The 57,671-nt window shown below is 59.9% G+C and carries 50 protein-coding genes and 3 pseudogenes (1 of these 53 running past the window's edge); 30 read left to right on the top strand and 23 right to left on the bottom strand.

The genetic code is table 11. The features are described from left to right. Positions 1-188 precede the first annotated feature (188 nt). Positions 189-410, top strand: coding sequence for a hypothetical protein (locus tag HGP16_RS31350; protein WP_168843841.1), 222 nt, complete (start codon positions 189-191; stop codon positions 408-410). On the opposite strand, the gene HGP16_RS31355 is transcribed toward HGP16_RS31350, so the two are convergent. Continuing rightward, the gene (locus tag HGP16_RS31355; RefSeq protein WP_246703620.1) at positions 396-893 is read right to left on the bottom strand and encodes an NAD(P)H-dependent oxidoreductase; all 498 of its coding nucleotides are present in this window, start codon (positions 891-893) and stop codon (positions 396-398) included. The two genes, HGP16_RS31350 and HGP16_RS31355, sit on opposite strands and share 15 nt — an antisense overlap. A gap of 541 nt (positions 894-1,434) precedes the next feature. Between HGP16_RS31355 and HGP16_RS31360 the strand changes: the two genes are divergently transcribed. From HGP16_RS31360 to HGP16_RS31375, 4 genes are all read left to right on the top strand, one after another. Next, entirely contained in the window at positions 1,435-2,667 is a 1,233-nt protein-coding gene (locus HGP16_RS31360) for an ABC transporter substrate-binding protein (protein ID WP_168843842.1), read from the top strand. 85 nt (positions 2,668-2,752) lie between these two features. Beyond that, positions 2,753-3,619, top strand: a complete 867-nt coding sequence (locus HGP16_RS31365; protein WP_168843843.1) for a carbohydrate ABC transporter permease — start codon at positions 2,753-2,755, stop codon at positions 3,617-3,619. Further along, entirely contained in the window at positions 3,616-4,527 is a 912-nt protein-coding gene (locus tag HGP16_RS31370) for a carbohydrate ABC transporter permease (RefSeq protein ID WP_168843844.1), read from the top strand. Before HGP16_RS31365 ends, HGP16_RS31370 begins: the two co-directional genes overlap by 4 nt. Before the next feature lie 4 nt (positions 4,528-4,531). Continuing rightward, on the top strand, positions 4,532-5,617 hold the full coding sequence (locus HGP16_RS31375; protein ID WP_168843845.1) for an ABC transporter ATP-binding protein: 1,086 nt from the start codon (positions 4,532-4,534) through the stop codon (positions 5,615-5,617). A 46-nt stretch (positions 5,618-5,663) separates the two neighbouring features. Here the strand turns inward: HGP16_RS31375 and argE are convergent, their stop codons facing one another. The 6 genes from argE to HGP16_RS31405 all read right to left on the bottom strand — a co-directional run bounded on the left by argE (position 5,664) and on the right by HGP16_RS31405 (position 12,814). Beyond that, complete coding sequence (gene argE / locus HGP16_RS31380; RefSeq protein ID WP_168843846.1) at positions 5,664-6,773, bottom strand: acetylornithine deacetylase; 1,110 nt, start codon at positions 6,771-6,773, stop codon at positions 5,664-5,666. Between the two features lie 73 nt (positions 6,774-6,846). Then, positions 6,847-9,204 (bottom strand): glycoside hydrolase family 3 C-terminal domain-containing protein, encoded by a 2,358-nt coding sequence (locus HGP16_RS31385; RefSeq protein WP_168843897.1) that lies wholly within the window; start codon positions 9,202-9,204, stop codon positions 6,847-6,849. A gap of 193 nt (positions 9,205-9,397) precedes the next feature. Then, on the bottom strand, positions 9,398-10,348 hold the full coding sequence (locus HGP16_RS31390; RefSeq protein WP_168843847.1) for a LysR family transcriptional regulator: 951 nt from the start codon (positions 10,346-10,348) through the stop codon (positions 9,398-9,400). 50 nt (positions 10,349-10,398) lie between these two features. Then, positions 10,399-11,070, bottom strand: a complete 672-nt coding sequence (locus tag HGP16_RS31395) for a DUF1028 domain-containing protein (RefSeq protein ID WP_168843848.1) — start codon at positions 11,068-11,070, stop codon at positions 10,399-10,401. A gap of 14 nt (positions 11,071-11,084) precedes the next feature. Next, positions 11,085-11,498 (bottom strand): RidA family protein, encoded by a 414-nt coding sequence (locus HGP16_RS31400; RefSeq protein WP_168843849.1) that lies wholly within the window; start codon positions 11,496-11,498, stop codon positions 11,085-11,087. Positions 11,499-11,548: 50 nt separating this feature from the next. Further along, positions 11,549-12,814: a flavin-containing monooxygenase gene (locus HGP16_RS31405; protein WP_168843850.1), complete on the bottom strand. Its 1,266-nt coding sequence runs from the start codon at positions 12,812-12,814 to the stop codon at positions 11,549-11,551. Between the two features lie 113 nt (positions 12,815-12,927). On the opposite strand from HGP16_RS31405, the gene HGP16_RS34840 reads away from it, so the two are divergent. Both HGP16_RS34840 and HGP16_RS33835 read left to right on the top strand, forming a co-directional pair. After that, positions 12,928-13,203 carry a LysR substrate-binding domain-containing protein gene (locus tag HGP16_RS34840; protein ID WP_409526876.1) on the top strand — a complete coding sequence of 92 codons (276 nt, stop codon included), beginning with the start codon at positions 12,928-12,930 and terminating at the stop codon, positions 13,201-13,203. Positions 13,204-13,307: 104 nt separating this feature from the next. After that, positions 13,308-13,448 (top strand): CYTH domain-containing protein, encoded by a 141-nt coding sequence (locus HGP16_RS33835; protein WP_312867355.1) that lies wholly within the window; start codon positions 13,308-13,310, stop codon positions 13,446-13,448. Positions 13,449-13,561: 113 nt separating this feature from the next. Here the strand turns inward: HGP16_RS33835 and HGP16_RS31420 are convergent, their stop codons facing one another. The 4 genes and pseudogenes from HGP16_RS31420 to HGP16_RS31435 all read right to left on the bottom strand — a co-directional run bounded on the left by HGP16_RS31420 (position 13,562) and on the right by HGP16_RS31435 (position 17,885). Next, entirely contained in the window at positions 13,562-15,412 is a 1,851-nt protein-coding gene (locus HGP16_RS31420) for a phospholipase D-like domain-containing protein (protein ID WP_168843852.1), read from the bottom strand. A gap of 70 nt (positions 15,413-15,482) precedes the next feature. Beyond that, positions 15,483-15,897, bottom strand: a pseudogene (locus HGP16_RS31425) (DNA polymerase Y family protein); the annotation flags it as partial. Next, positions 15,824-16,569: pseudogene (locus HGP16_RS31430) on the bottom strand (ImuA family protein); the annotation flags it as partial. The pseudogenes HGP16_RS31425 and HGP16_RS31430, both read right to left, overlap by 74 nt. Before the next feature lie 236 nt (positions 16,570-16,805). Then, the gene (locus tag HGP16_RS31435; RefSeq protein WP_246703617.1) at positions 16,806-17,885 is read right to left on the bottom strand and encodes a DUF6892 domain-containing protein; all 1,080 of its coding nucleotides are present in this window, start codon (positions 17,883-17,885) and stop codon (positions 16,806-16,808) included. 229 nt (positions 17,886-18,114) lie between these two features. Between HGP16_RS31435 and HGP16_RS31440 the strand changes: the two genes are divergently transcribed. After that, complete coding sequence (locus HGP16_RS31440) at positions 18,115-19,023, top strand: hypothetical protein (RefSeq protein WP_168843853.1); 909 nt, start codon at positions 18,115-18,117, stop codon at positions 19,021-19,023. Positions 19,024-20,356: 1,333 nt separating this feature from the next. On the opposite strand, the gene HGP16_RS31445 is transcribed toward HGP16_RS31440, so the two are convergent. Both HGP16_RS31445 and HGP16_RS31450 read right to left on the bottom strand, forming a co-directional pair. Continuing rightward, positions 20,357-21,064 carry a hypothetical protein gene (locus HGP16_RS31445; protein ID WP_168843854.1) on the bottom strand — a complete coding sequence of 236 codons (708 nt, stop codon included), beginning with the start codon at positions 21,062-21,064 and terminating at the stop codon, positions 20,357-20,359. Between the two features lie 213 nt (positions 21,065-21,277). Next, complete coding sequence (locus HGP16_RS31450) at positions 21,278-22,243, bottom strand: hypothetical protein (RefSeq protein WP_168843855.1); 966 nt, start codon at positions 22,241-22,243, stop codon at positions 21,278-21,280. 515 nt (positions 22,244-22,758) lie between these two features. On the opposite strand from HGP16_RS31450, the gene HGP16_RS31455 reads away from it, so the two are divergent. After that, positions 22,759-23,433, top strand: a complete 675-nt coding sequence (locus HGP16_RS31455) for a Crp/Fnr family transcriptional regulator (RefSeq protein ID WP_168843856.1) — start codon at positions 22,759-22,761, stop codon at positions 23,431-23,433. 101 nt (positions 23,434-23,534) lie between these two features. Here the strand turns inward: HGP16_RS31455 and HGP16_RS34295 are convergent, their stop codons facing one another. The 4 genes and pseudogenes from HGP16_RS34295 to HGP16_RS31475 form a co-directional block, all read right to left on the bottom strand. After that, a complete protein-coding gene (locus tag HGP16_RS34295; RefSeq protein WP_246703616.1) occupies positions 23,535-24,320 on the bottom strand; it encodes a helix-turn-helix domain-containing protein in 786 nt (261 codons plus the stop codon). A gap of 287 nt (positions 24,321-24,607) precedes the next feature. After that, positions 24,608-27,589 carry an AAA family ATPase gene (locus tag HGP16_RS31465; protein WP_168843857.1) on the bottom strand — a complete coding sequence of 994 codons (2,982 nt, stop codon included), beginning with the start codon at positions 27,587-27,589 and terminating at the stop codon, positions 24,608-24,610. 11 nt (positions 27,590-27,600) lie between these two features. Then, a complete protein-coding gene (locus HGP16_RS31470; RefSeq protein ID WP_168843858.1) occupies positions 27,601-30,543 on the bottom strand; it encodes an NAD(P)-binding protein in 2,943 nt (980 codons plus the stop codon). A 1,031-nt stretch (positions 30,544-31,574) separates the two neighbouring features. Further along, positions 31,575-31,679 (bottom strand): annotated as a pseudogene (locus HGP16_RS31475) (4Fe-4S dicluster domain-containing protein); the annotation flags it as partial. 212 nt (positions 31,680-31,891) lie between these two features. Between HGP16_RS31475 and HGP16_RS31480 the strand changes: the two are divergent. The 10 genes from HGP16_RS31480 to HGP16_RS31525 all read left to right on the top strand — a co-directional run bounded on the left by HGP16_RS31480 (position 31,892) and on the right by HGP16_RS31525 (position 41,254). Then, positions 31,892-32,710, top strand: a complete 819-nt coding sequence (locus HGP16_RS31480; protein ID WP_168843859.1) for an SDR family NAD(P)-dependent oxidoreductase — start codon at positions 31,892-31,894, stop codon at positions 32,708-32,710. Between the two features lie 80 nt (positions 32,711-32,790). After that, positions 32,791-34,089 (top strand): ABC transporter substrate-binding protein, encoded by a 1,299-nt coding sequence (locus HGP16_RS31485; protein ID WP_168843860.1) that lies wholly within the window; start codon positions 32,791-32,793, stop codon positions 34,087-34,089. Between the two features lie 136 nt (positions 34,090-34,225). Next, a complete protein-coding gene (locus tag HGP16_RS31490) occupies positions 34,226-34,921 on the top strand; it encodes an ABC transporter ATP-binding protein (protein ID WP_205926759.1) in 696 nt (231 codons plus the stop codon). Then, positions 34,918-35,649 (top strand): ABC transporter ATP-binding protein, encoded by a 732-nt coding sequence (locus HGP16_RS31495; RefSeq protein WP_168843862.1) that lies wholly within the window; start codon positions 34,918-34,920, stop codon positions 35,647-35,649. Before HGP16_RS31490 ends, HGP16_RS31495 begins: the two co-directional genes overlap by 4 nt. After that, positions 35,636-36,493 carry a branched-chain amino acid ABC transporter permease gene (locus HGP16_RS31500; protein ID WP_168843863.1) on the top strand — a complete coding sequence of 286 codons (858 nt, stop codon included), beginning with the start codon at positions 35,636-35,638 and terminating at the stop codon, positions 36,491-36,493. Before HGP16_RS31495 ends, HGP16_RS31500 begins: the two co-directional genes overlap by 14 nt. A gap of 4 nt (positions 36,494-36,497) precedes the next feature. After that, on the top strand, positions 36,498-37,541 hold the full coding sequence (locus HGP16_RS31505; protein ID WP_168843864.1) for a branched-chain amino acid ABC transporter permease: 1,044 nt from the start codon (positions 36,498-36,500) through the stop codon (positions 37,539-37,541). Beyond that, positions 37,538-38,551, top strand: a complete 1,014-nt coding sequence (locus HGP16_RS31510; RefSeq protein ID WP_168843865.1) for a zinc-dependent alcohol dehydrogenase — start codon at positions 37,538-37,540, stop codon at positions 38,549-38,551. Before HGP16_RS31505 ends, HGP16_RS31510 begins: the two co-directional genes overlap by 4 nt. A 24-nt stretch (positions 38,552-38,575) precedes the next feature. Then, positions 38,576-39,355, top strand: a complete 780-nt coding sequence (locus HGP16_RS31515) for an alpha/beta fold hydrolase (protein ID WP_168843866.1) — start codon at positions 38,576-38,578, stop codon at positions 39,353-39,355. A 61-nt stretch (positions 39,356-39,416) separates the two neighbouring features. Then, positions 39,417-40,643 (top strand): acyl-CoA dehydrogenase family protein, encoded by a 1,227-nt coding sequence (locus HGP16_RS31520; protein WP_168843867.1) that lies wholly within the window; start codon positions 39,417-39,419, stop codon positions 40,641-40,643. Then, a complete protein-coding gene (locus HGP16_RS31525) occupies positions 40,640-41,254 on the top strand; it encodes a flavin reductase family protein (protein ID WP_168843868.1) in 615 nt (204 codons plus the stop codon). Before HGP16_RS31520 ends, HGP16_RS31525 begins: the two co-directional genes overlap by 4 nt. A 36-nt stretch (positions 41,255-41,290) precedes the next feature. Here HGP16_RS31525 and HGP16_RS31530 read toward each other — a convergent pair whose 3' ends face one another. Next, entirely contained in the window at positions 41,291-42,241 is a 951-nt protein-coding gene (locus HGP16_RS31530) for a LysR family transcriptional regulator (protein WP_168843869.1), read from the bottom strand. 80 nt (positions 42,242-42,321) lie between these two features. Here HGP16_RS31530 and HGP16_RS31535 point away from each other — a divergent pair, with 80 nt between their 5' ends. Genes HGP16_RS31535 through HGP16_RS31575 form a run of 9 tightly spaced genes read left to right on the top strand, consistent with a single transcriptional unit; the run spans position 42,322 to position 51,568 of the window. Next, positions 42,322-43,182 (top strand): dioxygenase, encoded by an 861-nt coding sequence (locus tag HGP16_RS31535; protein WP_168843870.1) that lies wholly within the window; start codon positions 42,322-42,324, stop codon positions 43,180-43,182. Further along, positions 43,179-44,243, top strand: coding sequence for a maleylacetate reductase (locus HGP16_RS31540; RefSeq protein WP_168843871.1), 1,065 nt, complete (start codon positions 43,179-43,181; stop codon positions 44,241-44,243). The genes HGP16_RS31535 and HGP16_RS31540 overlap by 4 nt, the downstream gene beginning before the upstream one ends. A 24-nt stretch (positions 44,244-44,267) precedes the next feature. After that, positions 44,268-45,545, top strand: coding sequence for an ABC transporter substrate-binding protein (locus HGP16_RS31545; protein ID WP_168843872.1), 1,278 nt, complete (start codon positions 44,268-44,270; stop codon positions 45,543-45,545). Positions 45,546-45,548: 3 nt separating this feature from the next. Further along, positions 45,549-46,268 (top strand): ABC transporter ATP-binding protein, encoded by a 720-nt coding sequence (locus tag HGP16_RS31550; RefSeq protein ID WP_168843873.1) that lies wholly within the window; start codon positions 45,549-45,551, stop codon positions 46,266-46,268. After that, positions 46,268-46,978: an ABC transporter ATP-binding protein gene (locus HGP16_RS31555; protein ID WP_168843874.1), complete on the top strand. Its 711-nt coding sequence runs from the start codon at positions 46,268-46,270 to the stop codon at positions 46,976-46,978. Before HGP16_RS31550 ends, HGP16_RS31555 begins: the two co-directional genes overlap by 1 nt. Beyond that, positions 46,975-47,838, top strand: a complete 864-nt coding sequence (locus tag HGP16_RS31560; RefSeq protein WP_168843875.1) for a branched-chain amino acid ABC transporter permease — start codon at positions 46,975-46,977, stop codon at positions 47,836-47,838. Before HGP16_RS31555 ends, HGP16_RS31560 begins: the two co-directional genes overlap by 4 nt. Position 47,839: 1 nt before the next feature. Then, positions 47,840-48,922: a branched-chain amino acid ABC transporter permease gene (locus HGP16_RS31565; RefSeq protein ID WP_168843876.1), complete on the top strand. Its 1,083-nt coding sequence runs from the start codon at positions 47,840-47,842 to the stop codon at positions 48,920-48,922. Continuing rightward, on the top strand, positions 48,922-50,676 hold the full coding sequence (locus tag HGP16_RS31570; protein WP_168843877.1) for an FAD-dependent monooxygenase: 1,755 nt from the start codon (positions 48,922-48,924) through the stop codon (positions 50,674-50,676). Before HGP16_RS31565 ends, HGP16_RS31570 begins: the two co-directional genes overlap by 1 nt. Before the next feature lie 7 nt (positions 50,677-50,683). Further along, positions 50,684-51,568 carry an intradiol ring-cleavage dioxygenase gene (locus HGP16_RS31575; protein ID WP_168843901.1) on the top strand — a complete coding sequence of 295 codons (885 nt, stop codon included), beginning with the start codon at positions 50,684-50,686 and terminating at the stop codon, positions 51,566-51,568. A 60-nt stretch (positions 51,569-51,628) separates the two neighbouring features. On the opposite strand, the gene HGP16_RS31580 is transcribed toward HGP16_RS31575, so the two are convergent. Continuing rightward, on the bottom strand, positions 51,629-52,621 hold the full coding sequence (locus HGP16_RS31580; protein ID WP_168843878.1) for a LysR family transcriptional regulator: 993 nt from the start codon (positions 52,619-52,621) through the stop codon (positions 51,629-51,631). Positions 52,622-52,789: 168 nt separating this feature from the next. Here HGP16_RS31580 and HGP16_RS31585 point away from each other — a divergent pair, with 168 nt between their 5' ends. Together HGP16_RS31585 and HGP16_RS31590 are read left to right on the top strand one after the other, a co-directional pair. Then, complete coding sequence (locus tag HGP16_RS31585) at positions 52,790-53,746, top strand: VOC family protein (protein ID WP_168843879.1); 957 nt, start codon at positions 52,790-52,792, stop codon at positions 53,744-53,746. Positions 53,747-53,756: 10 nt separating this feature from the next. Further along, a complete protein-coding gene (locus tag HGP16_RS31590; protein ID WP_168843880.1) occupies positions 53,757-54,401 on the top strand; it encodes an alpha/beta hydrolase in 645 nt (214 codons plus the stop codon). Between the two features lie 197 nt (positions 54,402-54,598). On the opposite strand, the gene HGP16_RS31595 is transcribed toward HGP16_RS31590, so the two are convergent. The 4 genes from HGP16_RS31595 to HGP16_RS31610 form a co-directional block, all read right to left on the bottom strand. After that, positions 54,599-54,901, bottom strand: a complete 303-nt coding sequence (locus tag HGP16_RS31595; protein WP_168843881.1) for a hypothetical protein — start codon at positions 54,899-54,901, stop codon at positions 54,599-54,601. 291 nt (positions 54,902-55,192) lie between these two features. Further along, positions 55,193-56,092: a carbohydrate ABC transporter permease gene (locus HGP16_RS31600; RefSeq protein ID WP_168843882.1), complete on the bottom strand. Its 900-nt coding sequence runs from the start codon at positions 56,090-56,092 to the stop codon at positions 55,193-55,195. Between the two features lie 15 nt (positions 56,093-56,107). Continuing rightward, positions 56,108-57,043 carry a carbohydrate ABC transporter permease gene (locus tag HGP16_RS31605; RefSeq protein WP_168843883.1) on the bottom strand — a complete coding sequence of 312 codons (936 nt, stop codon included), beginning with the start codon at positions 57,041-57,043 and terminating at the stop codon, positions 56,108-56,110. A gap of 66 nt (positions 57,044-57,109) precedes the next feature. After that, positions 57,110-57,671, bottom strand: partial view of an ABC transporter substrate-binding protein gene (locus HGP16_RS31610; protein WP_168843884.1) — the 3' portion only. The gene runs 752 nt beyond the window's last position; 562 of the gene's 1,314 nt are visible here — the last part of the coding sequence; its start codon lies beyond the right edge, outside the window — the gene reads right to left on this strand; the stop codon is at positions 57,110-57,112.

A 57,671-nucleotide genomic window follows, 5' to 3' on the forward strand; every position in this document is an offset into this window, starting at 1 on the left:
GTCCATCCGCACCCCCTTCCCGAAGAAGAAACGCCAGACAGGGCCTCCGCGTCAACGCTCCCGCTCACCCGTTCACGAAACCTCCACAAAACGTCGACCAAAGACCAACAATGCCGATGTTTGCTTACAAGCAGAATTCAAAAGACATCCAGGATCTTAGTTAAGCTTCAACGGACCACGGCAGATCCATGTGGAAATCGAATCCAAATATCGAAAATCTCAGAAAAATCCGAAACTGGCTGGTCACTCTGCGCCAGGAGATTGCCTCATCGACGGTGGCCGAAAACGACTTCTCCAAAATAGACGATCTCATAGATGCCCAAAGGCGGATCGATGCCATCGACCGTGCTCTGAACGATGAAATCAGGACTATCGATCCTGATCTTTGGAACAAATTAGGATCGCTTTAGCTCGCGGGATCGATCGTCGTATTGCAGCGGTTCGTGAGCAGTAAAGTCGGCCTCAAGCGCATAGATTGCGGTCGGAACGGTCATCGCATTGAAGAAGCCGAAGAGCGGTCGCAATTGGTGCTCAAGCATCAGGCCGTGCAACGGCGTGCCGCCGGTTGCGGCCAAGACGACGCACTTGCCCGTCAGCGCGCGATAATCGACAAGGTCAAACAGATGCTTCAGCGCGCCGCTATAGGACGCGCGATAGACAGGCGATCCTGCGATGATGATATCAGCGCCTTGCACCGCGGCAATGATCGCCTTGCCCTCTGTATCGAGCTGGTCCGCTCTGAGCGCCCCAAAGAGCACGGGCGCTGCGACGACGAGTTCGATGGACTGCACGTGACCACTAACGCGTTGCCGAAGGCGATCGGCAGCCATCTTCACCAGAGACGCCGTCCTGGACGGTCTTTTGACATTGCCACTCAGCGCGAGGATGTTCATAACGACGAAGCGCCCACTTAAATAGATAATTTGCCCTATATATTTAGTAGTCTTTTGATTAGCGAAGATGTTCTAATCTTCAAAGCAAAGTGGATTGAATTGCTGTTTTCAGCGGCGACTCATCGGAAGAATTTTCTCTAGCGCTATGCGAGACTTCGATCAGAACACTGGCGTCCTCACGCTCGCCTTGACTAGATTCGAAAATGCGGCCTTCGTGTCATCCTTGCCAATACCCTGACTGCCCATGATGCACCCTGGCACCTCGCTGAGTGGGCTGTTGCGCAACGACGACGTTCGCGAGCGTGTGATCGTCGAAATGGACGGCGATTCATCAACTAGCCATCGTCTTGGGCGTTCGCGCTCAGTCGTAGCCCGAAGCGCGCGACGAATAATCCTTTCCACCACATGAATTGCATTCAGTGCATCCGTTGCCCATGGAAGATCGGTTTTAGTGACGCAATGGCACATAAAATCAAAATTGCTATTCAACGTGCGACGAAATTAACTCGACACGGAAAATGAAACCGATAAGGGGATCATAATGGGAATGAAACTGTCATTGACCGGCGCCAGCACAGCAATCGCGCTCCTGCTTTCCAGCCAGGCTTTCGCTCAGACCGCCGAAGTCATGCACTACTGGACGAGCGGTAGCGAAGCGGCCGCCATCAAGGTCATCGCCGATGATGTCGCGAAGAAGGGCGGCACCTGGAAGGACAGCCCGGTCACAGGTTATGAAGCTGCCCGCGCAGCCGTTCTGAGCCGTGTTGCAGGCGGCGACGCGCCGACCTCGATGGTCGTCGACCTCGGCGAAATCAAGCCACTGGTCGAGGAAGGCATCCTGGCGCCGATCGACGATATCGCCTCCACGAAGGGCTGGCAGACATTTTTGCCCAAGCTGGTCGTCGACAAGGCCAGCGTCGACGGTCATCTCTACGCCGTTCCGATCGACATCGGCACTGCCAACTGGATGTGGTACTCCACGAAGGTACTCGACGACGTCGGCGTCAAGCCGCCGGCAACCTGGGACGAGTTCTTCGCCGCCGCCGACAAGATCAAGGCCAAGGGTTACATCCCGCTCGCCTTCGGAGGCCAGGCATGGCAGGAAGCCCTTGTCTTCCGCTCGATCATGATCGCGACCGGCGGCAACAAGTTCTACACCGACGTCTACACCAAGCATGACGTGGACGCAGCCGGCGGTCCGCTGATGGTCAAGTCCTTCGAGACGTTCGCCAAGCTGCGTGGTTATGTGGATGACGGCAACACCAACCGCAACTGGAATGACGCCACCAACATGGTCATCACCGGCAAGGCCGCGATGCAGATCATGGGCGACTGGGCCAAGGGCGAGTTCCAGGCTGCCAAGATGACACCGGGCAAGGAATATGGCTGCGAACTAGCGCCAGGCACCAATGGGGTGCTGAACATCGTTTCCGACACCTTCGTCTTCCCGATCGGCGACAAGCCCGAGCAGGTTGCTGCCCGCAAGCTGCTGGTCGACGTCATGATCGATCCGGAAACACAGCTTGCCTTCAACTCCATCAAGGGCGCCCTGCCCCCGCGCCTCGATGTCAACCTGAAGGATGCTGACATCTGCACCCAGAAGGCAGCCGGCCTGCTCAAGGACCCAAGCGCCCTCGCTCCGAACGCCGAACTCTCCTTCAGCAGCGAGACGGTCGGCGCCATCAAGGACCTGGTGACCCAGTTCTGGAGCAATCCGTCAATGACGCCTGCCGATGCTGCCAAGCAGTATGCCGACATCGTTGCACGGAACTAGGTCCTGCCGTTAGTGTCTGCTGCCCCGGCACAGTTGCCGGGGCAGTTTCGTCAATGAGTTGCGATGTCGACCAGCGGGGCTAGCAATGTTTAAGAAGAACCTCGCGGCAAAGCTGACGCTTGTGCCGAGCGCCGTGGTTATTGCCGTCTGCTTCTACGGCACGATCCTCTGGACGCTCTATATTTCGCTGACGCATTCGACGATGCTGCCGAACTACAAGTTCTACGGCTTCGGCCAGTATGCGACACTGCTTTCCATGCCGCGCTGGCATACGGCTTTCGCCAACATGCTAATCTTCGGCAGCCTGTTCATTGCCGGCTCGCTCGTAATCGGCACGACGCTTGCAACCCTGCTCGATCGCAACGTCAAGGCGGAAGGGCTTTTCCGCGTCTTCTTCCTCTATCCACTGTCCATGTCCTTCGTCGTCACCGGTCTTGCCTGGCAATGGCTACTGAACCCGACAACGGGCATCGAAGCACTGGTGCGCAGCTTCGGCTGGCAGGATTTCAGCTTCAACTGGCTGGCAAGCCCGGAGAAGGCGATCTATGCCGTCTCCATCGCCGCCATCTGGCAATCCTCCGGCCTTGTCATGGCCATCATGCTGGCCGGCCTGCGGGGCATTGACGGCGATATCTGGAAAGCCGCGAAGATCGACGGCATTCCCGTCTGGCGCTCCTATGTCAGCATCGTGCTGCCCATGCTTCGCCCGCTGATCCTGACCTGCGTGATCCTGCTAGCGACCGCCGTGGTCAAGAGCTACGACCTTGTCGTCGCCATGACCGGCGGCGGACCGGGCATCAGCACGGATGTGCCGGGCAAGTTCGTCGTCGATCTCCTCTTCCAGCGTGCGAATATCAGCACGGCGGCAGCTGCAGCCATTCTGATGCTGGTTTCGGTCATCTGCGCCCTTTCGCCCTATGTCTATATCGAGCTCAAGAGGCAGAAGCGATGACTGCGACCCCTCTCGCCCAATCCGGCGCACCTGTTGTTCATGCGATGCCGCGCGCAAGCAGCACCAGGCCCGGCCGTATCCCGCTTTACATCATCCTGTCACTGGCGCTGGTCTATTACGCGATCCCGTTGCTGCTGGTGATCTCGACTTCCCTAAAGACTGCGGACGAGCTGCGCACCGGCACCATCTTCGCCCTGCCCCAAAGTCTCAATTTCGACGCCTGGACAAAAGCATGGCTAACAGCCTGCACGGGGATAGAATGCAACGGCATTCACGGGAATTTCTGGAATTCCGTCGAGATCGTCGTGCCCAGCGTCATATTCTCGATCCTGTTCGGCGCATTGACCGGCTTTGCCTTGTCGCAGTGGCAGTCGAAGCTAAGCCGCGTAATCCTGCTGTCGCTGATGCTTGGCGCCTTCATTCCCTACCAGGTCATCCTTTACCCATTGGTCCGCATTTTCAGCAGCATCGGGCTCTACGGGACCCTGCCTGGGATCATCCTAATCCACATCATCTTCGGCCTGCCCTACATGACGCTGCTATTCTTCAATTTCTACCAGGGTGTGCCGCCTGAGCTTTCCAAGGCGGCAAAGATGGATGGCGCGGGTTTCTTCACGATCTTCTTCGAGATCATGCTGCCGATGTCGGTCAACGTTCTAGTCGTCGCCATCATCATGCAGGCAACCGGCATTTGGAACGACTTCCTGTTGGGCCTGATCTTCGCCGGACGGGACCACCTGCCGATTACGGTACAACTGAACAACATCGTCAACACGACAACCGGCATTAAAGAATATAATGTCAACATGGCTGCCACCTTCCTGACCGCGCTGCCACCGCTTCTCATCTACATTCTTTCAGGACGCTATTTTGCGCGTGGCCTCGCAGCCGGCGCTGTGAAGGGCTAATGCAATGACACAGATTTCCGTTATCGACGCAAACAAGTCCTTCGGACCACAGCACATCCTTCGCGATATCAATCTTTCGGTTGCCAGCGGCGAGTTCATCGTGCTGCTCGGCTCCTCGGGCTGCGGGAAGTCGACGCTGCTGAACGTTATTGCCGGCCTCGAGGACCTCGATACCGGCAGGATAATCGCCGGCGACCAGGATGTGACGAATGTCGATTCCAGCCGCCGCAACATGTCCATGGTCTTCCAGTCGTACGCGCTCTATCCGACCATGACCGTTCGCAAGAACCTCGGCTTCGGGCTGCGCGTCAACAAGGTTGCAAAGGCCGAGATTGCCCAGCGTGTCGAATGGGCAGCCAACCTGCTGCAGCTGACGCCCCTTCTCGACCGCCGCCCCTCGCAGCTCTCCGGTGGGCAACGCCAGCGCGTCGCCATCGGCCGGGCGCTCGTACGCCGTAGCCCGATCTGCCTTTTCGACGAACCGCTTTCCAACCTCGATGCTAAGCTACGCACCGAAATGCGCCTGGAAATCAAGAAGCTGCACCAGGAGTTGCACAGCACCATCGTCTACGTCACGCACGACCAGATCGAGGCCATGACACTTGCCACCCGCGTGGCTGTCATGAAAAGCGGCAAGATCGAACAATACGCGTCGCCGGACGAGCTCTACGAGAAGCCCGAAACTCTGTTCGTCGCTGGATTCGTCGGATCGCCCGGCATGAACCTGATATCGTCCCGCGTGAAGATCGAGGACGGCGAGCCAATGGCTGCCTTCGGCGATTACCAGTTGCCCATCGATGCATATCCGTTTCGCCAACCTGCCGTCGATGGCCAGGAGATAGTGATCGGCTTCCGGCCGGAAGACATCCAGCTTGCCGACGATCGGACGACGCTGCCGACGCTCTTCGCGCCGATTACCTTTATCGAGCCCATGGGCGCCGATACGCTGGTCTGGTTCGCGCTGGGAGAACAGAAGTTGTCGGTCCGCCTTCCCGCGGCCAAGGCCCGCGGCCTGTCCGGAGAAGTCCGCCTAGCCTTCAATCCCACCATCGCCTCCATCTTCTCGAAGGAAAGCGAGCAGCGCCTGTAGGGCGCAGTCGCAGCCGCCGCCGGATGCGGCGGTGGCCCCTCGACACCTAGCAGAGCTCGCCGATCAGACGATCCATCATGGCGTCGCAGCGCTCCAATTCCGCTTCCTCGATATATTCGTCCGGCTGGTGGCCCTGGTCCATGTTACCTGGACCGATCACCACCGCATCAAGCCCGAGCTTCGAGGCGAACAGCCCGGCCTCCGTTCCGAACGAGACCTTTGTCAATGGTGCCTCCCCGAGCAAACGCCCTGCGAAAGCTGCTGCGGCACTCGCGGCTGAGGTGGCGAGCCCCGGATAGGCATTGCAAACCTCGATTTCGGTCAAGGAACCGGCAGAGGCGCGAATGGGTGCCAGGATGTCTTCGACATCGTCCTGCGCCAAGTGGCGAATCTCGAAATCGACCGAGGCGCGTTCTGCCACGATATTGAGAACTTCGCCGCCGGCGATCTTGCCGGCATGAACCGTCGTGTAGGGAATGTCATAGTCCGCATCTCGGAACCCTACGCTGGCAATCTCGTCCTGCACCCTGCGCAGGACGCCGACGAAGTCGCAGGCCAGATGAATGGCATTGACGAAACGCGGGGCAAGCGAGGAATGGCCCGCCTCCCCCCTGAAACGCCCCTGGGCCGCCAATTTGCCTTTATGACCTAGGGCGATCGACATGGATGTCGGCTCTCCGACAATGCAAAGCGAAGCCTTGAACTGTTCCTTGGCCAGGACATCGATCAGCGAGCGCACGCCGACGCAGCCGATCTCCTCGTCATGCGAGAAGGCGAGATGCAAAGGCCGCTTCAATAACTTGCCATTGATGCGGTCGGCAGCGGATAGCGCGCTTGCAAGAAACCCCTTCATGTCCGTCGAACCACGGCCACAAAGACGAGAGCCGCGGCGCGTCAGCCGAAATGGGTCGGAGGTCCAGGCCTGCGTTGCGACCGGCACCACATCGGTGTGGCCGGAAAGGACAATGCCGTCATCCTGCCGGGGGCCGATGCTGGCAAACAGGTTCGCCTTTTTGCCAGTCTGGTCAACAACCAGCCGGCACCCGAAACCGCGGTCGCGGAGATAGGTTTGGACAAAATCGATCAGCAGCAGGTTACTGTCAGCGCTGACGGTGGGGAAGGCGACAAGACGATCAAGCAGGTCGAGCGTATTCAAGAAATGACACTCCCAAAACGAGCGAAGGCCCGCATCGCAATGAGCCTCCATTATTCTCTGTCTTTAACGGTGCTCAGCGGGCAATCGTCTCTTCATCAGCCATCGCCTGGTTGATATCGGCGAGCAGCGCCGCGATATCACCCTTCGGAAAGGCATGGCGGAAGCGCCGATCGAAAGTCGTAAACATGCCGAAGAACGAGTTGGCGCAATGTTCGAGCATCCGGTCCGCCTCACCCTCGTCGATCGACAGGTGCTTCTGGAGGAACTGATTGAACTTGGCCCGCGCGATCGGATTGGCGAGGATAAAGACGGGCTGCGTGTCCCACTTCACTTCACGATGGCGCGAGGCGCGCGAACGGATTTGCAGTGGCGCTACCAGATGAATGTCGCGCGAGGACGAACCGATTTCGATCTGTACGGCATCGTCATCGAGGATCCAGCGGCCCTTGCCGGAATCAAAGAGCGCGAAATCCGCAGCAGGGATCGTGAGTGACACGCGCTTCGATTCGCCTGGCGCCAGATGCACCTTGGCGAAGGACTTCAGTTCGCGCTTCGGGCGCTGCAGCCGCGGCTTGCCGTAGCTTACGTAGAGCTGTGCCGCTTCTTTCCCCGCGACGGCGCCGGTGTTAGTCACCGTGAAGCTCGCAACAACCTCCTCGCCGATATTCAGCTCCGAGCGGTCCAGAGTCAGGTCTGAATAGGCAAAGCTGGTATAGCTGAGGCCAAAGCCGAAGGGATATTGCGGCTCGATCTGGCGGGCGTCGTACCAGCGGTAGCCGACATGGATGCCTTCGCTGTAGTAGTGACGGCCGTTCTCGCCGGGATAGCTGAGATAGGAAGGCATGTCTTGCATACGCTTCGGAAATGTAGTGGTCAGCTTACCCGAAGGGTTGACGACGCCGAAGAGAATATCGGCAATGCCGCCGCCGGTCGCCTGGCCGGAGAAGAACATCTCGACGATCGCCTTCACTTCCGGAACCCACGGCATGACGACTGCGTCAGGGCTGGCGATGGCAACGACGACATTCTGATTGACGGCGGCAACGGCGCTGACGAGCGCATCGTGACCCGGTGCGAGGTCGAGCGTCGTGCGGTCAGACCCCTCACCGTCGTAACCATTCTCCGTGCAAACAAAGATGACGACCACGTCGGCGCCCCGTGCGCCCTCGACAGCCTCGGCAATGAGTACAGCGCGCTCACTCTCGACTTCGCTGGTCCCACGGTATTGGTCAACCTTGATAGCGTCGCCGGCCACCTTCACGATCTCGTCAATCGGCACATCCACGAGCGTCGGCGTCGTGGTCGCGCAGCCCGAGCCCTGAATGATCGGAACGCCGGCACCTTCGCCAATAACGACCATCCGCTTGACCTTGGCGGGCGTGATCGGCAGCAGTTGATCGTCGTTCTTCAGGAGAACCATCGATTCGCCTGCCATGCGGCGAGCGAGCTTGTGATGGGCATCGCGGTCGAACACCGTGTCGCGCCGCTCGCCGAGCTTGCCGGCACGTACCAGCGCCAGAACGCGGACGCAGGCCTCATCCACGACAGCCATGTCGACCTTGCCGACCTCGATGGCTTCAAACAGGTCACTCTTGCGGGTTTCGCTTTCCGGCATGTCGAGGTCGTTGCCGGCTGTCAACGAGGCAGGGCGATCCTTGATGCCGTGCCAGTCGGACACGACAAGGCCGTCATAACCCCATTCCTCGCGCAGCACCTTGGTCAGCAGCCAGTGATCTTCGGCGGCCTGGAGCCCGTTCAGGCGGTTGTAAGAGCTCATGACCGTCCACGGGTTACTCTTCTCGATCGCCCGCTGGAAGCCCTTGAGATAGATTTCTCGCAAAGCACGCTCGTCGACGACCGAGTCCATCGATGTGCGCTCGACTTCCGAATTGTTGCAGGCGAAGTGCTTCAGCGAAGCACCAACGCCGTTTTCCTGCAGGCCGTTGATGACGCCGGCTGCGAAATCGCCGCTGACGACCGGATCCTCGGCATAATATTCATAGGAGCGGCCGCCGAGCGGGGTGCGGCGAATGTTGATGCCGGGCCCGAGGAGCAGGTGCACGCCGAATTCCTGACATTCCATCGCAAGTGCGGTCCCAAGCGCGTAGGCAAGATCGACGTCCCAGGAGCAGCCGAGGCTGGAGCCGTTCGGGAAGCAGGTCGCCTGCTTCATCGCACCCCAGGCTACCTCGACATGGCTTGCCCGCTGGCCGACAACATTGAGGAAGGCAGAGAAGTCGATGCCGCCGGCCTGATCGTTATCGATCTGGTGTATGGAATAGCGCACGCCGTAGGTACCGTCGGTCATGACGATGTTCGGGATTCCCAGGCGCTCGATGGCCTTCGTCTTCCACATGCGGTGGCCGGCCAGGAGGGCAACTTTCTCCGCATTGGTCATTTCTGCGATCAGCGCCGCGAAGTCACCATCCATAAGCTTGTCTGAATTCACGTTAGCTCTCCAAAGTGACTGTGTGCTGGCAATCTACGGAGCACGGGGTTCTTTGACCGTACGCCGGTAGACCATGGCCGAGATGTGTTGCGTTGATCGATGATGGCATTTGGCTGGTCGCAGAGAAATAATGCATTTCCGAGGCGGCGCTTCATCAAAAGCTCTGCAGATCCGATCAGCTTGATACCTTACGCCGCTCCATGACCGGGGCGACCATTCCCGGAATGTAGGAATCCGATACAAAAGACTTGCAATGTTGCTCGAACATCTCGATCAGCCGAGGCTTGCGGTTCTGCTTCAAGGTGAAGACCCCTATAACCATGGGCTTCTGGTTGCCGGAAATCGGCACCCGTACGACAGTACGACCATCCATGGCAAGCTGCGACCGAGGCCGGACATTGGCAATTGTATAGCCGTATCCATTCGCCACCATCGTGCGGATGACATCCTGGTAGGCGGAGCGCATGGCGATGGTCGGCTGCACGCCGGATTTTGCAAACAGGCCGAGGAAATATTCGCGGCTGATGGGTAGATCCAGCAAGATCAGCGGTGCGTCGGCCAATTCGTCCAGGCTGATGGAGGTGTAACGAGCGAAAGGATGCGATTCTCCGACAAGAATATGCGGCGGCAAAGTTGCAAGCGGCGCGAAGTCGAAATCGTCGGTGATGAGCAGATCGTAGCTGACAGCTACATCGATTTCAGCGCGGTGAAGCTTTTCGAGCAGTTCCTCGTGATCGCTAACGGTCTGGATTATGCGGGTTTCCGGGAATGCCGACGTGAAGGAATACGAAAGCTCCGGCATGATCATCGAAGCCAGCGTTACCATGCAACCAAGCGAGAGCTGGCCGCGGACCTTCTCGTTCACCTCGGAGGCGACGGTGTAGATATTTTCTGCCTGCTCGACCAGCTGCTTTGCCTCAGCCAACATGAGGCGGCCAGCCGGCGTCAGCGAAAGACCTTTTGCATGGTGGCGCACGAAGAGTTGCGTCTGCAGCTCGGTTTCCAGATGGGTAATGGCCGTCGAAATCGATGGTTGGGAAATATTCAGTCGCTCGGATGCGAGGGTGATACTTCCTGTCTCCGCAGTCGCAATGAAATATTCGATCTGGCGGAGCGTGTATCTCATAGCCTCATAATATCTCTGCTAGCTGGAAGAACAAGCAGCGGGCGATCGCATTATTCATCGCCCGGCACCCCAAAGGATGGGGCGGCGTTGGGGTCGAGCGCCCGCTTAACGTAGTCTTCCATTTGCGGCTCATAAACCGCCCAAAGATCCTGGAGGGCCTCGATCGGCTGATCATGCCAGTCTACGCGGAGATCAACGATCGGCCAGGCAACGTTTCGGACAACCTTCAGTCCCGCCGAGCGAACGGGGCCAGCCTCGCCGCCTGCTTCAAGCCCAGCGGCAAGTGCCTTCAGCAGCCTAGAAGGAAGATCGCCAACGGATATCTCGAATGCGGCGACCATACGCTGCGCGACATCGGTGCTAGCCAGAAGATTGCCGGCGGCGATGCAACCCTGACCCTTTGCCATCGCATGGATTCCGAGTGTACGCTCGCCGGAGTGACCGGCGACGTGTCCACGTGCATCGACGATTGCCAACTGCCGATAGTCGGCAAAGGGGGTCGATGCCACCAGCCGGCCAAGCGCTTCTTCCGCCGTTGCCCCCATTACCAGCATCTCCAGGCCCGAAATGCCAAGGCTGGGATCCGTGATGTTCTGGCTGGCCACCACCCCCGCACCAGCTCTGGCATGCGAACAGCGCGCGGCGACTGCCGGAGAAGAGGAGGAGATGGCGATACCGAACATGCCGGTCTCTGCGCAGCGGGCGGCGATGGAAAAGGTCATGGGATCAGGGCACCTTATTCGGGAATGACCGCGATGGCGTCGACTTCCACCAGCCATTCGGGCCGGGCAAGCGCGGAGACGACGATACCCGTAGAGACCGGGAAGACGCCCTTCAGCCATTTGCCGACGACGCGGTACACAGCCTCGCGATAGCGTGGATCGACGATGTAGATCGTGATCTTGCAGACGTGATCAAGGGACGAGCCGGCCTCGTCAAGAAGCATCTTTATGTTGGCCATGGCCTGTTCGGTTTGGCCGGCGACATCGCCGATGGCAACGCTGGCGGAGGTGTCGAGGTCCTGGCCGATCTGACCGCGTACGAACACCATCGTGCCTTTGGCAACGACAGTCTGGCAGAGGTCGTTGTCCAGCGCCTGTTCCGGATAGGTGTCCTTGGTATTGAACTTACGGATGCGGGTATGGGCCATGTCGAATTCCTTGGATCGGGAGATGCGTATCGATGGTGCTGGGGCTGGCCTCAGCCGACCTTCTGGCTCGAAGGCCGGTATTCGTTGTACTTGCGCTGTGTCCAGATACGGTCGGCAAGATGTTTCGCGTCATGCCAGACGCCCCAGATGAAGCTCGATCCGCGGCGCGACTGCCAAGGCAGGCCGAGAAAGTATATGCCGCGCTCAGCCGATACACCACGCTGGTGTTTCGGACGGCCACGCTCGTCGAAGACATCCAGTTTCAGCCAGCTGTAGTCAGAGAAGAAGCCGGTTGCCCAGATGATCGTCGTGATGCCGGCTTGAGCCAGGTCGAGATTAAGGATCGGGTTCGCGACGCAATCCGGCTGCGGCTCGATACGGCGCGCTTCCGGATCTTCCGGCAGGTCGATGCCGTTTCTTGCCGCGTAGGCATCCGCCTCGTCAAGCAGCGCCATATAGTTGGCATCGCCACGATCCAGATTCATGGCGAGATCGTCGGAGAAGCTGAGGTTCGTTCCATCGAAGCTCGTTGTACGGCCGAGCAGGACCATGCCCTTTCCGGCGAGACGGCGGAAGTCGATCGTATAGCCGCCTCGCGCACCGCTGACGGCGATCGTCACATGCTCGGTGCCCGGACCGGGTGCTTCCATGTCCCACTTTCCGAGAACCCCGAGCCACCAGCAGAAATCACGGCCGCGGTAGGCGCGCGGCGGTCGGTCATGCGGGCCGACGGAAAGGTAGACCTTGCGGCCGGACAGCATGAGCTCCTCGGCAATCTGGGTTCCCGAAGAACCGGCGCCGATGACGAGTACCGCTCCTTCGACCAGTTGGCCGGGATTGCGATACTTGGTCGAATGCATCTGGGTGATGCCGGGTGCATTGGCGATCAAGTCGGGAACGACGGGCACTTGGAAAGCGCCCGTTGCTGCCACAACGTTTTGTGCATCGATCACGCCTCGTGAGGTTTCGACGCGGAAGCCGGGGCGCCCGACATGCCTCTCGACGCTTCTGACCTCTACGCCGCAGCGGATAGGGGCATCGATCTGCCTGGCATAGGCCTCGAAATAGTCGGCAACGGCGTCCTTTGCCGGAAAGCTGTCCGGATCGAGATCAGGAAATTCCATGCCGGGGAAACGATCGTGCCAGGCGGGGCCGTTGGCAACCAGCGAGTCCCACCGCTCCGAGCGCCAGCGCTCGGCGATACGGCTACGCTCGAGCACGAGGTGGGACACACCAGCCTTGCCCAGGTGCTCACTCATTGCAACGCCGGCCTGGCCAGCACCAACAACGAGAGTGTCCACGGTTTCAACTGACATCGCTTGCGTCCTTTTCCCTTCGGGCTGCGTCCGGATTATGACATCCGGTGTAGTGCACTGCCCCGCTAGGGAAAATTACGTTTTTAGTTTGCGTTGATTAGGCTGTCGCTAAGCTGGTCACAGGATGTTCGGCCAAGAGCGCGCCATCTATGATCAAGGCGGCAGTGGCCTCGCAGGGATTGGCCTTAGTTCGAGACATCTATGCCGAGGAAGCCATCAACTCGGGGCTCGTAAGAATCCCCATAGCGGCATCACTGGGCACTCCTCTTTCCTATTATTTTGTTACACAGATGCAGCACGCGCAAAAGCCGCGAATCCAAGCATTTAGAAACTGGCTGCTCAGTGAAATAGCGAGCAGGCCAGCGCTAGTTCAGATCGAACCAATTTAGCCCGAAACGACACAAGTGTGGCAGCCCTGCAATGATGGCGGACTCTACTAGTCTAGGTGACCGACTCATAAGATCGCAACCAGATACGAATTGACGCTGATGCCATTCTTGGCTCCAGCCTTCCTGGCGAACCGGCCCACGTTTTGCAGCAGAAATCGACGTACTTCGACACACCCAGTCGACAGCTCTTCGATCGCGGCCTTAGGCTTCGCGTCCGCCAAACAGGAGAAAGCCGCGTTCCATAGCGGAAAGAGGGACGCGGATGGGGTGCCGCAAAGTAGCAGGTGGCTCGAGAGCATGCAGCTTAGGCAGGCCACATGAGCTCTCTGGGAAAGGCGTTAGGTCTGCAAAACTAAGATCAAGCTGCCGGGTTCGTCCAGTAAGCGATCTCGGCGGCTTTCGATTTCAGTTCGATCTTGAGCCACTGGTCGCTTGTGTCGAGATAGCTCCACGGATCCTTCTTCTCCGCTTGCATCTCACGGATATAGGACCGGTAGCGGTAGTGTTGATAAACCGACATGATGAAGGTCGCATAGCGATGGGCCAGGGGCTTGTGACCCCGGACAATGAGATAGTTCTCATCGTTCTGCTTGCTGGCATTGTTGGAGAAGTTGTGCGAGCCCGTCACGAGGATCGGATTCGTGCTGAGACCGTCGATCAGCAGGACCTTGGCGTGCACGATGGCGTGGCCGACCGAGGCGAGGAAGGTTTTTCGTGTTACTTCGCCAATCCACGGGCCGATCCCTTCTTCGCCCTGCGGTTGGACGATGGAATAATGATCGGGTTTGAAGCTGTGATCGCTTGAAACCAAGTCGACGGTGAGGACATTGCCATTGGCTTCATCCTCTGCCTTGGGAAGGCTGCTCACCACGCCCTTGACATACATGCCCTTCTCATTGGCGCGCTTCGCGCACAGGTCCTGCAGCCCATCATTGCCGGGCGTGAACATCAGGAAGTGAATCGACGACTTCGCGCCATTGATCAGATCGGCGAGTGCTTGCATGTCGCCCCGGTCGGTGGTCGGGGTAAATCTGACCGTGACATCGACCCCCTGCACCTTAAGATTCGTCGGCTTATCGTTGGATGCCTTGAGCCCGGGTGTGAAATCAGCCGGCTGGGTTGTCGGCGGTGAAGCTTTCGCCAAACGGTCCCATTGGTCTTGGTAGATCTTCGCCAGGCCAGCGTCGGCCACCAGCAGGCCATTGTTGATCTGGGTGCATAGACCGGTCGTCGCCCAATTGGTGCTTCCGGTCCACACAGCCTGGGGCCCCGCGGCATCCGCGCGGACCATGAACTTGTTGTGTCCCAGACCCTTGCTACCCAGCAGCCGGTCGATCGTCGGAAAACCATGGTCGTTGAGATTGTCCCGGGCGCTTTTGTTGCCGTCCGGCGTCGCCGAACCGTTGGCCAGGATCAGTTTCATCTGGTTCGAGAGCACGATGATCGCCTCTTCCAGCAGGTCATCATCGAGTTCATAGAGGGCCGCGAAGAGCGTATTTCCGGAAGTCTTGACATCGGCCAGAATGCCGAATAGCTCCGCACCCAAGTCACCTTGCAGAAACTTGCGGAACTCGTCGGCACCGCCCTTTTTCCTGAGTTTATCCTTGACCGCTTTCGCGGAGAGATGGTTGTCTCGCATATACCGCGCAAAAAACTGCGACAGGACGAGTCCCCGATTGAAATAGCATGAGAACCCCTTACCAGCGTCGGCGGTCAATGACAGCCATCCGGTCCAAGAACTCGCTGGGCCGCCTGTAAAACCGTCGTTTCCATCAGCGATCATCGCTGTGATGCGGTACTGGACCTGGCTTCCAACGTCGACGGCATGATCGGTCCAGTTGAACCTCTGGAACGGCCAAACGTTGGACGGCTTGTGATCACCCGACTTCGGCCTGTCTTTTTCGAAGCCGACACGGTTTTCAACGATTTCCGTGACCGTCGCACCGCCGGCTTTCCGCTTTCGTTCAAGCTGGAAACCCCAACATCCCGGAATAAAATCACTTGGCGCCCACGCGACGAACGCATCGTCGGAATTGGTGTACGCCGAAAGACTGATCTTGATCGCCATGTCGCCTTCCGCTTGTGCAGCGTAAGCGCGAACAATAGCACAGTACTTCTGCCCGTAAATGACAGTTGTCGGATCGCGGTGGCTGTGTGCGGGCGAGCCGCAGGCTCGAACAAAGCACGGAGCTGTTTCCGTGTCGATCATCTGCCCCGCCCCATCAATGCCGGCGGAGCCGGTGGGATGTCAGCTTCCATCCGTTGTGTGGTCCGGGCACTCGCGCTGCTAGACCGCGTCCTAGAAAGCGGTGGACGAGGCCGGAGAGCATCAGATCCTCGCCGCCCTGCAGATGATCGGCTCCTTCGGTATCCATCACGATGCCGTCCGGAGGATCCATGGCGACAATGGGGGAGTATTGCGACAAGGCCCACAATGTCAGCCGTTCGAGCGTGACGAGGTCGGCCGTCGGATCGGCATCAATCATCGTTAGCCCCTGGACCAGCGCCTGCGCCTTGGCGGCCGGCATGCCGACACGAAGGCCGAGTTTGAGCGCTGCCCGATCGGTCGCCGCAACCCATCGCTTCGAGCCGCTCCTGACGATCACCACCAGCGGCAGGGCAGAGCGAAGGATCGGCGCGCCTGATCCGGTCGGTCGGCAGTGTCGGAAGAAAGGCAGATACGACCCTCGCCATCGCATGCTCCGATAATGAATTCTTCTCCCTCACCCGCATCAGCTCTGCCAGCCATCGCGCTCGCCCGACACCCGAAACGGGAAGCGGTTCGGAGGGCAGTACCGAGATCCGCCAGCGGGTTGCCGCGGCCGTCGGCATGCCGAAATCGGAGGCTTCCGTCTGGCGCTGCCAGCGGCGGATCACCAGCCCCAATGTGCCGGACTTTTCCGCCGCAAGCTGCAGCCGGCGCGATGCCGTCATCGGCAGGCGCACCAGTTCAGCAACGACGGCGCCGAGACCGCCATAGCGCAAGGCCTCTTCGAAGCTTGCCAGCACCGTCTCTTCCTTGTCGCACTCGACGAAGATGACGCGGTCTGGGTGAAGCCCGGCCTGGGCGAGTGCCGGAAAGAACAGATCGAAGCGCGTCAGGCACCACACCACTTTGCCGGTCATTCGCGCCGCGATCCCGCCGATGAAGAGGGCCGCGGCTGCCCCGTCGATCGCGCCGTTCCCGCCGCCGGCCACTTCTTGCAGCGCACCAAAGGCCAAGCCACCTCCCGGCAACTGCGCATCGATCTCACTGACCCCGAACGGCAGGACATTGCGATGGCGCAGGCCGCTACGTTCCAGGCTGGCGATCTTCTCGCGCAACTCGTCGAGAACGGCATTCGAAGTGGCGACTGATGTGGTCATAATCTCCTTGCGGCAACCCGTTTTTGACTTGAGAAAAGTCGGTATGTTCTTTATTTGTTCTCAAAGCCAAAACGAGTCAATGCGCAGCAGGCGCGCTCAAGTTGAGCGGCACGCTGGCCTGACGGATTCCCTGAACGGATTCAATCCGATGGCCGAATTAGGAATTTTTTCACACGGCGTGGCTGGAGCCTCGGAACGAACTAGATCCCGGCGTCGGAGCGTGTGATTGACTCCGCTCAGTAAACTTGCACGCCGCGCCGCTCCAACTCTTCGAAGGTATCATCGATGGCCGGGCTCTGGGGAAAGCGGCCCGCCTCTCTAAGCGACGGTAGATCGAGCAATGCATCGACATGTTCGGACGGCACGTTGATGCTGACCCGCTCGAGCTTCCTGAGCGGAACGAGGGCGCGAATATCGACCTTGTCGATCATGGAGTTGACCGAAAAGCTTTTCAGGTTGGGGCAGAAACGGAGTCCCGATATGTCCTTGATATCGAACACGTCCTCCTCGCCACCCCAGAAATACCACGCATAGGGATAGATCGCCCCGCTGCCGTCGAATTCGATCCTTTCAACGGCTGCGAGGTTTTCGTCGGTCAGCGGATAGCGGACGAGATAGTCCAGCGCTTCGGGAATGAGCTCGTAGCCATCCCGCTCCAGGTCGACCGTCCGCCCCAGGACATGGCTGGCAAGCTGTTGCGGCGTGCCGAGATCGAGCGCCTTGGCGAAGAGAAGCGACGACATGACCGCCAGCTTCAGGTTCGGGTCTGAAAACGGAGCTCCGGGAGCGCCGCTTCCAGTGGGGTAAGGCGGAGCGCTCGGCTCCGCATATTCCGCCTTTGGATTGAAAATGGCGATGCCGGAGACCTTGTCGAACGTGATGCGGGCGGACAGAATGCTCTCGAGCAGCTGCTTCGTTCCGAATCGTGCGCCGCCACTCGTCGCGCTTTCGTCTCCGATTTCCATATCCGGCACTGTCGCGCGGAGATCGGCAAGCGATATGCCCATCGGGATGCCGGCGATGGTATGCATGAAGCGGGAATTGAAATCGATCCTGCCGATCAGCCCTTTTCGATCGATCCGCACGACAACGCCATGCGTGTTTTCGAGGATGTCGATCACGCCGCCCTTATGCGGCGCCGGCGTGCGCCAGGCAGAGCCCATTGCCTTCTCGACTGCCGACATCGGCATGCCGGGCCGGAGCGTGGCAAGCGCTGAGGCATCGACCGGTTCGTTCGACGCCGCCATGCCTTCACCTCCTGTTACGACGGACAGGGCCAGAACAGCCGTGCCGATCAGGAATTCCCGTTTTCTCATGGGCTTCGCCTCCAGCCGGACAGACACTACTTGTGCTTGAAGTTTATTACTGGCTCTTCCGGCTTTTTGAAAGCAGTGCAGCCTCGCGTGATTGGATGACGCGAAGACGTTCCGCGCTCGTGGTTCGCTGGCCGCGCTGCTGTCATTCCACAATGAGCAGCCTCGTCATGAGTTGATCTTCGGACATTCCTCCCGGTATACGTGCCGGCGTAGCAAATCTGGAGAGCGTATGACAGACCAAGACATTACACCGCTGCTTCTCGACGCCCTCGGCAAGCGCATTGACGACCCGGCCGCTCTGAGGCTTGCGGAGGCGATCGGCAAGAAGCCGTTCAAGAACACGACGCCGACCAACACCGTCCACCTCGAAAACCGCAAGCTCGGTATCGAAATCGGGGCACGCGCCAGCATTACGAACCGTTCCTATTTTCCGCCACGCAAGGACGGACGCAGCTGGGTCACTTGGGTCTCGCATGCCTTCATTTTTCCGAAGTATCGCGGCTCTCTGCCGCCTGGATTCGATTGGCAAATGGACGATGCTGCCTTGAGCGACCGTTTCGTGCGTCGAATCGAGGGCGCCATAGAGGCAATCCGGTTCACGCTGCCGGCGCCGCGGGAAGGCCTGAAAGCCAAGACCACGCTCGGCTCGGACGGACGGCCTGAGTCTCTCTTGCTGAGCGTTGCCGAAGAGAGAGCTTACGCAACAATCTATCCGGGGACCAATCCGCAGCTATCGGTCGAAGAGGCCTTCTTTGCCAGCTGGTGCGCGCTGAATGGCATGCTTCGTGAAGGGCGGCTCGCCGACGGACAGCTCGCAGCACTTAGGGAGCGCCAGTTGACGCCTCTCGCCTTTCTCTCCTCCACCCTCGGCGGCCTGCTGTGGGAAGGCGACGTGCGGCCGGAACATGATTCTTTCTGCCACGCCTATATGAAGCGGCTGATGAAATCGGAAAAGGCTTCGGCGCTAGACGATGTGACCGAGTTCTTCGGCGACAGCAACGACTGGCGCAAACCTGGTGAAGCAATGACCGCAGACAGCTGGGAGAATTTCGACCGGATCGCGCCGCGTTATGCTGAAAGACTGGAGCAATGGCGGCGGGGAGAAATCCGCTCCAAGGTTGACCAGCCGGCAGAATAGGCAGCTACCCCGAGCTCCTAGACCGACGCATCGTGTCGCTTATTCCAATCGTCAGGGATCCATCCACGAAACTCGATCTCGGCGATTAAAGCCGGCTGTGGACGAAGACCAGGTGCCTGCCACGAATCGCAGTTGCATTGCCGAGACATGCCCGGCTAAAATCAGCTGGAAGGCGAGTTGTCATTCGCAGGACCGATCTGCGCATACCCAGCTTGTGACGGGTTGAACTGATGGGGTGGATGCCCCCTCCAGCCGGCATCGGCGTATGATGCCTGCTCAGCGCCATGGTGGCGCTTGCGGAGGAGAGGCAGATGACAGCAGTCCACATTCTGTCGATCGACCTTGCGAAGGGGAGCTTTCAGGTCTGCGCAACGGATCGCGGCGGTGCGTGTGTGGATGCCCCCGGTTTGGCAAGAAGATTTTTGACGGTCGTCCACGAACAAGGAATTCTATCGGTCGTGTGTCAGGCCTCTTGGTGTGGCCTGGTTAGCCACGGGCCGGGATGCAGTTCGAAGAACAGGGACCACATCGGCTCAGAGAGCTTTGTGCTCGAGCGCCGGGACTGGTTTACCCCATTCTGAACATTGAAGTCCTTTCCCCATCGTTCTGTCAGTCGATCTTCCCACCGGGGCTTGTCACCCAAGGCGTCACCGCATTGCCTTTCGAGAAAGGCAGCGGATTACGCCATTCTGTAATTCTGCTCCCTCGTCATCATCGCCCAAATGATGCGCGCCATCTTGTTGGCGAGCGCGACAGCCGCAGGCATCATACGCCGATGCCGGCTGGAGGGGGCATCCACCCCATCAGTTCAATGTCATAGTCTTTGATGGCCCAAAATCTGGCTATGTCGGAAAAATGTTGCTAGGCGGCGAGGACTAATTAGCGGTACTTGCATTGCCCCTCTGAGTCCATCCATTCGGGCAGCTTAACTAAACCTTCGGTAGACGACAGAGTGTTGGCTGCCGGATCGGACGCCACCCCCGACCCGGCTCATGCACTGTCCGACGGCGCTACGCCCTCATCAAAGTGTCGTCGGACGCTCAACGTCGAATTCATTTCCGTGGAAAATTACTATTGGACAAATGCCACCCATTCTAGGCGCGTGTCAACGGCGCGCTCTATAAAGTGATCATGAAGGTTGAGCCTGCAACAGCGAACGAACATCGCCGTTGCAGGCAAGCATGCTCCTGAAGTGCTCTTCATCGATGGGCCGATAGTAAGGGTAAACCCTTCGGCGAGGAACCGCGCCTGCGCCTTCAGGTCGGATCAGGTTGGATCGAGCTCTCTCGGCCCTGTATCTCACGCTATGTCCGGCTGGAATACTTCAATCATGCTATTTCCGCTCTATGAGCACTTTCGCGAGATCGGCATCCCCAGAAACAAGTTGAGCCCAAGAATACAACCCCCAGCTCCATCCACCATCAATGTCGTAACTTAGTTCACGCATCTGAATTTGGTCCGCCGTTACTAGAAGCGACGAGCTATATGAGGCCGTGGGCAGAAATTTTATGGTCAACCTGTCCACCAGCGTACCTGGCTTGAACTCAGCGGTCGTAAACAGTAAAAGAATTTTAGGTAAGGGGACGGCAACGTTTATCTGGTTTCCATATAGGGGTACTGCAAAGATCGGGACCGACGCTTCCGATGCTGAAACGGATCGGGCAAAGCCGACCGTAAAGGGAGTCGACGTGGTATTGGCTATTGCAATTTTCGATAATGGACCTTCGCCTTTTACGTCGCCAACGCCTCCGGTCGTTACAAAGAATGTTTGACCCTCTGTGATTGCCGTTTCGTAACCGGGCTTAATAAGCCGACCGCTTTCCATGGGGTCATTCGAAGTGTAGGCCGCTATAGCCGGCATCCACTCTATCAACATGTTCGGAGTGATGCTTTGCGTGGCAAAGGCGATGGTTGGTCGCGCGGCGTCGTTCGTCATCTGGGCAGCAAACATACCGCAAAGGAAATAACCGCCGTCGATGAGGGCTTCTACGGTCGCCGGAACCATGGAGAGAGCGATCTTGTATGCCGAGGACGCGGGCATTCGGAATCTCCTTCGATTTCCATATTAAGAGAGAGGCTTACCATCTTCTGCCGGGAACAATTGCCTTGCGTCCTGATCCGTGAGCGCCACAGAAGCTTCCACGGTGAAGGTGAAGGGCATGGCCGCAAGGTTGGCGAGAACCAATCTGCGATTACACAACAACTGGGGCAGGATTTCCCACCCCAGTCGCACTGATTGACGCAAGTCAGCAGACTAGGCGTTGCTCTCGATCAACAGCGGCACGACGTTGGTCGAGGGGCGGATGGCCTGGGCCCAGCTGAAACCTCCCCATGACCAGCCTTCGTTGATGTCGAAAGAGACCTCGCGATGGGTTTTGGCGGTGAGGTCGATCAGGATGCTCTGGCTATAGGCTTTCTCGATCACGGTGCCGGTATTCACGGTATTGGTGGAAAATGTGAACATGACCTTTTGAATTGGCACTATCGCATCGAGGCCGTTGCCATAAAGCGGGAAAGCGCAAAGGGGCTGCGCCGTGCCGTCGACGACTTCGGAAATCCCGCAAGTCACCTGCGTCGTCGTCAGATTTTCGATCGAAATCATTCCTTCCGTGCCGTCGACAACGCTGCCCGTGCCTTGGGGCGTCTCAACTTCCAGCATTTGGCCGAGATCGATCGCGTAAGAGCTCAAGCCCTTGATCTGACCATTGGGAATGATCGCGGACCTGGACGTGTAAGCCTCGTACTGGACTTCCCAAGAGACCTCGGTGTCCAGTCCGAAATCATCGGATTTGAACCAGACGAGCGGCACGCCGCCGCCGGCACTTGTTTGCACTCCCTTAAAGCCAAAAAGGGAATAGTTGCCGCTCGACAGAGCCGCGACGGTATTCTGGTCCATGCTGATGGTTACGCCATAATCCGTGGCGCCAAGTAGGTTACCGATGCTCGGCGCAACGGACCTGATAACACGGTTCGATGAGGAATAGGCCTCTTCGGCAACGCCATCTACTACCGTCACGGTCGTCCCTTTGTATCCCAGTTTCTTTGCAGCATGCTCCAGCGTGCTCGGAGCCATGACGATAGCTCCGGTTGCATTGACCTTTTTCGAATCGACCTGCGTATAGGCCAGGGCTGCGGGATCGTAGCCGGCCTCTTTGACGATGGCCTTCACGTTGGGAACGGAAAGAGTTCCACCAGTTCTTTCAAAAATATATAGGGTCATCGCAAGTGCTCCTTTTGGTTAGAGTTCCGAAAAGGAGGCCCCAAGTTTGCGTCATAGCTCGGTGATGACGCGGGAGCCCCGAAAGCAAACCGCCTGCCTCTCCAACTGAGTGTTCAGACCGCGGTAGTGCCACGTTTTCCACTGACATTACCTGTTTGCTTACGGCGATATCTTGTGCACGCACTGAAGGATTCATGCCTCTGATTGCTTCACTCAAATCTTTGAGTTTCACACTATTTGGCTGTCGGGAACACATAATCCGGCATGATTGCGCCACGGCGCTAGTCCCGCCGCCGAACATTAGACGATGGTCTGCGACACCAGGCCATTGCGTCATTTCGAGAGCGGTTGACCTGATCGGACAATTCCTGCAGTTCCAGTTCTTAACCTCGCAATCAAAATGATCGCGAGTGCGCACCATTTTTAGAGATCAGGCTTCCTGCACAGGTTGAAAAGACCCGCGCTCGGCAAATATAGCGATAGGTATAAATCGCCCAGGACTCGGGAGGGACCAAGTGACCGATGTCGACGAATTGCTCAATTGTCCCTTGTTTGGGGACGTTTCGCGAGACGACGTCGCGCCGCATGCGCGCGATCTATTCACGCGCTTCTATGCGCCTGGCCAAGTCGTATTCAGCCAGGAGGACACCAGCGGCGACGTCTATTTCCTCCGCTTCGGGACACTGTTGGCGCTCCATCTCGATCAGAACGGACGAGAGCTGATTTTCACTCGCCTGCACGCGAAGGACTATTTCGGAGAACTGTCGGCCATCGATGGAGGCGGACGCTCCTTGTCGGTATACTCAAAAACAGACTCATGCCTGATCGTCATCAGACGGCAGGCATTCCTCAGTATGATGGACGCACTGCCTTTGGTGCGACAAAGAGTGACGATCGATTTGGTTGGCCGTATCAGGCGTCTGACGACGCATAGCTACCAATTGGCAAGCCAAAGCGTCGATAAGCGCCTGAAGGCCTATCTTGCTCGCTGCGCCTTGGAAGACGGAGTATTCGAGCCGAACGGCCAGTTGCTCAGATTACCGACCCATGCTGAGATCGCAGGCTCCATTGGTGCCAGCCGCGAGGAGGTTAGCCGCTCGATCTCCGCCTTGAAGCGGGCCAAGATACTGGAAACGGGACGCCAGCGGCTCACCATCCTTCAGCCGAGCGCCTTGCTTCATGAACAATAGACAGCATCGGATTGATCCGACGCCAAGCGTAATTTCGATCGGCACGCGACTTCACCAAAAGACAATCGGCTTGGGATCATACCGGCGCGTCGTTGGCCTCCTTAACAAGGTTTCCGCGTTTTGAATTTCTTCCGGAACTCCATAGGGCCTTGATCATAAATCTTGCGAAACGCGGTTGAGAAATTATTCGGATCTTCGTAACCGACGCTGAGCGCGATATTGAGAATACTCTCCGATCCTTCGCGCAATAGCTGTGCCGCCACTGCGCAACGACGCTGGCGCAGCCAAGTCATGGGACCGACGCCAAACACCTGATTGAACGCCTTGTTCAAGGTATTCCGGTTCGTGCCCATTCTTGAGGCCAGTTCCTCGACGCCAACCGTACGGGCAATATTGACCTCAAGGAACCCACATGCGGATCGCACCATCGACGGGACGCCCAGATCTGCCGGCATGTCCGCGCGACCACTTGCCGACGGCATTCCAAAGAGCCGCCTTTGAATCTCCAAGGCGCTGAATGGATAAGTTATATAGTCGACGAAGCCCCGCCGAAGCAAATTATCCACATCCGGAAGGGTGCGTGCGACTATGGCAATAGGCCCGGACGAAAGGGGCAGACAGATATCGACCGCAGCGTCCTGATCCACGGCGACAAGCAGAACCGGATCCTTTTCCGCAGCATTTGATTTCCTGGCAGAAACACCGGATGCGTCGTCAAGCTCCTGCAGAATTTTCCGCAATTCTCTCATTCTGCTCTCGGACAGGCCGGCCACCAGGAACCGGCGCAGGCTTGTGATTTCCATATACGCCACCGCGAAATGCCTCGCCGCAGGCGGGTAGAGATTTGGCAGGGGCGAATGATCGCCACATGTAAAGTGCTCACGCATGATGAAATCCGATGAAGCTGCAGTGGGGCCGTTGTTGGCCTCATCACCAAATCGAAATCGGATGCGTTTCTCTGTGCGCAGGCTCACACATGGCAGCAATTAATCGGGCTTGCCGGAAACAGTGCAGTTATGTGCGTTCAAAAAAAGAGTTGGCGTGACGGTTGTTTGCACGCATCGTAGCCACGCGGGCTGGAAGGCCTCGGTCTTCGTGACGTCAGGCGCCCGGGGCGTTCTCCCGAGCGGGAAACATCCCGGTTGGTCGATAATGCCCAAGGCGGAGCTATTACCTAATCGTTTCCATATCCGTGAAATGGAACGATGCCGGCGAGCAACTTCAAGCGCTCGTTATTCACTTCATCTACTGGGTTGATGCGAGCAATCGCCGCCCTGGCACGCATCTCCCACAAATGTGCCGATTGCCTGCCGGCTGTTCGCGTAGCGAACTGATAAAGCGACAGGGCCTTTGCGGATCGTCCAGCGCGTTCATGGACGAGGCCGGCCAGCCTTTGTCGTTCCGCTCGCCAGGCGCCCTCGCTGGTACCAGCCGAACCTCTCATCGCCTCCCCGACGCATTCCTGCGCCCGACGATCATCTCCATCCAGCGCATAAACAGCCGCGAGCTTGGCGGACCAGTAGGGTATGCCTATTCCAACCCCTATATGCTTTTGCACGGCGAGCGCCTGCTCCATCCTGGCCCGACAAGACGTGTCGCCCGTAGCCTCGAATTCGGTAATCGTTCTCCACATTCGGCCTGTTGCCGACCAAAAGGAGGCGCCCTGCCTATCCGCAAGAGCGATACCCTTTTGGATGCGGGTCATTGCCAGGTCAAAATCTCCAATATAGGCAAGTGCGACGCCGCCCCAGATATGAATGAAGGGCAGCATAAGTGGTATATCGAGCATGACCTGATGCGCATCAGCCTCGGCGACCAATTCGCGTGTCAGCTGAAATTGGCCAGTGATAGCTGCGGAATGAGGAGAAAAAGCCTGCGCGGTTGCAAGTAGATCCATACCATATTTCGCTGCCAGAGGTGCATGGCGGTCAAACTCATAGAGCGCCTTTATTCTATCCATCGTTGAAAGCTGGTCGTGAAATCTTCCCGAATAAAACTGGATTCCGTTGCGGGTCCCCAATACAGCGAGCTGGTGTTCCGGCAGTCTTGTGTCCGCCGGCATGCGATGGAGCTCTGCCTTCATTCTCGATACAGTCACCGCGGCCGCCTTGGTTTGGCCGATAAGAATTTGATAGGTGAAAATGCCCCAGAATATGGCCAGGCTGTCTCCATCAAACCTATCGGTCTTTCTGAGATGCATCAGGCTGTCCTCGTAGGTATTCAGCACCTCCGGATCGGTAAAGCCGCGCGTCTGCATGAGATTGGCCGCGAGATCCGCAAGAACATTTGCTTGCCGACGTGAAACATGCTCGCCAGCTCGCGTTGATAGCCCTAGCAGGCGAACAGCTTCCCGCAACTGGTTTTCGCCCTCGGCAAAAGCACCAACCGCTGTCGCATAACGACCGGCCCTGTGCCGATAGCCTGCCGCAATGGAGTAATCGCCTCCAGCTTCACGGTGATAGGCAATTTCCGCCATGACCTTATCGCCATCATGTGGATCGCCCCTTTCGAAAATCTCCGCAACTCGTCTGTGAAGGCTCGTTCGGCGTTTGCGCAATAACGTCCCATAAGCCGCCTCCCGGATAAGATCGTGCCGAAAACTTATCGAGGCGGCATCGTCTCGCTGGAAGATCTCGAAGCTGCAGAGACGTGCGATATCGTCGTTTACGACATTCTGATCGAGGTCTAAAACCTGGGCAAGCATCGTTTCATCGAAGCGACGCCCGATCACCGATGCGCCCTGGGCCACGCGCCGCGCTGGCCCGGACGCATCAATCCATGCGATCAGCGCGCCAATCAGCGTTTCCGGAACGGTTCCACGATCAGATATACGCCCCTCATTGAGTTCGCGAAGAAGGTGCTCGAGGTAAAGCGGAACACCTTCAGATCGACTAACGATTTCGCTCGCCAGAGCGATCGCTATTTCTTTTCCACAGCATTGACGGACTGCCGCATGGCAATCAACATCACTTAGCTCCCCAACCATCAGGACCGAAGCTTCTAAATCCCGCAGATCACTGGCGAATTCAGGTCGGCTGCTTGCTAACCATTGGACAGGGCAATCGTTCAGGTCCTCCAGGAGTTTGCCGATCAATTGAAGGGTGCTGTGATCCAGCCATTGCAGATCCTCGACGACGATCTGGATGGGAGCACGTTTCGCGATCGCTCGAAAAGCCGCCGACAGGGCATCAAAGGTCCGCTGACGAATAGTCCCCGGCGCTTCCCTCAACTGCAGTGTCGCCGCCGTTTCAGACTCACACAGTGCTCTGAGATAGTCGGTGTCTTGAGCGTCGAGAGACACGCGATCATCCAGCTTGATCCATTCTATGATCGGGTAAAACACAGTATCGGTCTGGCGTTCGGATCCCTGCAGAATGATCCTCTTCTGCTCGGATTGGCAGCGCAGATTGTGCTCGCGCAATATTCGGCTTTTGCCAATTCCCGGCCTCCCAGCCAGGATGCAAAGCGCGCTCGCATGCCCGGAGCGCCGCACTGTTTGCCAAATAGCGTCGAGCCGGGCCAACTCCGCATCTCGACCAAAGAACGCAAAGCTTTCGCCCACCAGCGGAGTCGCATTCTCGATATCGAGGACCCACACGGGCTCTGGTTCAGGGAATCCCTTCAGGGAAAGATTTCCGATAAAGCGGGCTCCTTGCTGGCGTCGAAGCAACCGATGCGTCAGGCTTGACATATAGACTGATCCAGGAGGCGCGCATGCCTGCAAACGGGCCGCCAGTACGCCACTCGAGCCGATAATCTTCGAATTGATGCCATCAAATTCCGCGACAACCAGTCCCGTAGCCAAACCCACGCGGATGGAAAGACTATTGCCTGCCACTATGATTTTCTTTGCCTTCTCGACGATCTCCCTCGCAGCCTCCGCCGCACGGTCCGCAGCGTCTGGAAAAGCAGTCGGAATACCAAAATGTGCAACAATCCCGTCGGCGAGATGCTCGGCCACAAGTCCGTCCACGGCCTCTACCGCAGCTTTGGCGAGCATATAGTATTGTTGAAGGACTATCTGCAAATCCTCAGGGTCAAGATGCAGCGCAATACCGGTATAATTGACAATATCGGCGAAAAGGACCGTCACCTGTCGCCGTTCCTGCAAAGCATTCGCCTCACTTGAATAAGGTATCCCTTCAGGCACCAACATGGACTTCGGTCTCATTGCTTCCAATTAAAGTCGAACGACCTCTGTGCAGCTGCGACCGTTTTGACCCGTGACGAATCGAACGGATTGCTGAGCGTCCAGTCGGTCCAGCACCGAAATGCTCCGGGCAGGCCATTTTCCCCCTGCCCTCCCCTGAACGGTGGCGATATCAACCGCCCTGCGGGCAGCCCAATCCCATTTGTCGAGTAGATATCGAGATGGGCTGCGACCGGTGCGGCAAATGCCGATCCGACAGAAAAATCGAAAGCCATCGCCTGCCAGGTTCCGAAGAAGCGAGGCGTCAGGATAGGCGCATCCAACAGCGCCCGAACAAGGCTGATATTTCCGAGTTGTACCAGCCGGCCGATCGGTGCGTGATCGAAGTAGCGCATCTGCCAGATTGGGAGATCTTCCTCGCTCACCGTGCGATAAACTGAGCCATTCAACGTGTTGTTGGCGAGCTGCTTGGCAAGTCCGTAGAACAGTCGGCCGGAATAGGTCGCCAGTGCATTGTCCAGAAACAATGCCGGCAGAAAACTGAATACCGTACCGTCTCCGCCTTCGATCTCGACGCAGTTGATTGCGACAATGTTCTCAAGATAACTCTTGAAGCCCATGATCTGCGGCAAAAAACTCGCCCTCACATTCGTCTGCTGATTGAACAGGAACGTTACCGGATGTGTTTTTGGAGGCGTCAGCGATTGTTTCGATAAGACAAGACCGGGAGCAAGCATTTGCGTCACTTGATCCACGGCAAACGCGTGGAAGCTGAAAACCCCTTCCATTGATCCTCTAAGAAAGGCTGAAGTAAGCGGCCAATCAGCATAGGGTGCACCTGTTGAAGATAGCAAGGCGGGCGTCGACAGCTCGCTCGGCACCAGATCAAGCTCTCCGTAGATAGGTTCAGTAGAGCCGGTAAATACTCTTGCGGCGGCCAATCCGGAAATTGTAGCGGCTTCGACACATCCCGCATTGATGCCGCAAAGTGTCCAGTCGCCGGTAATAACGAGATTGACGAAACCCGATTCATCGGGAGCCAGGCGATAGTCGAGTGAACCGGGAACGGAAAGCACATAGCGCTCGGAACCATAAAAATTCTGACGAAAATATTGATTGGCGAAGCGGGCGCCCTCCGATTGCCCCTCGAGAGAAACGAGCAAATTTCTGTCGAACCCGCCGTCGGTATTGCGGGCTTCAGGCCAAATCCGGACCAGGTGCTCATCAGCCCATTTTGCTGCCTGCTCTTGCATGGAGGGCAATGGCACGTCGGCGTTTCTTGAGGGCGAGCAAAAATAGGCGATCGATTGAGGAGCGGGATCCGGCCAGGCTTCGCGAACGAGCAAATGGCTCATATCCGCCCAAGTGTCGAGCGGCTCCGCAAAACCGGTCATGACGGTTTGCATATTCGTCGGATTGAACTTGCTGTACTGGTTGTAGGACCGCACCAGCGCCGGCCATCCGGTCTCTGAAGTCGGCTTGTTCAGCCAGAATTGTACCGCACATGTGGCGACCGTCTCGACCTTCTGAAGCATTTGCTTCCAGCGCGGGGAGGCGTGCGTGAGCTCCTTCGTCATAAAGGGCAGAGATGCCAGTGACGCTCCAAGAATGACATCATCAAAATCGACGCCACGACGAAGAGACTTCGGAAGGCCAACCGGCTCCGGTATTTTTTCCGATTCGAAATCAATACCGCTCTCACACAGCTTTTCGCCGTCGACGAGCTGCGACCAATCCGGTTCGGAAGGCCAGCACGGCAGGCCTTTGACGTCAAACAAAGGATCGTAGGAGCCGGAAAGAACCCGCGCCTGTTCGACCAGATCAATCCGCTCCACGGCATCGCGCGACACCGATAGCGCAAGGTTGGTCACCGCATGGAAGAATTTGAACCGTACCCCTTTCTGCTTCAAGACCTGATAGTATGGTGCAAAGATCGTGTCGCCCATACCCGCCTGCATCTTGAAAAATAAAGCTTCCTTGTAGGTGAACGCCAGCCGGAGCAAGCCGCGCATCGCAGTGCCCGCACCAACGCCGCGATGATCACGTATGCCGGCCGGATATCCGAAGACATAATCGTAACAACCGCGGAACGCTGCGGAGTTGACGGCTTGCAGGGAAGCTCCGTGCTTGAGAAGCCATGCCGTGCATTCAATATTATCGATGGAATTGAAGCCGCGGAGAAAAACCAGGTCCACCACCATGCCAGTCGCAAAGGCCGTTCCGAGATCCAGCATGAAGTAAACCCTTCGCGCTACATCATCATTGATCCACTCGCCCGGCTTTATGCCGTCAAGCCAGATGCGAACTCCTTCCAGAATTTCCATGAGTTCGTCGTTGTCTTTGGCCGTGTGCAATCGCGCGTCGCTCGGCATTGTCCGGGAATAGGCCACGAGGTGATGTATTGGCGTACGAATGGCGGTTGCCCCGCTTGACGGATTCTGCTGCGGCAGTTTGTCCTCTATGGAATCCACCTGACAGGCAAGAAACTCAGCAACCCGCTTGAAATAGTCAAAGGGCTGCGGCAGCACGCCGCCAGTGCCCGGTACCTTGTCGTTTGGTGGGAATTCAATGAACCAAGGACGCCATTCCTGTGGGGAGGTGCCCGGCACATTCTCTGTGAGCATGAAGCTGTTCAAAGGCTTCAATGCTTTATCGAGAGTCCCGAGCGGAGCATCTGGCGAGCGAAGCTTAAGAGCGACAAGCTCGTCGTAACATGAACGAATCAGGCTGAAAGCGTTGTCGTAGAAGCCAGCCCAGATGTGTAAGCCATGTTCCTCTATCCGATCTGCTTTCTTTCGATTGCGTCCGCTCGCACACTTGCCGCCAAGTCTCCATCCGCGTTGATAGATTGTTATGTCATACCGTTGTTGCCAGCCGACCTGCTGCGTCAGTGCATAGGCAGCAGCAATAGATGCGATCCCACCTCCAATGATGGCGATCTTTCTCGTTCCCTGCGTCATGAATGCAAGCTCCCTGTCCCAAGACACTCATTGTTCAAACAAGCCGCTTGACGTCATCCAAATGCGGATAGCGCCGCACGGACGGTGTTATTCAATCGGAATTCAAATGCATTTGACTTCTGACGCTCAGTCAGCCATAGCGAACAACGCGGCCAGGATGACAGCGATTTTCGGTATGCAGGTATCTCGGTCAGAATTCTGCTTGGCACCTCCTGCAATAATTTTCCAACTATCTAATATATGCAATTTCCGATTTAATTTCTCAAGGGTGCACATAACAGTGGCGGCGAGAGATATCCCGTGCCCTCACGGTTGAATCGTGGGGCCAGTGGCCGCCAGGCCCTGAATTCTATTAGGTGATCAAGATGCCTTGAAGTCGATGATTTTCGACGTGTTCCCAACGGGGTATAGAATTCACGGTGTTCAAGACGTGACATTCATCCAAACCATTTCGCTCGGATGTATCGTTGTGAGACACAACATGTGAATTGGCACGGTGATTAGCGGCAAATCGGCGTCACAAGGTGTTGATATTTCAAAGATTGGTGGGGTCATTGCGCGACGCCGACTCACAGTGTCATTGAGCATTGTGGGACGGCCGAGAACCTTTCCGTCAGATTTGGCGCGTTTGAGGCCGGATTACATGCCCACCCACATACATGTCTCAACGATCGCTCAACTGAGCGTGTATTTTGGCCCAGACCGAACCGAGACCTGCTGGACAGGGCAGCTTACACGCCGGCGGCCTGGAGAGCCCCTGCGGCGTCAAAGGGGCCCACGCCTGCAGGCCTCTCTGTGCTGGATCTCTTAATGCCTTTGCCTCGCGCCACGCTTCGGCTTCAGGAAGCGCCCAAAGCCTTAAGGACGGTGAAGCGCGATCGCTACTGGAAGATGATCTAGACGCTCTTGACCGGAATCGAACCAGTGACCGTCAAGAAATAGCTCGCTGTTTCAGGCGATTAGTTAAATTGAGGGGTAACGCCTATGGAACTTAAGTCTCAGGCCTTTTGCCCGATCTCGGTCATTGCATCTCACATATTCGGATAGACCGGCCCCTCGCCGCCCTGCGACGGAACCCAGTTGATGTTCTGGTTGGAATCCTTGATGTCTCAGGTCTTGCAGTGGACGCAATTAAGGCCCGGCACCTGAAAAGCTTCTTAAGCCGCAAGCTCCCCACTCATCATCGTGCGAACCGCTCTTCGAAGACGCCGAAATCTGCCTTGGGCACGGCAATGGAAATACCGATGAAAGCGTCTTAGATTATAACCAATTGACATATTAAATTTGAAAAAAATCATCTAGTCAGGCGTCCGCCGCTGCTAGCCTCTCTGTAATTGGGAGGAGAAGAATGGCGACATTGCAAGAGATGTTCGACGTTCGCGACAAATCGGTCATCGTTACCGGCGGCGCCAGCGGTATCGGTCGCGCTTATGCTGAGGTAATGGCGGATAACGGCGCGCGGGTCTGTATTTTCGATCTCAATCCAACAATGCTCGACAGCGTCGTGGCAGAGCTAAAGGTCAATGGCGGCAATGTGTGGGGACAGGTCGTCGATGTGGCCGACCGTCCGCGTATGAAGGAAGCCTTCGATGCCGTGGCTGAGCGGCATGGCCGGATCGACGTGGTCTTCGCCAATGCCGGCATCGATGCCGGGCCTGGCTTCCTGTCGACGACCGGCGGGCGTATCGCCGAAGGTGCGATCGACGTACTCGACGATCACCACTGGGACCGGGTCATCGAGGTCAATCTCTCGTCGGTCTACACGACCGTGAAGCACTCGGCGCGCCATATGAAGGCGACAGGCGGCGGCCGGATCATCGTCACCTCCTCCATCGCCGGCCAGATCAACGAGGCGATCGTCGGCACGCCGTATATGCCGGCCAAGGCGGGCGTCGATCATTTCGTCCGGCAGATGGCGATGGAACTGGGCATGTTCGGCATCCTCGTCAACTGCATCTCGCCCGGTCCTTTCATGACCAATATTGCCGGCGGCCGGCTGAAGATCCCCGCCGACCGGAAGGCTTTCGAGGAGCAGTCGCTAGTCGGCAGGATCGGCGACACCGAGGACATCAAGGGGCTGGCGCTTTATCTGGCGTCACCCTGCTCGTCCTACGTCACCGGCAGCCAGATCGTGATAGACGGCGGTTCGATGAACCGCATCAGGTGAGGCGATTGGCGGGTCTGGGAGGACCGGCCGTCACCGAATGGGCGTGCAGATGACAAGAACACCAGAGGGAGGAGACCAAGGTGGATCTGAAGACGAAATTTGCGCAGCCATCCCGCCGGACCGTGCTCAAGGGCATGGGTGCCGGGCTCGCTGCCTCCGTACTCGGCGCACCGATGATCGCCAGGGCGCAATCGTCCGGCACGATCAAGCTCGGCTTCGTGACGCCGACGACCGGCCCTCTCGCCTTGTTCGGCGAGACCGACGGCTGGGCGGCCCAGAAAGTCAAGGCCATGCTGAAGGACGGCCTCGAGACTTCAGCCGGCAGGTTCGATGTCGAGATCCTGATCCGCGACAGCCAGTCCGACCCAAACCGCGCCGCCGAGGTCGCCGGCGACCTCATCCTGAACGACGGGGTGCATCTGCTCTTGCCGGCCTCAACAACCGACACCGTCAGCCCTTCGGCCGACCAGGCGGAACTTAACGAATGCCCCTGCCTGTCGACCGGCGCACCCTGGCAGGCGGTGATCTTTCCGCGTGGCGGCCAGAACAAGCCGTTCAACTGGACATATCACTTCTTCTGGGGCCTCGACGAGGCGCTTAACACCTTTGTCGGCCTGTGGAATACGCTCGACACGAACCGCAAGGTCGGCATGCTGTTCCCGCAGAATGCCGATGGCGAGACCTGGGGCAACAACGACTACGGCCTGCCCGCGCCGGCCCAGAAGGCCGGTTTCGCAATCACGGTTCCCGGTTTCTTCCAGCCGCGCACCAATGATTATTCGGCGCAGATCGCCGCGTTCAAGAATGCCGGCTGCGAAATCGTCGGCGGTATCACCTATCCCGACGATCTCAAGACCTTCATCAACCAGTGCGCCCAGCAGGGCTACAAGCCCAAGGCCGTCACCGTGGCCGCAGCGCTGCTCTTCCCAGGTGGAGTGCAGGCGCTCGGGCCGCTCGGCGACGGCATGTCGTCCGAGGTCTGGTGGACACCCGCCTTCCCGTTCAAGTCGACGCTGACGGGTCAGGTGAGCCGCAAGATCGCCGACCAGTGGGAGAGCGAGACCAAGAAGCAGTGGACGCAGCCGCTTGGCTACAGCCACGCGATCTGGGAAGTGGCGCTCGACATCCTCAAGCGCGCTTCCAATCCGCTCGACCGCACCTCGATCCGCGATGCCATGGTCGAGACCAAGATCGATACGCTGATCGGCAAGATCGATTTCTCCAGTGGTCCGCACAAGAATGTTTCGACGACGCCGATTTTCGGCGGCCAGTGGGTCAAGGGCGAGACATGGCCCTACGACCTGAGGATCGTCGACAACACCGTCAACAAACTGTTCGAACCCGAACAGAAGATGAAGGTGATTCCCTGGGCGAGCTGATCCCTGACGCGTTGGGCATTGCTGCCGGGCGGCCCGCCCGCCCGGCTATCTGAAGGCATGAAGACCGGAGGGGCGGCGCCTGCCGTGGCCCGGAGCGGAGGATCGATTGAACGGCGTATTGCTAGAAGCGAGAGGATTGAGCAAATCCTTTGGCGCGCTCCGCGTCCTGCATGACATCAGTTTCGACGTTCGGGGCGGCGAGGTGCTCGGTATCCTCGGCCCCAATGGGGCGGGCAAGACCACGTTGTTCAACCTGATCAGCGGCGACCTCAGGAACGATGCCGGCGAACTCGTCTTCGCCGGCGAGCGCCTCGTCGGTCAGCCGCCCTATTCGCGCTGCAAGATCGGTATCGGCCGCACCTACCAGATCCCCCGGCCCTATGTCGGCATGTCGACCTTCGAAAACCTTCTCGTGGCCGCCACCTTCGGGGGCGGGCGTACCGAGGCCCAGAGCTATGCGCTCTGCGCGCAGATTCTGCGTGATTGCGAGCTGGCCGACAAGGCCAACCGCTCGGCCGGATCGCTGACGCTGCTCGACCGCAAGCGGCTGGAACTGGCCCGCGCGCTGGCCTCGAGTCCGAGCCTGCTGCTGCTCGACGAAATCGCCGGCGGACTGACCGACGAGGAAGGCAAGGCGCTCGTGCAGCTGATCCGCCGCATCCGCGACCGCGGCGTCACCATCGTCTGGATCGAGCATGTTCTACACGCTTTGCTGGCCGTGGCCGACAGGATCATGGTCCTGAACTTCGGCGAGAAGATCGCCGAGGGGCTGCCGGACGACGTCATCAAGAACCCGGAAGTCCGGCGCGTCTATATGGGGATCGAGGGATGACGGGAAAGACGCTTCTCTCCACCCACGGCCTCAAGGCCCGCTATGGCGACTTTCAGGCGCTCTATGGTGTCGATCTTGAAATCGCCGAGGGCGAAGTCGTCGCCCTGATCGGCGCAAACGGTGCCGGAAAATCGACGCTATTGAAATCGATCATGGGTCTGATCAAGGTCGCGCCTGACATGGTGCGCCTCGGCGATCGAGCGGTCGGCGGCAGCCGGCCGCATAACATGGTGGCCGACGGCGTGGCGATCGTGCCCGAGGGGCGCCGGCTGTTTGCCGGCATGTCGGTGCTCGACAATCTGCGTGTGGCCGTCGACCATGCCGCACCCGACCGCGGCGACGCCTGGACGATCAAGCGCATTTATGCGCTGTTTCCGATCCTTGAAGAAAAGCAGGCGACGCCGGTCCAGTCCCTCTCCGGTGGCCAGCAACAGATGGTGGCGATCGGCCGCGCCCTGCTCAACCAGCCGCGCCTGCTGCTGTGCGACGAGATCAGCCTCGGTCTGGCACCGAAGGTGGTCAAGGAAATCTATCAATCCATCCCGTCGATTTCGCAGAACGGCACCGCCATCGTGCTGGTCGAACAGGATGTCGGTCTCGCCAAGTCCGCCTCGGATCGGCTCTACTGCATGCTGGAGGGTCGCGTGACCCTGACCGGTCGCTCCGCGGATATGTCTCGCGAGGCGATCGGCGAAGCCTATTTCGGAGCATCCCATGCAGTGGCTTGACGGACTGGTCCAGGGCATTCTCCTCGGCGGCCTCTATGCACAATATGCCCTCGGCATGGCGCTGATGTTCGGGGTCATGCGTGTCGTCAACATCACCCATGGCGATCTGATGATCCTGCTGGCGCTGATCGGCATCAGCCTCGCCTCGACATTCGGCCTCGGACCCTGGTCGGTGCTGATCGTGCTCGTCGCGCTTGGCGGCATCATCGGCATCATCCTGCAACGGCTGATCCTCAATCGCGTCGTCGGTGCCGACCCGCTGCCCTCGCTGATAGCTACCTTCGGCCTGTCGATCGCGCTACAGAACGCGATGCTGCAGGTCTGGTCGGCCGATACGCGTTCGTTGCCGAGCGGCGGCATTGCCCAGGCCTCCTTCGAGCTTGGGCCGCTCTTCGTCGGGGTGCTGCCCGTGATCGTGCTGGTCACAGCCACCGTGCTGACGGCGGCACTCGCGACCACGATGCGATATACTCGCTTCGGGCGTTCGCTGCGCGCGGCCGCCGCCGATGTCGAGGCCGCGGCGATGACCGGTGTCGATCCGAAGGCCGTCTATGCCGGTGCGACGGCGCTTGCCGTCGGTATCCTGGGCTTCGCGGCGGTCTTCCAGTCGATGCGGTCGACGGTATCGCCGGCCGATGGCGCCTTTCAGCTCATCTATGCCTTCGAGGCCGTCATCATCGGTGGCATGGGCTCGATCTGGGGCGCGTTCATCGGCGCCATGGTGCTCGGCATCGGCCAGTCGATCGGGTTCCGCATCGATCCCGGCTTCGGCATTCTCGCCGGCCACCTCCTCTTCCTGCTCATTCTCGCACTGCGGCCGCAGGGCATTCTCGGAAAGGACTGAGACCGTGAACCACGCGCTCGCAACCGCACCGGGCCTAGCCGGCACCACGGATCTGCCGCCGGTCCGCGTTCAGCGCCAGACCCTTTCCGGTGTCATCGCCATGGGGCTGGGCGTAATCGCGCTCCTCAGCATCGCCTCGATGCCGCTCTGGGCGAGCCAGGGTCTGATCCGCGACGTAGTCGAGCTCTGCTGCTACATCGCCGTCGCCCAGATGTGGAACCTGCTTGCCGGTTATGCCGGGCTGGTGTCGGTCGGTCAGCAGGTCTTTGTCGGCGTTGCCGCCTATATGATGTTCGTTATGGCGCAGCTCTGGGGCATCAATCCGTTCGTCGCCGTGCTGCTGGCGATGATCGCGCCCGCCCTGCTCGCCATCCCCACCTATGGCCTGCTGCACCGGCTCGACGGTCCCTATTTCGCGATCGGCACCTGGGTCGTCGCCGAGGTGCTGCGGCTTGCAACTTCGGTCTTCAGCTACGTCAATGGGGGCGCGGGCATGAGCCTGCGCGTCATGACCGGCTATTCGCCCATGGAACGCGCCGTCGGCGTCTCGCTCCTTTGCGCGCTGATGCTGCTTGTCACGGTCGGCGGCAGCTATTGGCTCATGCGCTCGCGCTATGGGCTGGCGCTGATCGCCCTGCGTGACAATCCGGTCGCGGCGGCAAGCCAAGGCGTCAATGTCAGCCAGCTGCGCTTCCTCATCTGGGTTGCCGCGGCTGTCGGTACGGGCCTTGCAGGCTCCATCTATTTCATGGCCCAGCTGCGCATCACGCCACCTTCCGCCTATGACCCAAACTGGGCCAATGTCGCGATCTTCATCGTCATGGTCGGCGGGCTGGGCTCACTGGAAGGCGTGCTGATCGGGGCGCTGATCTATTTCTTCGCCGAGCGCTGGTTCGGCCAGTATGGCGCGACCTATCTGGTGGTGCTCGGCCTGCTCACCGTGTTCATGGCGCTTTTCGCGCGCGGCGGCCTCTGGGGTCTGATCTGCAAGGTCGTTGACGCGCCCTGGTTTCCGACGCGACGAAGATTGATGGAGGACCCGACATGAAGGCCGTTCTGTTCGATGGCGTCGGACTGCCATTGACGGTGGGCGAACGTCCCGTCCCGGAGCCGGCGCACGATGAGGTTCTGCTCAGGATTGCCGCCTGCGGCATCTGCGGATCCGACCTGCACATGACAGAGGACCCGACGACCTTCGGCCTCAACCGCCACGATGTGCTCGGCCACGAATTTGCCGGCGAGGTGATCCGACGCGGCAGCGCCGTCTCCGAGCTCAAGCCGGGCGACCGGGTGGCGGTGGCGCCGATGCGCGGATGCGGCGCATGCGACAATTGCATAAAGGGCGAGCCCGCATGGTGCGCCGAGATGCGGCTGATCGGCGGCGGATATGCCGAATTCACCACCGTCGCCGCCCGTCAATGCCGTATCCTGCCCGACGACCTTCCCATCGAGGAAGGCGCACTGGCCGAACCGGTCGCCGTGGCACTGCATTGCGTCATGCGGTCGGGACTGAAGGCCGGCGACCGCGTGCTGATCCTCGGCGCCGGACCGATCGGCCTGCTGGTCGCCTTCTGGGCGCGGCGCCATGGCGCCCGCGATGTTATCGTCGCCGACATCAACCGGCATCAGGAAGAGCGCGCGGCCTCGGTCAGCGCGACCGGCTTTGCCATCTCCGGCCCCGGACTTGCCGACGATTTCCGTGTCCAAACGGGCGGCGCACCCGACATCGTCTTCGAATGCGTCGGCAAGCGCGGTCTGATCGATTTCGCCTGCAAGCTCGTCCGCACCCACGGAACGGTGGTCGGCGTCGGTCTCTGCGTCGGCGGCGACGAATGGGATCCCTTCGCGGCGTTGTCGAAGGAAATCCGGCTCGTCTTCGCGGTGTTCTTCAACATGGCCGAGTTCGAGACGGCGCTTGGTGCGCTCGGCGCCGGCCGCTACCGCCCCCAGGCGCTGATTACGGGCCGGGTCGGCTTCGACGACGTGCCTGAGACCTTCGAGGGGCTCAGGCGCCGAACGACACAATGCAAGGTGCTGATCGCCGCGGATGCGGCGTGACCGAATGTACGAGGAGGATAGGCTATGGAGTTTGAGACCCTGACGCAGGACATCGATGGCGTCCTCACGGTCGTGAAGGCGATCGGCCACGGCCCCGCCGTGCTCGCCCTGCATGGCGCGGCAACGATCGAGGGGCACGACTGGGCGCGCGGCCTTGCCGACCGTTTCCGCGTCTACCTGCCCTTCCATCCCGGTTTCGGGGAGAGCGCCGAGGCGCCGCACATTTCCGGCATGCAGGACATGGTGGTTCACAATCTCCGCCTCGTCACGGCGCTCGGCCTTGAGCGCCCGCATCTGGTCGGTCATTCCATGGGTGGCTGGATGGCGGCCGAGATCGCCGCCGTCGCCGGCGAACGGTTCGGCAGGCTGGTGCTGAACGCGCCGGCCGGCCTCAACCATCAGGATCATCCCGGCGCGGATCTGAGCCAGATCCCGCCGGATCAGTTTCCCGCCTATCTCGCCCATAATATCGAGGTCGCGGCGCGTTATTTCCCGGGCGGTTCGGAATGCCCCTCGGTCGAGGCTTTCCTCGCCGCCCGCGAGAAGGAGGGCACGGCGCTGGGCAACCTTCTCAAGGTGCACGGCATGGGTCATCCGAATCTCGGCCGCTGGCTGAACCGGATCCCCAACGAGACCCTGATCGTCTGGGGCGACAGGGACCGTATGCTGCCCGCCTCGCAGGCGCCGCTCTGGCAGACTGCCATCCCGAATGCCCGAACGCTGATCATCGAGAATGTCGGCCATTTCGCCATGCAGGAAGATCCACGCACCGTCACCGCCATCGGCGACTTCCTCGCCAAGTGAAACCCGAGCGCGGCGCCGCGGGCGATCTGCGACGACCAGGACCATCAAGGAGGAACTGTCAATGAACGCACCTATCAAGCACGCATCCGGCTACTGGGGCACGAAGACGGACTTCGCGTCCCTCATGGCTCATGTCGAGAAGATCGGCCCGATCCTCGACAAGAATTCCGAGGCGAACGAGAAGCTCGGCCGCCTCAACGACGAGACCTTCGAGGCGCTCAAGCCTATCCGCATGAGCCATATCTTCGCCGGCGAGGACATTGGCGGCGCGCAGCTCTCGCCGACGCAGGGCTTGCGGCTCATCGAGGCCATCACCTATCACAGCGGCGCGGCCGGCTGGGTCTCGATGGTTCATGCCTGCATCGGCGCGATGTCGGCGGCCTTCCTCCCCGACACCGCCATCAGCCGCCTGTACGGCGGCAAGACCGACAACCGGTTCTCCGGGCAGGGTACGCCGACCGGCATGCTGACGAAGGTCGACGGCGGCTATCGTCTGAACGGCAAATGGTCCTATGCCAGCGGCATCTACCACGCGACCTATACTCATACCGCAGCCCTGCTCGACGATGGCAACGGCCAACCGGCCAAGGACGAGAAGGGCGACGTAATCGTGCTCTGCGCCCATGCGCCGGTCGACGACTACGAGCTGCTCGGCAACTGGAACGTCCTTGGCCTTCAGGCCACCGGCAGCATCGATTATACCGCCAATAATGTCTTCATTCCCGATGACATGGTGTTCCCGATCTTGACTGCCGAGCCGCAGCGCATGCAGGAATTCTTCAGCCTCGGGGTGGTGGGTCTTGCCGCCATCGGCCATTCCGGCTGGGCGATCGGTGCCTCGCGCCGCATGCTCGACGAGGCCGCGAAATACGCGAAGACCAAGACCGGCCGCGCCGGCCTGCTCGGCGAAAGCGACAAGTTCTGGTACGATTTCGGCCGGGCCGAAGCCCGTGTCCGGGCCGCCCGCGCCTTCCTTTTCGAGGTCTGGCGCGAGGTCGAGGCATCGATCGAGGCCGGCAAGCGGATGACGACGCGCCAGATCAGCCTGGTGCATCTCGCTAAATCTGAAGTGCATGAGGCCGGCGTCGATGCCTGCCATTTCGTCTATCGGTCGCTCGGTGGAGCTTCGCTGCGCTACGGCGTGATGCAGCGGATCTATCGCGAGATGCTGACGGCCGCGAACCATTTCACGATAAACCCGAACGTCGTCGCCGCTGCCGGCCGCGACATTGCCGGCCTGTGGAGCGACCGCACCTGGCAGTTCTACGACCTGGTCGAGAAGAAATGAGCGCGCCGGCGAAAGAAATGCCGGGCAAGGGGGCTGCGCCCGAAACAGGCGCCGCCGCCACTGGTTCCGGCCTCACGGAGGCGTTCCTGGCCGCCTTCAGGCACCATCCGTCCGGCGTCGCCATCATCACGGCGGAGGGTGCCGAGGGTCCTGTGGCGCTGACCGTAAGCTCGCTGATCTCGATCAGTGCCGCCCCGCCGATGGTCGCCTTCTCGCTCTCGGCATCGTCCTCAAGTGCGAAGGTGGTCGAGCGCGCCGCATCCGTCGTCGTGCATTTCGTACGCCGTGCCGATATGCAACTCGCCCGGCTCTGCGCGACATCCGGCAAGGATCGCTTCGGACCGGATGTGCGCTGGTCGCGCCTCGACAGCGGAGAGCCATACTATCCGCAGGTCGAGCTCTGGTTTCGCGCTGAGCTGCGCGGCCGGCTGGAAACGCCGGGCGCTTGCCTGGTGACGGCGGAACTGACATCCGTCTCATCCGGCGCGCATGCGACGCGGCAAGCTGAAGCGCTGGTGTATTCCAACCGGGCCTGGCACGCGCTGGGTCCGGTGGCCGATACTGCCTCGGCGCCGGTGCTGTTGTGGCCGGACGATTCTGCGACCTTCTGAGAAAAAAGGCCGGCGAGTGTCCGCCGGCTTTTCCCGCTACATGCCCCAGATCACGGACTGTTCGTGGCGCTTGATCAGATGCCTCAGATTCTCGAAACTCTTGCGAAGATGCGCCGAGAACGCCTCGATGGCCGGTGCGCCGAGATCGCCCGAGCGCCGGAGCAGGCCGAGCGCCCGCTCCGGATGGGGGATTTCGACCGGCAGCGCGGTGATCGCCCTGTCGTTGCGGTAGGCGAAGACGACGCTATGCGGCAGGATGGTCAATGCGTCGCTTTCCTTCATGTAGTTGATCGCACTCGTCAGCGAACCGCCCGCATAGCGGATCTTCGTCTCGGTGGCGCCAAGCGAGAGAACCAGGCTGCGCAGATCAGCGAGCAGCGGACTGCCGGGCGGCGGCGCGATCCAGGGAAAGTCAAGCAGTTCAGGACCCGCAAGCTTGCGCTTGAGCAGCAGCGGATGCGTAACGCGGCAGGCCACGACATTGCGGCCGGGCAACAGTTCCTGGAAATGCATGCCCGAGCCCTCTTCGAGCATGTCGATCGGGCAGATGGCGAGGTCGATCCGGTCTGCGACGATGGCAGCGCGCAGTTCGGAAAGATAGCCGTAGCTCTGCTCGATGCGGACGTCGGGAAAGGAATTCTGGAAGCCCGCGACCATGCCGGCGATCAGAGCATCCATGAAGAAAGGCGTGCCGCCGACGCGCACCAGCCCGGTGCGGCCATGGCGAAAGCCTTCTACGAGGGTGGATGCCTTGCGGGCAGAGGTCAGGATGGTTTGGCCGTGATCGGCCAGCGCCCGTCCGAGCGGCGTTGGTTGCAGCGGCCGCCGTCCCTTGAGGAAAAGCGGCTCGCCCAGACGCTTTTCCAGCATCGCAAGCGTGCGCGACACAGCCGGCTGGCTGAGCCCGAGCATGGTCGCACCCTCGGTCACGCCGCCTGCCTGGACGACCGCTGCGAGCTGCGCGAGGTGCCTTTCATCGATCTTCATAACAATAACGAATATAAATCGCCGAAAAAATTATCAAGCATTCTATTCCGGCCTGTTAGGTTCTCGTCATGGGAGAAGTCATGCCAGACATATCGTTCAGTGAGCGCAACTCTGCGCAGCGTGTCGCCGAGCGGCTCGACAAGCACGCCGCGGGACCGCTGCAAGCCTTCATGGTTCCTTTCATAGAGCATCTGCACAAGCTCATTCGGGAGACCCGTCCGTCGCAAGCCGATTGGCGGCGGGCGATGGAATTCCTGACCGATGTGGGCCATGCCAGCGACGACCGCCGGCAGGAATGGGTTCTGCTCTCCGACCTGCTCGGTGTCACCGCGCTTGTCGAGGAAATAAACACGAACCGGCCGAAAGGCGCGACGCCCAATACGGTGCGCGGCCCCTTCTACCGGGCGGATGCGCCACGGCTTACGCTCGACGCCAATATTTCGCTCGACGGGATCGGCCCGACACTTGCCGTCAGCGGCCATGTGCAGGATCTCGACGGCAAGCCGATCGCCGGCGCCACGGTGGAGACGTGGCAGGCCAACAGCAAAGGCTTCTACGAGAACCAGCAGCCTGACCAGCAGCCGGAATTCAACCTCCGCGGCATCTTCACGACCGACAACCAGGGTTGTTTCCGCTACAAGACCGTTCGCCCGGGCGGCTATGCCGTGCCCGGCGACGGCCCAGTGGGCCAGATGCTGGGTGGGCTGGGATTTGCCATGCGCCGTCCGGCACATCTCCATTTCCTGATCAAGGCCGATGGCTTTGAGACGATCAGCACGCATGTCTATGACGGCAGCGATCCGCATCTTGGCCAGGACGCCCTGTTCGGCGTGAAGGACGAGCTCATCGGGGAATTCAAACCAACCGGGAAGGAGGATGCGACGGCGCTCGACTTCACCTTCACCATGGTCAGGGCGAAGAAGGGACGAGGAACGACATGAGCCTGTCTTTCTCCTATCAGGGCAGCGCGGCGCACATCGTCTTCGGCAACGGGACGAGTGGCGATGTTGGCAGATGGGTGGAGGCCCTGGAATGCCGCCGCGCGCTGGTGCTGTCCACACCGCACCAGGCATCCGATGCGCAAGCCATGTCGGCGCGGCTCGGACATCTCTCGGTCGGCACTTTCACCGAGGCGACCATGCATACGCCGGTTGACGTCACCCAGCGCGCCGTCGCGCGGGCGGCCGAGCTTGGCGCGGATTGCGTCGTCTCGCTCGGCGGCGGCTCGACGACCGGACTTGGTAAGGCCATGGCCTATCGCACCGATATCCAGCAGATCGTCGTGCCCACGACCTATGCCGGTTCCGAAGTCACGCCGATCCTCGGCCAGACGGAGAACGGCGCCAAGACAACGCTGCGCAGCCCAAAGGTTACGCCCGAAGTCGTGATCTATGATCCGCAACTCTCGTTCGGCCTGCCGGTCGGCATGAGCGTCACCAGCGGCCTGAATGCGATCGCGCATGCCGCCGAAGGGCTCTATGCGCCCGACCGCAATCCCATCACGACAATGATGAGCATCGATGGCATGCGCGCGCTGAAGGACGCATTGCCCGTCCTTATCGGCAGCCCGCGCGACGCCGCCGCTCGTGAAAAGGCGCTTTACGGCGCATGGCTCTGCGGCACCGTTCTCGGACAGATCTCGATGTCGCTCCATCACAAGATCTGTCACACGCTGGGCGGCACCTTCGACACGCCGCATGCCGAAACCCATTCCGTCATGCTGCCGCATACGATCGGTTTCAACGCGTCGGCCGTGCCGGATCTGATGATGCCGATCTCCGACATTTTCGGCGGCGCGACACCCGGACAGGCACTTTACGACTTTGCCAAATCCATCGGGGCGCCGATGGCGCTCATGGAATTCGGCCTCAGCGAGGCCGATCTCGACCGGGCGGCCGACATCGCAACCAAGAACCCCTATTCCAATCCGCGACCGATCGACCGGACGGCGATCCGCGCACTATTAAAGGACGCCTGGAGCGGAACACCACCGCCATATTGAGTTCTTTTGGGAGGAGGAATGAATATGATTACGAGACGTGACTTGCTGAAGTCCGCAGCCGCTACGGGCGCATTGGCGGTGACATCGGGCCTCGCCATGCCGGCAATCGCCCAGGGCACCCCGATTAAGCTCGGTTATGTCAGCCCGCAGACCGGCCCGCTCGCCGCTTTCGCCGAGGCCGACAAGTTCATCATCGACGGTTTCATGGCCGCCGCCAAGAAGGCTGGCCTGAATTACGAAGTCATGGTGAAAGACAGCCAATCCAATCCGAACCGCGCCGCCGAAGTCGCCAAGGAACTGATCGTCAGTGACGAGGTTAATCTCGTCCTCGTGGCATCGACGCCGGAGACAACCAACCCCGTAGCGACGACCTGCGAGGCGGAAGAGGTGCCCTGCATTTCGACGGCAGCCCCATGGCAACCCTGGTTCATCGGCCAACAAGCAAATCCGGGCGACCCGGGATCGTGGAAACCGTTCAACAGCGCCTTCCACTTCTTTTGGGGACTGGAGGACGTCATTGCGGTCTATACCAATATGTGGGGCCAGCTCGAGACCAACAGGAAGGTCGGTGGCCTGTTTCCAAACGACGGCGACGGCAATGCGTGGGGCGACAAGACCTTGGGCTTCCCGCCGGTTCTGGAGAAGCTCGGTTATACGCTCAAGGATCCGGGCCGATATCAGAACCTGACCGACGACTTTTCTGCTCAGATCAATGCGTTCAAGTCCGACGGCAGCGACGTCATCACCGGCGTGATGATCCCGCCCGATTTCACCACGTTCTGGAATCAGGCACAGCAACAGGGCTTCAAGCCCAAGGTCGCTTCCATCGGCAAGGCAATCCTGTTCCCGCAGGCGGTCGAGGCACTCGGCAAGAACGGGCACAACCTTTCCTGCGAAGTCTGGTGGTCGGCGAGCCATCCGTTCAAGTCTTCGCTGACCGGCCAGAGCGCCGGTGAACTCGCCGAAGGCTTCACCAAGGCCACGGGCCGGCCCTGGACCCAGCCAATCGGCTTCGTCCACGCACTGTTCGAGGTCGCCGTCGACGTGATGAAGCGTGCCGACCCGACCGACAGCAAAGCCGTCATCGCCGCCATCGCCGCCTCGAATATCGAGACGATCGTCGGCAAGGTGGCCTGGGACGGGCTCAATGTGCCACCCTTTGCCGCCAGGAATATCGCCAAGACACCGCTGGTCGGCGGTCAGTGGCGCCTCAAGGACGGCGGCGGCTATGACCTCGTCATCGTCGACAACCAGTCCGCGCCGAACATTCCGACCGGCGGCAAGATGGAGGCTATCGGCTGAGCCATGTCCATACTCGCCCTCGACCAGGTATCGAAAAGCTTCGGCGCCCTGAGGGTCGCCGACCAGATTTCGCTTGCGCTGGAAAAAGGCGAGGCGCTCGGCGTGATCGGACCGAACGGCGCCGGCAAGTCGACGCTGTTCAACCTCATCACCGGCAATATCCGCGTCGATGCCGGCACAATCCGGTTCGACGGCAATGACGTGACGCGACAGCCGACGATGGCGCGCTGCCTCGCCGGTATCGGCAGAACGTTCCAGATCCCACAGCCTTTCGAAAAGCTGACGGTGTTCGAGAACCTGCTGGTCGCCGGCGTCTTCGGATCGCACAAAACCGAACGAGAGGTCGGCGACCGCTGTGCCGACATCCTCGTCGAGACCGGGCTTTATTCCAAGGCGAACCAGTTGTCCGGAAGCCTTGGGCTCCTGCAGCGCAAGCGCCTCGAACTCGCCCGCGCACTCGCGACCGACCCGAAGATCCTTCTGCTTGACGAAATCGCCGGTGGATTGACGGAAGGAGAATGCCAGGAACTTATGGAAACGATCCGCGCCATTCATAGGCGCGGCGTTTCCATCATCTGGGTCGAGCATGTGTTGCATGCCCTCAATTCGGTCGTCAGCCGTCTCGTCGTCCTGCATTTCGGCCGGGTGATCGGCGACGGTGATCCCGACAGGATCATGGCCTCGAAGGACGTGCGCGAAATCTATCTCGGGATCGATGTCTAATGGCGCTGCTCGAGACACATGGCCTGACGGCCTTCTATGGTGACTTCCAAGCACTGTTCGGCGTCAATATCACCTTGAATGAAGGCGACACGGTCGCCGTGATCGGCGCCAATAGCGCAGGCAAGTCGACCCTGCTGCGATCGATCTCCGGCCTGATCCGCAACGTGCCCGAACATATCAGGTTCGACGGCCGGGAGATCGGCGCCCTGGCCGCTCCGGATATCCTGCAACTCGGCATCGCCATGGTGCCGGAAGGCCGTCGGCTCTTTCCTTCCCTCTCCGTCGAGGAGAACCTGCTGATCGGCAAATACGGCCGGGTCGGCAACGGTGCGTGGTCGCTCGACACCATCTACAATCTCTTTCCCGTGTTGGAGGAGCGCCGCCACCATCCCGGCACAGCGCTCTCGGGCGGACAGCAGCAGATGGTGGCGATCGGCCGCGCGCTGATGTCCAATCCGCGTGTGCTGCTCTGCGACGAGGTGAGCCTCGGCCTCGCCCCCGTGGTGATCAGGGATATCTACGCGGCGTTTCCCAAAATCCGCGCGACCGGCGCGTCGATCGTCATCATCGAACAGGACATCGGCCAGGCGCTGAAAGTGGCCGATCGGGTCTACTGTATGATGGAGGGACGGGTGACGCTGACGGGCACGCCGGCAACGCTGAGCCGGGAGGATATCCACGCCGCCTATTTCGGAGCACATGCGCGATGAACTGGCTCGACACGATCATTCAGGGCATATTGCTCGGCGGCCTTTACGCGCTCTTTGCGGCCGGTCTCAGCCTCGTCTTCGGCATCATGCGGCTGGTCAATCTCGCGCATGGCGATCTGATCGTGCTGGCCGCCTTTCTGGTCCTACTGCTGGTCTCGGCACTCGGGCTCAATCCCTTCATTGCCGCTATGGCCGCGCTGCCCGTGATGTTCGTACTCGGCTGGTCACTGCAGTTACTTGTGCTCAACCGGACGCTTGGCAACGACATACTTCCGCCCTTGCTCGTGACCTTCGGCCTTTCGGTCGTGATCCAGAACGGCCTGCTCGAGGGCTTCTCGGCCGACAGCCGCAGGATTTCGGTGGGCGCCCTGGAAACGGCATCGCTCAAGATCGGTCCTGTCAGCATCGGCACAATGCCGCTTCTCACCTTCCTGTCAGCGGTTGGCGTCATCGTCGCGCTCAACCTCGTCTTTTACCGCACCTCGCTCGGCCGGGCCTTTCGCGCCACCTCGGACGACAGCGCCACGGCGGGCCTGATGGGCATCCGCGCCGAGCGCATATTCGCCACCGCCACCGGCCTAGCCATGATGGTGGTGACGATCGCGGCTCTCTATCTCGGCACGCGCGCCAATTTCGATCCGACCATGGGGCCCGCGCGGCTGATCTATGCCTTCGAGGCCGTGATCATCGGCGGACTCGGCTCCTTCTGGGGGACGTTGGCCGGCGGCATCATCATCGGAGTGGCGCAGACCGTGGGCGCCGCGATCAATCCGGAATGGCAGATCCTTGCGGGCCATATCGCCTTCCTGCTGGTGCTGGTCGTCAGGCCGCGCGGTCTTTTCCCGCGGGCGGTGGATTGATATGAGCGATCACCTTTCCCCCTCCTGGACCGTCTCGAGCCACACGCGCGGTTCGTCCGCATTGATGCTGGTGATCCTAGCGTTGGTGGTGTTTGCCATCGCCGCGCCATTCTTCGTGTCGCGCTCGGTCGTCCAGGATCTGTTCTTTATCCTGACCATGCTGGTGCTGGCGCAGTGCTGGAACCTGCTCGCCGGCTATGCCGGGCTGGTCTCTGTCGGACAGCAGGCCTTTGTCGGCTTTGGCGCGTATGCGATGTTTGCCGGCGTCAGCCTGCTCGGAATGGATCCGATGGCGGCCGTCATGCTCGGCGGGCTCGCGGCGCTGGCGCTGTCTGTGCCCACGGCCTTTTTCGTCTTCCGCTTGCAGGGCGCCTATTTTGCCATCGGCACCTGGGTCATCGCCGAGATCGTGCGGCTGTCGCTCGCACAGTGGAAAGCGCTGGGTGGCGGAACGGGCACCTCGCTGCCGTCAGGCGCAACCCGTGACATGTTCGGCGTGCGCTTCGTCGCGGATCTGCTCGGCGTGCGCGGACCGCAGGCCACTGATATCGTCTGCTACTGGCTGGCTCTGCTTTTGACCGTCGTCACGATCGGTTCGATCTACAAGCTGCTGAGCTCAAAACAGGGCCTGGGTCTCGCCGCGGTGCGTGACAATAGCGAGGCCGCGCGCTCGGTCGGCGTGGATCCGCTCTGGACGAAGTCCGTCGTCTATCTGGTCGCGGCCATGGCGACAGGCCTTGCCGGCGCGCTGATTTATGTGCAGAAGGCGCGCATCTCCCCAGATGCCGCCTTCTCCGTTCCGGACTGGACGGCCTATGTGATTTTCATCGTGGTGATCGGCGGCATCGGCACGATCGAGGGGCCGATCATCGGCGTGATGGTGTTCTACATCCTGCAGAACCTGCTGGCCGACTACGGCTCCTGGTATCTGCTGATCCTCGGTCTGATCGGCATCCTGATCATGCTGTTTGCCCCGCGCGGCCTCTGGGGCCTGTTCACCGACCACAGCGGAATCCAGCTCTTTCCCGTCCGCCGCATCCTGGCGGGCCAGCCCAAAACCAAAGACATCAAAGGGAGTGACTGATGGCCGATATCGAAATCGACGTCCTCATCATTGGAACCGGCCCCGCAGGCTCGGCGACCGCGGCACTGCTTGCGACTTACGGCGTCGAGAACATGGCGATCAACCGTTATCGCTGGCTGGCCAATACGCCGCGCGCCCACATCACCAACCAGCGAACCATGGAAGTGCTGCGCGATCTCGGCCAGGAGGTCGAGGGGGAGGCTTACCTTCATTGCAGTCCGCAGGAGATCATGGGCGAGAACGTATTCTGCACATCGCTTGCCGGCGAGGAACTCGGCCGTCTCAAGACCTGGGGCACCCATCCGAAATCCAAGGCCGAGCATCTGCTCTCCTCGCCCACCGAAATGAACGACCTTCCGCAGACCTTCATGGAGCCGCTGCTGTTCAAGACGGCTTGCGCGCGGGGGACGCAGGCGCGGATGTCCACGGAGTATGTGAGCCATGTGCAGGATGCGGAGGGCGTGACGACCACCTGCCGGGACCGCCTGACCGGCAAGGACCTTACTATCCGCTCGAAGTACCTGGTCGGCGCTGACGGCGGCAATTCGCTGGTGGCGCAGCATCTCGGCCTGCCTTTTGAAGGCAAGATGGGCGTGGCCGGTTCGATGAACATCCTGTTCAAGGCCGACCTCACCCGCTACGTCGCCCACCGCCCCTCAGTTCTCTACTGGGTGCTGCAGCCCGGCTCGAATGTCGGCGGTATCGGCATGGGCCTGGTGCGCATGATCCGGCCATGGAACGAATGGTTGATCAACTGGGGCTATGACATCAGCCAGGGCGCGCCGGAAGTCGACAGTGCTTTTGCCGAGAGCGTGGCCCGCGGCCTGATCGGCGATCCCGACATCGACATCGACATCACCTCGGTCTCCACCTGGACGGTCAATAACTGCTACGCCACGCGCGCCCAAAAGGGCCGGGTCTTCTGCATGGGCGATGCGATCCACCGCCATCCGCCGTCGAACGGGCTTGGTTCCAACACCTCGATCCAGGACGGCTTCAACCTCGCCTGGAAGCTCGCCATGGTCATCAAGGGCCAGGCCGGTGCCGGCCTGCTTGAAACCTACACCGAGGAGCGCGCGCCGATCGCCAAGCAGATCGTTACACGCGCCAACCAGTCGATCGAGGAATTCGGCCCGATCTTCGGCGCGCTCGGCCTGCTCGATTCCATCGATCCGGTGAAGATGCAGGAGAACATGGATCGCCGCTGCGATGACAGCGCGGCCGCCGAGAACCAGCGCGTTGCGCTGCGCGAGGCGATCGCGTTCAAGGTCTATGAATTCGACGCCCATGGCGTGGAGATGAACCACCGCTACAAATCCTCGGCGGTCGCGACCGACGGTCAGACCGAGCCGCTATTCACCCGCAATCAGGAACTGCATTTCGAGCAGACGACCTGGCCCGGCGCGCGCCTGCCGCATGCCTGGCTGTTCGGCGAGGGCAGCCGGAAAGCCTCCACGCTCGATCTCTGCGGTCGCGGCAAGTTCACGCTTCTGACCGGTATCGGCGGCCGGGCCTGGGTCGATGCGGCCGAGGTCCTGTCGGCGGAACTCGGCCTGCCGCTCGCAACCCATATCATCGGGCCACGACAGACATGGCAGGATCACTACGGCGACTGGGCGCGTGCCCGCGAGGTGGGCGACGCCGGCGCCGTTCTGGTGCGGCCCGACCACCACGTCGCATGGCGCTCCGAAGGGCTTGCGGCTGACCCCGCAGCCGAATTGCGCCGCGTTCTGACAACAATTCTGGATCGGTGAGGCGATGATGGAAGCGCATGAGAAGGGCTATTTTACCGAGGAGAACTCCGTCGAGGTCGTTACCGGCCGCAATGCCGGGGCCAAGGACGAGCGCTTGAGGGAGGTGATGAACGTCATTACCCGCAAGCTGCATGAGGCGGTGAAGGAACTGGAGCCGACGCAGGAAGAATGGATGCAGGCCATCCTCTTCCTCACCCGCACCGGCCAGATGTGCAACGAGTGGCGGCAGGAATTCATCCTGCTGTCAGACGTGCTCGGCGTCTCGATGCTGGTCGATGCGATCAACAACCGCAAGCCCTCGGGCGCGTCCGAAAGCACGGTGCTCGGCCCGTTCCACGTTGCCGACGCTCCGGAACTGCCGATGGGCGCCAATATCTGCCTCGACAGCAGGGGCGAGGACATGGTCATCGAGGGTCGTATCCTCGACACCGAGGGCAAGCCGATCGCCAATGCCGTCATCGATGTCTGGCAGGCCAATGACGAAGGCTTCTATGACGTGCAACAGAAGGGCATCCAGCCCGACTTCAATCTGCGCGGTATCTTCCGGACCGGTCCGGATGGACATTATTGGTTCCGCGCCGTGAAACCGAAATACTACCCGATCCCGGATGACGGCCCTGTCGGGCAGTTGCTCGGCGATCTCGGCCGCCACCCATACCGCCCGGCGCATCTGCATTACATCATCAGCGCCGACGGTTTCGAGGGGCTGACGACGCACATCTTCGATCCCGACGATCCCTATATCCACTCGGACGCGGTTTTCGGGGTCAAGGAAAGCCTGCTTGCGAAATTCAACCGAGTGAATGATCCGGCGCGCGCGAAAAGCTACGAATTCGCTGGCGATTTCTGGGAAGTGACGCACGACTTCGTGCTGGCGAGAAGCCGCGCCTGACGCAATGATGACGGGAGAGGATGTGCGCCGCATCCTCTCCCGCGCATTTTCAGCACCGTATCAGTCGGCGGATGAGATACGCTCGCGCTCGCCCATGAACGGCCCCTGCACCCACTGGATCGTCTTTTCGTGTTTCTCGACCTCGCGCCGGAGTTCAGCGAATTCCCGGCGCATATGGCCGAGAAATTTGCGGCCGGCCGGGTTCGAATAGGGCTTCTTGCGCGTCATGACGCCGAGCACGCGCTCGGGCTGCGGAATATCGAGCGGAATGATGCTGATCTTGTTCTCGCCGCGGAAGGCGTGAACGACGGAATGCGGCAGGATGGCGAGTGCATCGGTACCCGCGAGGTAGTTGACGACGCTCAGCAGCGACCCGCCGGCATAACGTAGCGACACCTCCGTCAGCCCCAGCGTCAGCAGGATGTTGTGCAAGTCGAGCACCAGCGGAGAGCCTGGCAGCGGCGCGATCCAGGGATAATTGACGATGTCTTCGGTCGCGAGATTACGCTTGCGGACCAACGGATGGCCAGCCCCGCAGGTCAGCACGTTGCGCGCCGTCAGGATCGGCTCGAAATGCAAGTCAGCGCGCAGATCCACCGATCCGGTCGGGGTCACCGCGAGGTCGATCTGACCGGAATCCAGTTCGGCGACGAGGTCGGGATAGTAGCCATAGGACTGGTGCACCATGATGCCCGGCTCGCCGCGCTGGAACGAGGCGATCATCGGCGACACGACCGCATCCATGAAGAAGGGCACACCGCCGATGCGTACCCGTCCCGACGAGCCGGACTTGAAGCTGCGGATGATCTCCATCGCCTTGCGCGACGATGCCAGGATGGCCTTGCCCTGCTGGCCGAGCTGCTCGCCGAGTGGCGTCGGCTGCATCGGCCGTCGGCCGGAAACAAAGAGCGGTTCACCGATGCGCTTTTCCAGGATCGAGAGGGTGCGCGACACCGCCGATTGCGTCATGCCGAGCATGGCGGCCGCTTCAGTGACACCGCCGGTCTCGATCACGGCGGCGAGCTGGACAAGGTGCGCTTCGATGATCTTCATAGCAAACTGCTATAGCCTGCATGAATAATGTCAATCAACAGCAGAATGGATCAGCTATAGTCGGGACAATCACGCGATACCTGCGACACGCAAGCAGCGCCGTGGTTCCGGATGACAACGGCGGAGGAACCGTATCCGGAATTGGCAACGTCTTTGGAGGAGGACAAAATGGCCCTTGTCAGCGGCTACCATCATCTAACGCTCTGCACCGACGGTGTGCAGGAGGATTACGACTTCTACACCAAGGTGCTCGGGCTTTATTCGGTCAAGCGCACGGTTCTGTTCGACGGCACGATCCCCGTCTATCACCTCTACTATGGCTCGCGGACCGGCGAGGCCTCGACCATCATCACCACCTTCCCCTTCCGCAAGCCGGCCGTCTTCGGTAGGCGTGGCACCAACCAGTCGAAGATCATCCAGCAGGCCATCCCGGTCGGTTCGGCCGACTACTGGGTCGACCGGCTGAACGCCAAAGGCGTCGAGGCAGCCAAAATTTCGCGCTTCGGCATCAGCCGCGTCGCTTTCAAGCATCCGTGCGGCATTCCGCATGAGCTGGTCGAAAGCCCGGCCGACAACCGTCCGTCGATCATCAACGAAGCGCAGGGCGTGAACGCCGCGCACGGCATCAAGGGCATCTATGGCGCGGCCATCGCTGTCTTCGACCGCACGGCGATGGACGACTTCCTCTGTGTCGGCATGTCAATGAAGAAGGAAGCCGACAGCGACGAAGGCCTGATGTTCTCCGTGCCGAATGCCAGCGGGCCTAGCAGCATCGTCGAGGTCCTGGTCGAATCCACTGGCCCGCAGGGCACCTGGACGTTGGCCGGCGGCACGATCCATCACCTCGCCCTCAACACGGGCAACGAGGAAAACCAGCTCAAGCTCAAGGCGCATATCGAGGGCCTCGGCTTCACCGACGTCTCGGATCAGAAGGACCGCAACTATTTCAAGTCCTGCTATGTCCGTTCGCCCGGCGGGGCGTTGTTCGAGATCGCCTGGTCGGTTGAAGGCGGTTGGGCTCTCGACGAACCGGCTGATCAGATCGGCACGACGCTGGTCTTCCCGCCGTGGTTCGAAGATCGCCGGCAGGAACTGATCGCAGGTCTCGAACCCGCAACATTCTGAGCCCGGCGCCATGTCAAACCACGACATACCGCTCCTCCTCGGCGCAAGCCCCGAGGAGGCCCTGGTGCATTGCATCTTCATTCACGGGCGTACCCAGTCGCCAGAGGACATGCAGGAGCAGGTGATTTCAAAGCTCAAAGTGTCCGGCGTCGCCTTCGTGTTGCCGCGGGCACGGGGTAACAGCTGGTATGACGCGCGCGCGACCGACGTGCTGACGGATCGAACCCGGCAACAGCTCGAGCAGGCGATCGCTCATGTCAGGCAAGTGATCGGCGACCTTCCCGGCGCGACCGATCACCCGAAGCCGCTCGTCATCGGCGGCTTCAGCCAAGGCGCCTGCCTGGCGGTCGAGTATGCGATGCGGCACGGTCCGTGGAACGGCGCTCTGGCAAGCCTGACCGGTTGCCGCGTCGGAACGCCGGCTTGCGACCGGCCTTTCGCCGATCTCGATCGGTTGCCGGTCTACCTGACCGGTTCCGACAAGGACCCGTGGATACCCGTCGATGCCTTCGCCCAGACGGCTGCGGCCCTCGCCCGAGCTCGGGCGCGGCTTCATTGCGACATTCTGCCGGACAGGTCGCATGAGGTCTCCGCCACCGAAATAGCGCAGCTTGAGAGGGTCCTGTGCGGGCTTTCGAACCGGAGCTGGTGGTAGTGCACGCAAACCAGGCTCTGACTTGCGGCCGGGCGGGTCGTCAACGGATCACACCTGCTCCATGCCTCAATGATGTTAGTCCTTCCATCGTCTGGCGAAGGCTGACCTCGGGCTCCTTGGCTAACCGGAGAGCCAATCTGACAACATCTACGCAGGCGAGTTTTCGCGCCTGCGATTGAGGCGCTACCCGACAAGGCTTACTGACCCAGCCACCGGTATTCGGCAATGGACGCCTTGCCGGATTTCTTGTCGTACAAGCAAATCAGATTGACCATCTTCTTCGACTTGCCGCTCTTCTCACGAAGAAGGATCGCAATCTTGCCCGTGGCGTCGTCGAAAACAACAGGGGCGCTCGCTTCCGGAGAAACCATCCGTGACTGACCGATGCAGGTACCGTTGGCCTTTGCGAAGAGCGCGTTCCAAGCGGCGTCGCTCGAAGCACTGGCGAGCTGGGTCAGGGATAGCAGACCCGCTGCGGCGGCAAAGGTGAATTTCAGCATCGATTTTCCTCGTGTACATTTCGAATCGCGCCGGACATCGGCCGCCCGTCATTTGCCGTAAACGATGGCGGTATCAGGGCTGGTGGGGAAACTATCGCGTATCTGAAACACGCGGTAGGTTGGAACTCCTTACAATATCTGCGACCGGCGCAACACCGCGCTTTCCGACGATGGTGTTGCGATCGGAAAATCTCTCTTGCGGAGCCATCAGCTTAGCTCCTTGACCGGTCTAAATGCCAGAAAACCGGGGAAGCGGACCGCTGCATCAGCGGTCCGCTGCCGCAGCATTCATCATTCTTTCACGGCACCGGTCATGGACGAAACGTAGTAGTCGACGAAGAAAGAGTAGAGGATGACGACCGGCAATGAACCGAATAGAGCGCCGGCCATGAGCGAACCCCACTCGAAGACGTCGCCGCGCACCAACTCCGTCAGAACACCGACCGGGATGGTTTTGTTTTCCGACGATTGAATGAACGTGAGCGCGTAGATGAACTCGTTCCAGGAAAGCGTAAACGCGAAGATGCCGGCCGAGATCAGCCCCGGCACCGCCAGCGGGAGGATAATTTTGACAAGGATCTGCCAACGGCTGGCACCGTCGACCAGCGCGCTTTCTTCCAGTTCGAAGGGTATCGACCTGAAATAGCCCATCAACAGCCAGGTGCAGAACGGGATAAGGAACGTTGGGTAAGTGAAGATGAGAGCCAGCCTGGAATCGTAGATCCCGAGCTTGAAGACAATGAAGGCCAACGGAATGAAAAGGATCGAAGGCGGGACGAGGTAAGCCAGGAAGATCAGCAAGCCGATCGATCGCGAGCCGGTAAAGCGCACACGCTCGATTGCATAGGCGCCAAAGATTGAGGCCAGCAACGACAGCGCAGTCGATCCCACCGCCACCAGTATCGTGTTCCAGAGCCAGCCTGGATACGACGTTTCGAAGAATAGGTACTTGATGTGATCGAGTGTCGGCTCGACCACCCAGAAGGGGCTGTAGTTATTGTAGTCGGTCAACTGTGCGTTCGGCTTGATGGCCGTTATCGCCATCCAATAGAAGGGAAACAGAAGCACGAAGACGAAGACCGCCATCGGCAAATAAAGCATGACGATGCGCCGAGGCAGGCGGTTGAGATAGCCCATGCCTTCGACATTATCGGTGAGTACCGGATTGGCGGTGTTGGCTTTGGTGTTCATGAGGTTCTCCCGATCTCAGTCCTGTCCGCCTTGCTGCCATTTGCGGCGCTGCAGACCGAAGAAGCTGAACATGATGGCGGCAAGCAGGAAGGGGATCATTGCAACCGCGATTGCCGCCCCTTCGCCGAGCTGCCCTCCAGGGATACCGCGCTGAAAGGAAAGCGTCGCCATCAGATGCGTCGCGTTGACCGGTCCGCCCTTGGTCAGCACATAGATCAACTGGAAATCCGTGAACGTGAACAGCACGGAGAACGTCATCACCACGGCGATGATCGGGGTCAACATCGGCAACGTTACATATCGGAAACGCTGCCAACTCGTGGCGCCATCAAGGGATGCCGCTTCTTGCAGCGAAGCGGGAATGGTCTGCAGACCGGCAAGCAGGGAAATCGCCACGAAGGGAATGCCGCGCCAGACATTGGCGATGATCACCGAGATCCGCGCATTGGTCGGATCGCCGAGGAAATTGATCGGGCCATGGATCAGGCCAATTTTCATCAGGGACCATGAGATGATGGAAAACTGGGAATCATAAATCCACCAGAATGCCAATCCCGACAGCACCGTCGGAACGACCCAGGGGAGAAGCACGATCGCCCGGAAGAACGACTTGAACGGCAAATGCTGATTGAGAAGCAGCGCCAGCCAGAGGCCGAGCACGAATTTCAGGACGGAGGCAACGAAGGTGTAGAGCAACGTATTGAAGACCGTCAGCCAGAAAACCGAGTCATGGGCCAGGAATTGATAATTCTCCAATCCGATGAAACTCCCGGCACGCCCGATCCGCGTGTCCGTGAAGCCGAGCCAGACGCCGAGCCCCAGCGGATAGGTGAGAAAACAAACCAGAAAGATGGCCGCCGGCAACATGAAGAGGAAGCCGAGCATATTGTTGTTCTGCATGAGCGATCTGATCGGGCCGCGCGTCGTATCGCCGGATGTCACGGTCGACATGGCATTATCTCCTGATGGACAGTCGCAGCATGCCGGCGCCGGCATGCTGCAGATCTTCGCGGGGGATCAAACCTTGTAGTAACGGTTTGCGCGGCGCTCAGCCTCTTTCATCGCATCCTCCGGCGTCATCTGCCCGGTCACGGCGGCGGCGAACATGTCGACGAGCACGTAATCGGCCATCACGCCGGCCGAAGCATAGCCGAGAGGACCGGCATAGCCGTTCGGGCGCAGCGTTTCCGAGGCGCGGGCATAGGGTGCGTGGACCGGATCGGCGGTCCAGACCGGGTTGTTGGCAAAGGCCTTCAGGGGCTGGCAGCAATAGGCGCTCGATCCTTGAATCCAGGCGTTCATCTGGTCGCCTTCCATCATGAACTTGATATAGGCCTTGGCCGCTTCCGGATATTTGGTATGGCTGAAAAGAACCAGCGAGCTCGTCTGGTGCAGCTCGACGCTTTTGCCGACGGGGCCGACCGGGAAGTTCGTGGTTCTGATGTCGGCGGCGATCTCGGCGAGCTTCGGATCCTTCTTCGCCGCATAATAGACCGATACGCCGTTTGCGATCAGCGATACCTGCCCGGCAAGGAAGGCGCGGTTGTTGTTGATGTCCTGCCAGCTTTCCGTTCCGGGG

Source organism: Rhizobium sp. P40RR-XXII (assembly GCF_012641405.1).
GTDB lineage: Bacteria > Pseudomonadota > Alphaproteobacteria > Rhizobiales > Rhizobiaceae > Rhizobium.

Excerpts from the sequence above, each read along its gene's own strand:
- HGP16_RS31350 (WP_168843841.1), top strand. The coding sequence starts at position 189 with ATGTGGAAATCGAATCCAAATATCGAAAATCTCAGAAAAATCCGAAAC.
- HGP16_RS31355 (WP_246703620.1), bottom strand. The coding sequence starts at position 893 with ATGAACATCCTCGCGCTGAGTGGCAATGTCAAAAGACCGTCCAGGACG.
- HGP16_RS31360 (WP_168843842.1), top strand. The coding sequence starts at position 1,435 with ATGGGAATGAAACTGTCATTGACCGGCGCCAGCACAGCAATCGCGCTC.
- HGP16_RS31365 (WP_168843843.1), top strand. The coding sequence starts at position 2,753 with ATGTTTAAGAAGAACCTCGCGGCAAAGCTGACGCTTGTGCCGAGCGCC.
- HGP16_RS31370 (WP_168843844.1), top strand. The coding sequence starts at position 3,616 with ATGACTGCGACCCCTCTCGCCCAATCCGGCGCACCTGTTGTTCATGCG.
- HGP16_RS31375 (WP_168843845.1), top strand. The coding sequence starts at position 4,532 with ATGACACAGATTTCCGTTATCGACGCAAACAAGTCCTTCGGACCACAG.
- HGP16_RS31385 (WP_168843897.1), bottom strand. The coding sequence starts at position 9,204 with ATGGATGGTGACTTCGCGGCGCTGATCGCAGAAATGACCAATGCGGAG.
- HGP16_RS31390 (WP_168843847.1), bottom strand. The coding sequence starts at position 10,348 with ATGAGATACACGCTCCGCCAGATCGAATATTTCATTGCGACTGCGGAG.
- HGP16_RS31395 (WP_168843848.1), bottom strand. The coding sequence starts at position 11,070 with ATGACCTTTTCCATCGCCGCCCGCTGCGCAGAGACCGGCATGTTCGGT.
- HGP16_RS31400 (WP_168843849.1), bottom strand. The coding sequence starts at position 11,498 with ATGGCCCATACCCGCATCCGTAAGTTCAATACCAAGGACACCTATCCG.
- HGP16_RS31405 (WP_168843850.1), bottom strand. The coding sequence starts at position 12,814 with ATGTCAGTTGAAACCGTGGACACTCTCGTTGTTGGTGCTGGCCAGGCC.
- HGP16_RS31420 (WP_168843852.1), bottom strand. The coding sequence starts at position 15,412 with ATGATCGACACGGAAACAGCTCCGTGCTTTGTTCGAGCCTGCGGCTCG.
- HGP16_RS31435 (WP_246703617.1), bottom strand. The coding sequence starts at position 17,885 with ATGAGAAAACGGGAATTCCTGATCGGCACGGCTGTTCTGGCCCTGTCC.
- HGP16_RS31440 (WP_168843853.1), top strand. The coding sequence starts at position 18,115 with ATGACAGACCAAGACATTACACCGCTGCTTCTCGACGCCCTCGGCAAG.
- HGP16_RS31445 (WP_168843854.1), bottom strand. The coding sequence starts at position 21,064 with ATGCCCGCGTCCTCGGCATACAAGATCGCTCTCTCCATGGTTCCGGCG.
- HGP16_RS31450 (WP_168843855.1), bottom strand. The coding sequence starts at position 22,243 with ATGACCCTATATATTTTTGAAAGAACTGGTGGAACTCTTTCCGTTCCC.
- HGP16_RS34295 (WP_246703616.1), bottom strand. The coding sequence starts at position 24,320 with ATGCGTGAGCACTTTACATGTGGCGATCATTCGCCCCTGCCAAATCTC.
- HGP16_RS31465 (WP_168843857.1), bottom strand. The coding sequence starts at position 27,589 with ATGTTGGTGCCTGAAGGGATACCTTATTCAAGTGAGGCGAATGCTTTG.
- HGP16_RS31470 (WP_168843858.1), bottom strand. The coding sequence starts at position 30,543 with ATGACGCAGGGAACGAGAAAGATCGCCATCATTGGAGGTGGGATCGCA.
- HGP16_RS31480 (WP_168843859.1), top strand. The coding sequence starts at position 31,892 with ATGGCGACATTGCAAGAGATGTTCGACGTTCGCGACAAATCGGTCATC.
- HGP16_RS31495 (WP_168843862.1), top strand. The coding sequence starts at position 34,918 with ATGACGGGAAAGACGCTTCTCTCCACCCACGGCCTCAAGGCCCGCTAT.
- HGP16_RS31500 (WP_168843863.1), top strand. The coding sequence starts at position 35,636 with ATGCAGTGGCTTGACGGACTGGTCCAGGGCATTCTCCTCGGCGGCCTC.
- HGP16_RS31510 (WP_168843865.1), top strand. The coding sequence starts at position 37,538 with ATGAAGGCCGTTCTGTTCGATGGCGTCGGACTGCCATTGACGGTGGGC.
- HGP16_RS31515 (WP_168843866.1), top strand. The coding sequence starts at position 38,576 with ATGGAGTTTGAGACCCTGACGCAGGACATCGATGGCGTCCTCACGGTC.
- HGP16_RS31520 (WP_168843867.1), top strand. The coding sequence starts at position 39,417 with ATGAACGCACCTATCAAGCACGCATCCGGCTACTGGGGCACGAAGACG.
- HGP16_RS31525 (WP_168843868.1), top strand. The coding sequence starts at position 40,640 with ATGAGCGCGCCGGCGAAAGAAATGCCGGGCAAGGGGGCTGCGCCCGAA.
- HGP16_RS31530 (WP_168843869.1), bottom strand. The coding sequence starts at position 42,241 with ATGAAGATCGATGAAAGGCACCTCGCGCAGCTCGCAGCGGTCGTCCAG.
- HGP16_RS31535 (WP_168843870.1), top strand. The coding sequence starts at position 42,322 with ATGCCAGACATATCGTTCAGTGAGCGCAACTCTGCGCAGCGTGTCGCC.
- HGP16_RS31540 (WP_168843871.1), top strand. The coding sequence starts at position 43,179 with ATGAGCCTGTCTTTCTCCTATCAGGGCAGCGCGGCGCACATCGTCTTC.
- HGP16_RS31545 (WP_168843872.1), top strand. The coding sequence starts at position 44,268 with ATGATTACGAGACGTGACTTGCTGAAGTCCGCAGCCGCTACGGGCGCA.
- HGP16_RS31550 (WP_168843873.1), top strand. The coding sequence starts at position 45,549 with ATGTCCATACTCGCCCTCGACCAGGTATCGAAAAGCTTCGGCGCCCTG.
- HGP16_RS31555 (WP_168843874.1), top strand. The coding sequence starts at position 46,268 with ATGGCGCTGCTCGAGACACATGGCCTGACGGCCTTCTATGGTGACTTC.
- HGP16_RS31560 (WP_168843875.1), top strand. The coding sequence starts at position 46,975 with ATGAACTGGCTCGACACGATCATTCAGGGCATATTGCTCGGCGGCCTT.
- HGP16_RS31565 (WP_168843876.1), top strand. The coding sequence starts at position 47,840 with ATGAGCGATCACCTTTCCCCCTCCTGGACCGTCTCGAGCCACACGCGC.
- HGP16_RS31570 (WP_168843877.1), top strand. The coding sequence starts at position 48,922 with ATGGCCGATATCGAAATCGACGTCCTCATCATTGGAACCGGCCCCGCA.
- HGP16_RS31575 (WP_168843901.1), top strand. The coding sequence starts at position 50,684 with ATGGAAGCGCATGAGAAGGGCTATTTTACCGAGGAGAACTCCGTCGAG.
- HGP16_RS31580 (WP_168843878.1), bottom strand. The coding sequence starts at position 52,621 with ATGAAGATCATCGAAGCGCACCTTGTCCAGCTCGCCGCCGTGATCGAG.
- HGP16_RS31585 (WP_168843879.1), top strand. The coding sequence starts at position 52,790 with ATGGCCCTTGTCAGCGGCTACCATCATCTAACGCTCTGCACCGACGGT.
- HGP16_RS31590 (WP_168843880.1), top strand. The coding sequence starts at position 53,757 with ATGTCAAACCACGACATACCGCTCCTCCTCGGCGCAAGCCCCGAGGAG.
- HGP16_RS31595 (WP_168843881.1), bottom strand. The coding sequence starts at position 54,901 with ATGCTGAAATTCACCTTTGCCGCCGCAGCGGGTCTGCTATCCCTGACC.
- HGP16_RS31600 (WP_168843882.1), bottom strand. The coding sequence starts at position 56,092 with ATGAACACCAAAGCCAACACCGCCAATCCGGTACTCACCGATAATGTC.
- HGP16_RS31605 (WP_168843883.1), bottom strand. The coding sequence starts at position 57,043 with ATGTCGACCGTGACATCCGGCGATACGACGCGCGGCCCGATCAGATCG.